A 56,425-nucleotide genomic window follows, 5' to 3' on the forward strand; every position below is an offset into this window, starting at 1 on the left:
CGCGCGCTGTGCGCCGGCGCTACCGCTTCGGTGGGCGCGGCTGCCGAGGCGAGCGGCGTCTGCGCGCGGATCGCCTCGACGCCGACCCGCTCGATGACAATGCGGCGCTGCGCGTCGACGAAGCCGAAACGTGCGCGATGCTCGGCCTCGAAGGCAGCGCGCATCGACGCCGCCGTATCGGCTGCAACCGGCAGGCTGGTGTCGGTGCCGGCGTATTTGAGATGCGCGCTGGCGACGCAGCGGATCTCGGCCTGCGGAACGTGCTGCGCCTGAAGGGCGGCGGTCGCCTCGCCGCGCAGCTCGGCGAGTGCATCGTGCAACTGCGCCTCGTCGTCGAGGCCGATGCCGAGCGAGCGTTCGCGCAGCACGCGCTGTTCCGCAAGGCCCATGCCCAAGGCCGAGAGCACGCCGGCGAATGGGTGGATGAGCACGCGTTGCATGCCGAGCGCCTCGGCCACCCGGCAGGCGTGCTGGCCGCCGGCACCGCCGAAGCAGGCCAGGGTGTAGCGGCTGGCGTCGCGTCCGCGTTGAATCGAGATCTCCTTGATCGCGTTGGCCATGTGCTCGACCGCGATGCGGATGTAGCCTTCGGCGAGCGCCTGCGGGCTCAGTGCCACGCCGCTGGCTTTACGCACTTCTCGCGCGAGCGCGTCGAAGCGTTCGACGACGACGTCGCGGTCCAGGGGCTGATCGGCATGTGGGCCGAACACGGTGGGAAAGAAGGCCGGTTGCAGTCTGCCGAGCAGCAGGTTGCAGTCGGTGATCGTCAGCGGTCCGCCGCGGCGGTAGCACGCCGGACCGGGCACCGCGCCCGCGGACTGTGGGCCCACGCGCAGGCGCAGGCCGTCGAAGTGGCAGACCGAACCGCCACCGGCGGCGACGGTATGAATGTCGAGCATGGGTGCGAGCAGGCGCAGGCCGGCGATGCGCGATTCGTGCCGGCGCTCGAAGGCGCCGTCGTAGTGCGAGACATCGGTCGAGGTTCCGCCCATGTCGAAGCCGATCACCTGCGCAAAGCCGGCGGCCTCGGCGGTGCGCGCCATGCCGACGATGCCGCCGGCGGGGCCCGACAGGATCGCGTCCTTGCCACGGAACGCCGCGGCCTCGACCAGACCGCCGTTGGATTGCATGAACAGCAGACGCACGTCGCGCAGCTCGGCGGCGATGCGATCGACGTAGCGGCGCAGCACCGGGGTCAGATAGGCATCGACCACCGTCAGATTGCCGCGGCCGACTAGCTTGATCAGCGCGCCGCAGTCGTGGCTCGTCGAGATCTGGGTGTAGCCGATCTCGCGCGCGAGCTGCGCGAGCCGCTGCTCGTGCCGCGGATGGCGCCAGGCGTGCATCAGCACGATCGCCACGGCGCGCAGGCCGCGGTCGTAGGCCGATTGCAGAGCCGCGCACGCAGCCTGTTCGTCGAGTGCACGCACGACGCTGCCGTCGGCGGCGACGCGTTCGTCGATCTCGACCACCTGGTCGTACAGCGGCGCCGGCAGCCGGATGTGTAGATCGAACAGCCGCGGCCGCGTCTGATCGCCGATGCGCAGGGCATCGGCAAAGCCGCGGGTGATCGCGAGCAGCGTCGGCTCGCCGCGGCGTTCGAGCAGGGCATTGGTGGCGACGGTCGTGCCCATGCGCACCTCGTCGATCGTCGCGGTCCGCAAGGTCTCACCGTGCATCGCGAGCACCGCACGGATGCCCGCGGTCGCGGCGTCGGCGTACTGCTCGGGGTTGTCCGACAGCAGTTTGTGCGTCAGTAGTGTGCCGTCCGGCCGGCGCGCGACGATGTCGGTGAAGGTGCCGCCGCGGTCGATCCAGAACGACCAGGCGGCACGGGGCGCGTGGACATCGCTTGCGGTCACGGCGGTGGATCGCGGAACAGGCCTGCGCCGAATGCTATCGGCTCACGCGCTCGCCCGTGCGCGCGACGCCCGCGTCGAGATCGGCGCGCCGTGTGGGCCATGGCGGGTCAGCGAACTCTCGCGCCGCAGTCCTGATGGCGTCCCGCAAACGGGACGGGCCACCCTGGGGTGGCCCGTCCGCTACGGCTTCGACGTGGTCCTCAGTTCGTCGGCGGATCGACGAAAGTGCCGCCCAGGCACAGCTCGTGGGCGTACATCTGCTCGCCGACGTTGGCCGACAGCAGCGCCGAGGCGATGCTCAGGGCGACGCGGTTGAAGTTCTTGGTCGCCTTGAGGCCGAACCAGATCGGCTCGCCGCCGACCAGGTTCTGCCCCAGCAGATCGACCACCACGCTGCTGAACGTCACGTGCTCCTGCTCGACCTCGTTGAGGAAGGTGACCACCTCGATCTGATCGAGCAGGGACGCATCGACCGTACCCGCCGGGAACGACAGACCGAACACCGCGTAGCGGCCCGCGAGGTTCATGCTGCCCGGCAGCAGCACGTTGAGCTCGACCGAGTCGAGCAGGCCCAGGCCGCCGACGGTGGTCGTGAACGTCGCAAAGCTGCCGAGCTCGCCGTCGATGACGTTGTCCGGCGAGCTCACGCTGTTGAGCAGGTTGACCAGCGAACCACCGCCGAGCAGATTGAGCAGGTCGGACAGCAGTCCGCCGATCAGACCGTCGGCGCCGACTTCGGTTTCCGATCCGGACGGTGCGAGCTCGGTGCAGACGAAGTTCTGACCGTCGGCGACCGGGGTCTCGGCCTCGCCGTCGCCGTCGGTGTCGACGAACACCGGTGATTCGTTGCTGCCGTCGTTGGGACCGAAGCCGCCGTTGTCGTCGTCATTGCCGCAGACGCCGTCCGTACCGCAGTCCTCGACGATGTCGCCGCCGAGGCCGGCGATGTCGCTGTCGGCCTGGCAGCCGGCGAGGCCTGCCGCGAGCAGCGCTGCGAGCAGCGCGCTGGGGTATTTCATCCTGGTTTTCATGAGGGTGTCACTCCTTTTCAGTTCCGATAGACGTGCGCGGCTTCAGTTCAGCACACGCAGTTCGACGCGGCGGTTGCGCTCGCGGCCTTCTGCGGTATCGTTGGTGTCGCGCGGCTCGGATTCGCCGTAACCGCGAACGGTCATCTGACTCTCCGGGATGCCCTGTTCGACGAAGAAGTCCTTGACCGCCTGCGCGCGAGCCTCCGACAGCTTCTGGTTGTAGTCGTCGCTGCCGATGCTGTCGGTGTGGCCGGCGATCTCGACCTGCATGTCGGGGTACTTCTTGAGGATGTCCACGGCCCAGGCGAGGATGGTCACCGCATCCGGACGCAGGCGCGTCTTGTTGAACTCGAAGGTCACGCCCTTGAGCTCGATGACGCTGTCGAGCGAGCAGCCATTGCCGTCGACGCGATCGCCGGCCGGGGTATCCGGGCACTGGTCCTTCTCGTCGATGACGCCGTCGCCGTCGGAATCCATCAGGCCGGTCGGCACCTCGACCACCTGCGGCGCGGGAGCCGGCGCCGGCTCGACTTCGCGCTCCTCGAACAGCGGAATCTCGATGCCGAGATTGAGGCGCGGCTCGCCGTACCCCTCACGGAAGTCGTCGTAGACGTAGCGCGCCTCGCCGCGGATGCGGAGCTGGCCGCGCTCGGTCACCGGACCGGAAACGAAGCCGAAGCCGGCGTTGGCGAGCAGCGACCAATCATCCTCGTCATCCGGCAGCGTGTCGTTGTAGCCGCCGCCGATGCCGGCGACCAGAAACGGCGTGAACGATTTGCGGTCGCCGAAGGCGTAGGTCAGGTCCAGGCCCACGCTACTGCGATAAAAGTCCACCGAGCCGGACTTGTCGGTCTCGAAGTTGTCGAACAGTACGCCGACCTCGTAACCCCAGTTGCTGTCCGCGAAACGGTTGCCGAACGCCAAATGGATGCCCGTGGCGTAGTCGAGATCCTCCCCGCCACGTTCGTCATCGGCGAAGGTGTAGCCGCCGAGAATCGCGAGATAGCTCGGCGAAACCAGGATGGAACTCTCGGCGGCGGCCGGAGTGGAGGCGAGCGCGGCGGCGGCGCTCACGATGCAAAGACGTGCGAGCTTCATGGACTCTCCCAACTGCTTCGGATGATTCTTGGGGGATTGAGACGGCAGCGCATCCGTGACACGGCCGGGCCCGTGATGTTACAACGCATTATAGTAGCCGCGAGCGTAGTGGCGTGTCAGCCTTTTCGGACGATGGATGCGCGAAAGTGCAAGGGCGCGGCCCCGGTTCACCAGGGCCACGCCAAGCAAGTTCAACAAAGGCCAGAAATCCAAAGCATTCGTAATAATCGCCCTCAAAACTGATACTTGACGAAGGCCTGCGCGTAATCGCGGTCGCGGTAGAGGTTGTACGCTCCGCCGCCGAAGAACCAGCCATAACCCAGCGTCAGCGACAACGCGCTGCGGTAGCGGGTTTCGATGTTGACCAGCGCCTGCTTGCGGCCTTGGACGAAGTTCTCGGCCGGCCCCGGCGCGGTGCCGCCGACGTCGTGGCCCCAGATGATGAAGGGCTGCACCGAGAACGGACCGTAGACGCCCTCGTACTTGACGATGGCGATCAACCGGTAGCCCCAGGAGAAGTCGTCGACGAAGGCGTCGGCGTTGGCTTGCGTCGGATTGAAGCGCAGACCGTCGGGGCCGATCGAGCAGGCGACGACGGTCGAGCACGCCAGCCGCGAGCCATCGGCCCCGGTGCCGTCGGCGCCGGCGCTGGCATGCGTGTACACGCCGGGCGCGTCGATCTGCAGCACGTCGATCGCCGGCAGGTTCGGGATCCAGGTGGCCCCGAACTCGCCGACGAACTGGATCTGGTCGGCGCCGAAGGGGTTCTCCGTGTTGCCGTAGACGCGGGTGAAGCCAAAATTGAACTGGTAGGTCGCAAAGGTCTCGTAGCCGCGGATGTAGCCTGGGTTGTTGCGGTCGAGCGGCGCATCGAAGTCGGTGGGCGCGTTCTCGCCGACGGTGCCGCCGCGGTAGGGAATGATGAAGTTGGGGAAGGAGCGCGCCGAGCCGGGCACGTGGCCGACCAGCAGGTTGATGGTGTCGGCAAAACCGACCTGCCCCGGTGCGGGCACGAAGTCGCTGCTGCCGTAGATCACGCGCTCGCCGTTCTCGCCCCAGCCGGAGCCGGCGGTCGAGCCGAAGCAGCCCAGCGCCGGATCGTGGCAGCGCGTCAGCGTCGGGCCGAGTGCGGCGAACGACAGGTCGGCAATCGACACCTGCATCGGCAGCTCGGGCCGAAAGGCCACCTCGCCCTGGATCGAGTAGTCGCCCAGCGTGGTGTTGAAGCTCAAGCCATACATCTGGATGTTCTCGGGGTACTCGAAGACGATCTGCGGACCGTCGAGCGCGACCGCGTTCGAGAACGGCGCGTTCGGGTTGCCGGTAATGAGGTTGAGCAGGCCGGCGAGGTCGAGGCCGAGGTCGGCGAGGATGGCCGGTCGGTTGAGGCCGAGCTGCAGCGCGTCGAGCGTGAGCCGGTTGCGCGCGGCGGCGTTGGCCGCCACCGGCAGGTTCGGGCAGGCACGCAGGAACTCGGTGGTGTTGCGAGCGTCCAGGCCCAGCGTGTTGCCCTCGCGCCTGGCGCACGATGCTGGTGCCGAGAAGAAGCTCACGTACGGCAGCTTCGAGTGGTAGTTCATGAAGTAGACGCCGAACTCGGTGCCGTTGTTCAGTTCTTCCGCGTAGTACTTGAGCGCGGCGCCGAACTGGCCTTGATCGTCCGGTTCCCAGTCGCCGAGGCGGCGCACCGTGCCCGAGGTCGGCGTGATCAGCGTCAGCGGATTGTCCAGATAGCCGAGCTGCTCGGCCGGGGTGGTGCCGACGAAGGCGCGGTCGGGGTCGTCGGGTGAACTGCCGAAGCTTAAGTTCACCGTATCGTTGAGATTGTGGGTGCCCAGATCGACGAAGCCGAAGAAGGTGCCCGGCGTCGGCGCCTCGACCGGCGCCCATTCGTACTGGTAGTACAGCTCGATCGTGGCGTTGTAGAACGGCTCGGTGCTTAAAAACACCATGCCCACCGGCGTGAATACCTCTTCGACCTGGGTGCCGATGCGGTACAGGTTGTTGGCATTGACCGGATTGGCCTGGTTGACGCTGTTGATCGCCAGCAGCGTCGACTCGCCCCAGTTCACGAGCTGACGGCCGAGCTTGAAGCGCAGTTCGCGATCACCGAGGAAGGGCAGGGTGCCGTAGACGTTGAGGTCGAGCAGTTGCAGGTCGGTTCCGGCCTGGCGCAGTGCTTCGCCGTCGGTGCGTCGCGAGTGCACGACGCCGCCGGGGCCGTAGGTGCGCAGGCCATTGCGCCAGTAGTAGTTCGCGATCGGGTCGTCGTCGAAGCCGACCTCGCCGACGTTGTCGGCGGTGATCGCGTTTGGCCGGTACTCGGTGAAGTCGTTGTTGACGAAGTCGTAGAAGTACAGCCACTTCGCGAACAGGCCGAAATCGCCCCAGGTGAGTGTGAGGTCCTGCGTGGCCTTGACCACGCCCGAGATGAGGTCGTGCTTGTCGTAATTGAGGTTGCCGTCGTCGGCGCGCATCGTCGGCTGGCCAGGGGCGGCGGCGAGCCGCGCGGCCGGATAGCTCTGCTCGCGGAACAGACCCTGGCAGGACTGGAACTGGCGGCTGCAAACCTCGGGATCGAGATTGGACTTGCCGACCAGGTCGCTGGCGCGGTCCTGCATGCGCCAGCCGGCGCCGAGGGTGATGGTGGTGTTGAGTACGCCCTGCCATTCGCCGGCGTCGTCGAGCTCGAAGCTCAGGGCATGGATCGTCGTGGGGCTGGCGAGGACGGCCGCGGCCAGCAGGCAGCGCAGCCAGGGGGTTGCACGTTGCATGTTCTTGTTCGCGTCGGGAGGAGCGCGACGCGTGTTCAGACAAACCGGTACGTCGCGGGCGCGAACCTTAGCACGTGATCGGCGACATTGGATCGCCGCCGCTGTAGGAGATTGGCGCGTGCGCGTGCCATGGCGCGGCATCCAAACGCGTCAGCCGCGCGTAGGCTGTAACGGGGAGATGCATGCAGCATCGCGTCACCCGCCCGATTCCGATGACACGACAGGAGCTCGCATCATGCAAAGAACGACATCGACCCATCGCCGCGGTTACGCGGCGGCCGCGCTCGTCGTGGCGCTCGCCTTGTCCGCCTGTGAGGGCGACCGTGGCCCGGCCGGCCCAGCCGGTCCACAAGGGCCGCAGGGCCCCCAAGGTCCGCAAGGGCCTGGTCCTGCCGAACTGGAGGCGGCGTGCACGCCGGTCAGTCCGCTGCCCGCCGGCCTGGCGCCGGTGGTGGTCGCACTGACCAGTGACGGCAAGCTGCTGCGCTTCTCGCCGGCGTCAATGAGCGCCGGCAATACGGTGTCCATCCTCGGCCTCGCAGCCGGTGAGGCGATTCTCGGCATCGATTTTCGTCCGGCCGACGGCGCGTTGATCGCGCTCACCCGCGTCGGCACCCTGGGGGCGCTGGTGCGCATCGACCCACTCACGGGTGAGGTGACGCGCCTGACACGGGTCGGTGCGACGAGCCTGACGCTCAACGGCGACCGCTACGGCGTCGACTTCAATCCGGTGCCGGGGGCGCTGCGCATCGTCGGCGACAACGACGAGAACTACCGCATAGTCTTCAGCGGCAGCGGTGGCATGAGCTACACGGTGAATGTCGATACCACGCTCGCGCCCACGGCCGACGTGGTGGCGGCGGCGTACACCAACAACTTCGCCGGCACGCCGCTGACCACGCTCTACAACCTCGATGCGACGGCCAATACCCTGGTCACCCAGGGCGGTATCGACAGCGTGACCAATCCCAACGCCGGCGCCTTGGTCACGGTGGGTGAGCTCGGCGTGGATTTCGATGCGGATGCCGGTTTCGACATCGACGGCGTCAGCGGGCTGGCGCTGGCGGCGCTCAATGTCGCCGGTGCGCCGTCCACCGGCCTGTACGCCGTGGATCTGGGCAGCGGCGCGGCGAGCTGCATCGGTACGATTCCGACGGCGGCGGGTGAGCGCGCCGTGGGTCTTGCGATTCCGCCGCCGCAGCCGGCGATCGCTTATGGCCTGACCACGGCCGATGCCTTGGTCCGATTCGTGCCCAACGCCGCCGGCGTCGCCAGCGTCTCGGCTCCGGTGGCGATTACGGGCCTGGGCGCCGGCGAAACCGTCGTCGGCATGGACATTCGTCCACGCACCGGTGCCCTGACTCTGGTCACGCGCAATCCGGCCACCAACGGCGGTGCGCTGTACGAGGTCGATCCGATGACCGGCGTCGCCACCGCGATTCCGGCGAACATGGGGCAGATGCTCGCCTTCGACGCCGGTGCGACCGACTTCGGCATCGACTTCAACCCGGTGCCGAACGCGCTGCGCATCGTCAACGACGCCAACCAGAACTTGCGCCTGCCGTTCCCGGCGGATACCGCGGGCTATAACGTGGTGACCGACGGCGCGGTCAATCCGGTCGGCGACAGTGCCGCGGCGGCCTACACGCAGAACTTCGACGGTGCGACGTCGACGCGTCTGTATGTGATCGACACGACCAGCAACGAGCTCAAGTTCCAGAACCCGCCCAACGATGGAACCCAGGTCGTGGTCGGCGCACTCGGCGTCAGCGCCGCGTCCGGCAACAGTGGCTTCGACATCATCGGCGGTGCCGGTGTGACCGCCGCGGGTGTCAACATCGGCAACACGGTGAGCTTCGCGGCGCTCGAGGTCGGCGGTGCGAGCAATCTGTACCGCATCAACCTGCAGACCGGTGCGGCGACGCAGATCGGCAGCGGCCCGATCGGTGGCGCCTCTCCGGTCACGCTCAAGGGCCTGGCCGTGAGCGTGCGGCGCTGATCGCGCATCGCGTGGATGCCGACGGGGCGCTACGGCGCCCCGTTGGCGTTTGGGCCGCTAGAATTCGGCGGTCCGTGTCCGATCGTCCCCCATGTCCAGCAAGTCCCGCCTGTACCGCGTCACCTTCATCAACCAAGGCCAGGTCTACGAGCTTTATGCGCGCGAGGTCAGTCACGGCGGCATGCTCGGCTTCGTCGAGATCGGCAAGCTGGTGTTCGGCGAGAAGACCACGGTGGTGGTCGACACCAGCGAGGAGAAGCTCAAGCGCGAGTTCGCGGACGTGGAGCGCTTCTTCGTTCCGGTGCACGCGGTGGTGCGCATCGACGAGGTCAGCAAGCGCGGCCCGGCGCGCATCGTCGGCGGCGCCGATTCCGGCTCCAAAGTCACGCCGTTTCCGGTCTACAACTTCGGCGGCGATCCGAAGAAGTGATGCGCTTCGCCATGCTCGGATCCGGGTCCAAAGGCAATGCGACCCTGGTCGAAGCCGGCGGCACGCGCATCTTGATCGATTGCGGATTCGGCCTTGCCGAGACCGAGCAGCGCCTGCAGCGGCTCGGCGTCGAGCCTAAGGCGCTGGATGCGATTCTGGTCACGCACGAACACGGTGATCATCTGGGCGGCGTGGCGCGCCTGGCGCGGCGCCATCGCATCCCGGTGTGGATGACGCACGGCTCCTACGCGGCCTGGCGCGATCGCGCGGTGCCGCATGCGCTGCGCTTCTCGCCGCATCAGCGCTTTCGCATCGGCGCGCTCGACGTCCAGCCGTACCCCGTGCCGCACGATGCGCGCGAGCCCTGCCAGTACGTGATCGCCGCAGGCACGCGCCGCCTCGGCATCCTGTCGGACGCCGGGCATATCACCCCGCACATGCGCGCGATGCTCGCCGACTGCGATGCGCTGATGCTCGAATGCAATCACGATCCGCAGATGCTCGCGGACGGCCCGTATCCGGACGCGCTCAAGCGCCGTGTCGGCGGAAGCCGCGGGCATTTGTCGAATGCGCAGGCGGCCAGTCTGCTCGAGGGTTACCCGGTGTCGCGACTTCAACATCTGGTGTTGACGCATCTGTCGGAGACCAACAACTGTCCGCAACTGGCGCGGCGCGTCGTCGTCGAGGCGATCGAGACCGACGCGCCGTGGATCGTCTGCGCGCAGCAGGATGCGGGTCTGGACTGGCGCGAGCTCGTCTGAGGCCGAAGCCCCTGCGGCCGGCGCGGGCGCAACGTGCGAAAATGTGCCCCGCGCAGTCCGGCGGCCCGCCGCCGGCGATTTCGAGCCAAGGATCTTCATGTCCGTCACCGTCTTGCCCGGCGCCGCGTCGTTCTCGGCCTTTCGCATTGCCCGCCTGATCGACGCGCTGCGGTCGTATGTCCCGGGACTCACCGGACTCGATGCGCGCGATCTTTACTTGATCGACGCCGATGGCGTCGGCACGGATGCGCTGCGCCGCCTGCTCGGGCCGGGGCCGGATGCAATCGAAGCCGCCGACGCGCTGATCTACGTCGTGCCACGCCTGGGCACGACCTCGCCGTGGTCGAGCAAGGCCACGGACATTGCGCGCGTGTGCGGTTTGGCTGGCGTGCGCCGCATCGAGCTGGGTCGCGTCTTTCGCCTGCACGGCGTCACCGCGATCCCCGAGGCGGCGCTGGCGCTACTGCACGATCCGATGATGGAGTCGGTGCTCACGCGCGCGTCCGATCTGCAGCACGTGTTCGACCAGCAGCCGCGCCGCGGCCTGCGCCGGGTGGACGTGCTCGGCGGCGGTGCCGCGGCGCTGGTCGCCGCCAATCGCGACTGGGGATTGGCGCTGTCGGACGAAGAGATCGCCTATCTGGTGCAGCACTACCGTGCTGCCGGGCGCAACCCGACCGACGCCGAGCTGATGATGTTCGCGCAGGTCAATAGCGAGCACTGCCGACACAAGATCTTCAACGCCGAGTTCACCGTCGACGGTGAAACCCAGCCGCACTCGTTGTTCGGCATGATCCGCATGACGTATGCGGCGACGCCGCAGGGCGTGTTGTCGGCGTACAAGGACAATGCCGCCGTCATCGAGGGGCACCACGGCATGCGCTGGTTCGCCGACGCCGATCGCATCTGGCGTCGCCATGACGAAGCGGTGCACATCCTGATGAAGGTGGAGACGCACAACCACCCGACCGGCATCTCGCCGCATCCGGGGGCCGGCACCGGCGCCGGCGGCGAGATCCGCGACGAGGCGGCGACCGGACGCGGCGCCAAGCCCAAGGCCGGACTGTGCGGCTTCTCGGTGTCGAACCTGCGCGTGCCGGACTTCGTCCAGCCCTGGGAGCAGCAGCCCGAGTTGCTCGCGCAGGGCAGGCCCGAACGCATGGCCAGCGCGCTGCAGATCATGCTCGAAGGGCCGATCGGCGCGGCCGCGTACAACAACGAATTCGGCCGGCCGAACCTCGCCGGCTACTTCCGCAGCTACGAGCTGATCACGCCGGACGGCCGCAATCGCGGCTACCACAAGCCGATCATGATCGCCGGCGGCTACGGCAACATTCGCGCCGAGCACGTCCGCAAGCGGCCGGTGATCGAGGGCGCCAGACTGATCGTGCTCGGCGGGCCGGCGATGCTGATCGGTCTGGGCGGCGGCGCCGCGTCGTCGATGGCCACCGGCAGCAGCAGCGCCGCGCTCGACTTCGCCTCGGTACAGCGCGCCAATCCCGAGCTGGAACGGCGCTGCCAGCAGGTCATCGACGCCTGCTGGGCGCTGGGCGATGACAACCCCATCCTGTCGATCCACGACGTCGGTGCCGGCGGCATCTCCAACGCGCTGCCGGAGCTGGTGCACGCCGACGACCGCGGCGGCCGCTTCCAGTTGCGCGACGTGATCTGCGCCGATCCGGCGCTCTCGCCGATGGAAATCTGGTGCAACGAATCGCAAGAGCGTTACGTGCTCGCGATCGCGCCGCAGGACCTCGAGCGGTTCGCCGCGCTGTGCGCACGCGAGCGTTGCCCGTACGCGGTGGTCGGCGTCGCCACGGCCGAGCAGCGCTTGCTGGTCGAGGATCGCGAGCTCGGCGAGCCGGCCGTCGACATGCCGATGCCGGTGTTGCTCGGCAAGCCGCCGCGCATGCAGCGACACACACAGCGCGCACCATCGCGCGTCGCGCCGCTCGACACCAAGGCGATCGACGTCGCGCAAGCCGTGCAGCGCCTGCTCGCCCTGCCGGCGGTCGCGTCGAAGAACTTCCTGATCACCATCGGCGATCGCAGCGTCGGCGGCCTGACCGTGCGCGACCAGATGGTCGGGCCGTGGCAGGTGCCGGTGGCCGACTGCGCGGTGACCGCGACCGGCTTCGAATCCATCACCGGCGAGGCGATGGCGATGGGCGAGCGCACGCCGCTGGCGCTGCTCGACGGTCCGGCGTCCGGGCGCATGGCGGTGGCCGAGGCGGTGCTCAACATCGCCGCGGCACCGATCGCGAAGATCGAAGACATCCGCCTGTCGGCCAACTGGATGGCGGCCTGCGGTCAGTTCGACGAGGACGCGCGCCTGTTCGACACGGTCAAGGCCGTGGGTGCCGAACTGTGCCCGCAGCTCGGCATCGCGATTCCGGTGGGCAAGGATTCGCTGTCGATGAAAAGCGTGTGGACGCACGACGGCCAGACGCGCTCGCAGACCGCGCCGCTGTCGCTGATCGTCTCCGCGTTCGCGCCGGTTACCGACGTGCGCCGCGTGCTCACGCCGCAGCTCGTCGCCGACGCCGACACGCGCCTGCTCTTGGTCGATCTGGGCAACGGCAAACACCGGCTCGGCGGTTCGGCGCTGGCCCAGGTTTACGCACAGCTCGGCGATGTGCCGCCGGATCTGGACGATCCGCGGCAGCTCAAGGCGGCGTTCGCGCTGATCCAACAGCTCAATGCCGAGGGCAGGCTGCTCGCCTACCACGACCGCAGCGACGGCGGCCTGTTCGTCACGCTCGCCGAGATGGCCTTCGCCGGACACTGCGGCATCAGTGTGGATATCGCCGCGCTGGGCCACGATCCCGTGGCCGCGCTGTTCAGCGAGGAGCTCGGCTTCGTCGTGCAGGTGCGCGCAGACGATGCCGCCGCGGTGCGCGCGGTGTTCGCTGATGCCGGGCTCGCGGTACACGACATCGGTGCGCCCAATCGCAGCGATACGCTCGTCATCGAAGGCCTGTTCGCGGCCGCGCGCGAGGGCCTGCACAAGGCCTGGTCCGAACTCAGCTACCGGATGGCGGCGCTGCGCGACGACCCCGACTGCGCGCGCGAGGAGTTCGAGGCGGTCGGCGCGGCCGACGATCGCGGCCTGATCGTGCAGCCGAGTTTCGACGTCTCAAACGTCACGCCTCACGTCTCACGGCGACCCCAGGTCGCGATCTTGCGCGAGCAGGGCGTCAACAGCCACGCCGAGATGGCCTGGGCCTTCGACCGCGCCGGTTTCGAGTCGGTCGACGTGCACATGACCGATGTGCTCGATGGCCGCGTGCGTTTGGCCGACTTTGCCGGTGTGGTCGCCTGCGGCGGCTTCTCCTACGGCGACGTGCTCGGCGCCGGCCAGGGCTGGGCCAAGACCATCCTGTTCAACGAACGCGCGCGCAACGAGTTCGCGGATTTTCTGGCGCGCGAGGACCGCTTCGCCCTCGGCGTCTGCAATGGCTGCCAGATGTTCGCCGCGCTCAAGTCCATCATTCCTGGCGCGCAAGCCTGGCCGGCGTTCCGGCGCAATCGCAGCGAACAGTTCGAGGCGCGCTGGTCGCAAGTCGAGATCCTACCGTCGAAGTCGCTGTTCTTCGCCGGCATGGAAGGCTCTAAGCTGCCCATCGCCGTCGCCCACGGCGAAGGCCGCGCCGTGTTCGAGCAGCCTGCCGATCTCGCCGCGCTGCAATCCGGCGGCCAGGTGGCGATGCGCTACCTCGACACGCGCGGGGGTGTCGCGACCCGTTACCCGGCCAACCCCAACGGCTCGCCCGAGGGCATCACCGCGATCTGCAACGCCGACGGCCGTGTCACCATCCTGATGCCGCATCCGGAACGCAGCGTGCACGGTGTCACCGGCTCGTGGTGGCCGAAGCGCGACGCGGCGACGACCCCGTGGCTGCGGATGTTCGAGAACGCGCGACGCTGGGTGAGCTGACGCGGCTTGGCGGTCACCGCTCGCGGCCTCGGCGAGGCCCGGCCTGCGCGTTCGAACGATGCGCGGGCGCTGTCAGTCCTCGGGCAACTCGGGTTCGAGCAGTTCCGGCGGTGGCTCGCCGTCGTAGACCAGGTTCAGGCGCCGCTGCAGATAGGCGGTGCGCACGAAGACGTAAGGGTCGAACTGCTGTTCCAGCACGTCGTCGAAGTCGAGCAGCCGCGAGCGGCCGTCGACGATGTCGATCCCGGCGAGACCGACGCGTTGCCAGTCGGTGACCGAGTCCACGTACTGCAGCGGATCGGTCCAGTTGTCGCCGATGCGGCCGACCAGATCGCGGTTGGTGGTGGGGCCGAGCAAGGGCAGCATCAGATACCAGCCCTCGCCGACGCCCCAGCGGCCCAGGGTCTGGCCGAGATCCTCGTCGTTCTCGCTCAGGCCCACCAGTGTCGCCGGATCGAGGAACCCGGCAAGACCGTAGGTGCTGTTGAGTACGAAGCGCCCGGTGTCGCGTGCAGCCTGCACGAACTTGCCCTGCAGCAGGTCGTTGACGATGACGGTGGGATAGAACAGGTTGTCGAAGAAGTTGTCGATGCCGGTGCGCACCACCCCGGGCACCACCGCGGCATAACCCTGGGCGACCGGACGCAGCACGTAGCGGTCGGCGGTCATGTTGAAGGCGTAGACCGGCCGGTTGATGCGCTCGAGCGGATCCAGCGGCTCGTACGGGGAGTTGTGTGCACAGGCGGACAGCGCCGCCCCCAGGCAGACGAATGACCAGCGCAGCGCGCGCACGGCAGAGGGTTTCATGTCGTGCCGTCCCCCGTGTGCTTGTGGGTCTGGGGCACGTCGATGCCGAGCAGCGGGGCGACGCCGAAAAAGCCCAGCAGGCTGCGCAGCTGCGGCGGCGCACCGACGAATTCGAGCGGGCGCCCGGCGCGTTGCGCGCGGCGCTTGAGCTCCAGCAGCAGCGCGATGCCGGCGCTGTCAGCCTCGCGCACGGCGTCGAGTTCGATGCGTCCGTCGGCGATCAGCGCGTCGGCGCGCGCGTAGCCTTGCGCGGCACGCGCGAAGCTCAGCGCATCGGCTTCGAGCCTCATCGGGTGCCGTCGCCGGTCTCGGCGCCGACCACGAGCTGCCCGGCCTTGATGCGCTCGATCACCTTGGGGATGCCGTTGCGCTTGATCTCGGCGTCGAGCTGGGTGCGAAAGTTGAGCACCAGCGAGATGTTCTCGGCCTTGATGTCCCAGATCTTCCACTCCTCGCTGCCCTTGGGCTGGCGCACCGAGAACTCGATCGGGATCGGCGGCTTGCCCGGCTCCTTGCGGATGATGGTGGTCGCTACCGTGCCGCGGTTGCCGCTCAGGCGCGCCGGCTTGACTTCGATTTCGATCGAGTCGTAGTACTCGAGCAGGCGGTCGGCGTAGGTGCGGATCAGCATGTCCTTGAACGCGGCTTCGAACTCCGCGATCTGCTCGGGCGAGGCCGACTTGAGGTGGTTGCCGAGGATGACCTTGGCGATGTAGGGCGTATCGAAGTGCGGGACGATCTTGTCCTCGACCATCGCGTAAAAGGCGGCCTTGTCCTTCTGGTAAGTGGCCACGTTCTGGGCGATGTCGGCACGCACCGCGTCGGTGGCGTCGCGGATGATCTGGTCGGGCGCGGCGGCCTGCGCGGCGAATGCCAGCAGCGTGCCGGTCAGGGCGGCGGTCAGGCGGGTCAGCAACGTCACGGTGCCTCTCCTGTCGATGGGCCTTTGGATGCGGTGAGCGCGTCGGCGAGCTTGGCGATCGCTTCGGCGAGCTTGTCGTTTTCGCTCTCCCCCTGGCCGGCGAGGAACTGGCCGATCAGGTTCTCCAGCACCAGCGCGCCTTGGGTCAGCGTCAGTTCGCTGCCGTCACGCAGAAACTCGTCCATGCCGCCGGGCTCCAGGCCGATGTACTGCTCGCCGAGTAGGCCGGCGGTGAGGATCTTGGCGCTCGAATCCTCGGGGATGCGGTCGAAGCGCTCGAAGATGTCGAGCGTCACGCGCGCCTCGAAGGTTTCGGGGTCGATCTCGATCGCGCGCACGCGCCCGATCTTGACACCGGCCATCGTCACCGCCGAACCCGGCTTGAGTCCGCCGATGTTGCCGAACTTCGCGGTGACCGTGTAGGTGGACCCTCCGCCGACGCCGTCGAGACTGGCGACGCGGAACGTCAGGACGAAGATGGCGGCGACGCCGAGGCAGACGAACAAGCCGACCAGAATCTCCAGCGCTTTGGATTGCATGGGCGTGGTCCTAGGGTCGTGTGGAGGCCGTTAACCGAACATGAACGCGGTGAGGATGAAGTCCAGCGCCAGGATCGACAGCGAGGACACGACAACGGTCGAGGTCGTGGCCCGCGACACGCCTTCCGAGGTCGGCGCCGCGTGATAACCCTGGTAGACCGCGATCCAACTGATCGCAGCGCCGAACACCAGCGCCTTGAAGTAGCTCTGCACGAGGTCTTTGATCTCGACGCTGCTGCGGATCTGCGACCAGTAGCTGCCGGCGTCGACGCCGAGCAGTTCGACACCGATCGCATGTCCGCCGGCGACGCCGATCGCCATCACGCAGAAGATGCCGGACAGCAGCGGCATCGCGATCAATCCGGCGAGAAAGCGCGGCGCGATGACGCGGCGCATCGGGTCGACCGCCATCATCTCCATCGCCGAGAGCTGGTCGGTGGCGCGCATCAGCCCGATCTCGGCAGCCAGCGCCGAACCGGCGCGGCCGGCGAACAGCAGCGCGGTGACCACCGGCCCCAGCTCGCGCACGATCACCAGCGCGACGAACACGCCGAGCGACTCCTCGGCACCGAAGCGCACCAGCGTGCGAAAGCCCTGCAGTGCCAGCACCATGCCGACGAAGCTGCCGGACAGCACGATGATGATCAGCGACAGCACGCCAACGCTATAGATCTGCTGCACCACGAGGCGCGGACGCAGCAGCGCAGCCGGCACCGCGGCGAGCATCGTCAGCAGGAAAAACTGGGCGCGGCCGAGACCGGCGAGGAATCCCGACAGGACCTGCCAGATGCCGTTCATGCCGCAGCTCCGCTGCGGCAGTTTCCAGCGATCAGTTTCCAGTTACCAGTAGAAGCACGGCGTGGCGCTGCTGGCGCAGGCGGCTGTTTCTGGAAACTGGAAACTGGAAACTTGAAACTACTTACTTTCACGCCGTCTCTCCCATCAGATCGCCTTCGAGCGTGCGTGCCGTCTTGTACTGAAAGGCGATCGGCCCGTCGTAGCGGCCTTCGAGGAACTGGCGCACCAGCGGCGATTCGGAAGCGCGGATCGCCTCCGGCGTGCCGTGGTCCAGCACCTTGCCGCCGTGGACGATGTAGGCGTAGTCGGAGATCGACAGCACTTCCTCGACGTCGTGGGAGACGACGATGCTGGTGATGCCCAGCGACTCGTTGAGCGAGCGAATCAGACGCATCAGCACGCCCATGCTGATCGGGTCCTGTCCGGTGAAGGGTTCGTCGTACATGACCATGTCCGGATCCAGGGCGATCGCGCGTGCCAGCGCCACGCGCCGCGCCATGCCGCCGGACAACTGTTCGGGATAGAGCTGCGCCGCACCACGCAGGCCGACGGCTTCGAGCTTCATCAGCACGATGTCGCGGATCAGCGCCTCCGGCAGTTGGGTGTGTTCGCGCAGCGGAAAGGCGACGTTCTCGAACACCGACAGATCGGTCAGCAGCGCGCCGTGCTGGAACAGCAGGCCCATGCGCTTGCGCAGGCGGTAGAGCGACTGGCGTCCGAGCTTGTGCACGTCTTCACCGTCGAACAGCACGCTGCCGGCGCTGGGCCGCCACTGGCCGCCGATGATGCGCAGCAGCGTCGTCTTGCCGGTGCCCGACGGTCCCATGATCGCGGTCACGCGGCCGCGGCGGATGTCGATGTCGACGCCGTCGTAGATCGGCCGCGCGTCGTAACCGAAGCGCAGGCCGCGCACGCGCACGAGGACGTCATCATTCGGATCAATGCGGCTCATCGCGGATTTTCACGTGCGGCCACGCATGTGCGGCCGTCGGCGGTCGGGGACGGATCAGCGTCCGATTGTAGCCGAGGCCCAATCGTTTGCCGTGACCGCGGGTGCGGCGTCGTCGCCGAGACGGCGGCACAGGTGGACCAAGAGGTCGTCGGCGACGACATCGACCCGGTCCGGCCCGCCGAGCGCGGAAATCTGCGTCATGCGCTGGTTGGGATGGCCGCAGGGATTGATGCGCGAAAACGGCTCCAGATCCATCGCGACGTTGAGCGCGAGCCCATGGTAGGTACAGCCGCGGCGCACGCGCAGCCCCAGCGAACCGATCTTCGCGCGCCCCGGCAGCCCTTCGGCGGCGTCGACATAGACGCCCGGGGCCTTTGGATCGGCATGGGCGGCGATGCCGTAGCCGGCGAGCACGTCGATCATCGACTGCTCGATGCGGGTGACCAGGCTGCGGATGCCGTAACCGCGGCGCTCAAGGTCGACGAGGACGTAGACGACGAGCTGGCCGGGACCGTGATAGGTGACCTGACCGCCGCGGTCCGACTGCACCACGGGGATCGCGCCGGGGGCGAGCACGTGCTCGGGCCTGCCGGCCTGGCCCTGCGTGAACACCGGCGGATGCTCGAGCAGCCACAGCTCGTCCGGCGTCTGTGCGGTGCGCGCGTCGGTGAACGCACGCATCGCCGCAAAGGTCTCGGCGTATTCGCAAAGGCCGAGCCGGCGCACCCGCGGCGCTGCGATCATCGTCCGCTCAGATGTCGAGCCACAGGCGCACGGTGTCGATCATCTGGGTCAGCAGGCCGCCTTCGGCGACCGGCTGCAAGGCGACGAGCGGCAAGGTGCGCAAGGTCTTGCCGTCGACGCTCAGCGTCACCGTGCCGAGCACCTGTCCGGCGGCGATCGGCGCCACCACTTGCGCCTCGACCACCGGGTCTATGCTCAGGCGATCACCGCTGCCGCGCGGCAGCGACAGCGCGACCGTCTCGGCGACGCCGACCGGCAGCTCGCCGACCTCGCCTTTCCAGACGCGGACCCGCGACACCGGCTTGTCCGCGCCGAACAGGGCGATGTTTTCGTAGAAGCGGAAGCCGTAGTCGAGCAGCGCCTTGGACGCCGTGGCGCGCTCGCGCATGCCGCTGGTGCCCATGACCACGGTGATCAGACGACGTCCGTCGCGCACTGACGATGCAGCCAGACAGTAGCCCGCAGCCTCGGTGTGGCCGGTCTTGATGCCGTCGGCGCCCGGTTCCATGTCGAGCAGCAGATTGCGGTTCGGCTGACGAATCGCACCGCGATGGCCGAAGGTGAATTCGCGCACGGCGAAGCGCTTGTAGTCCTCGGGGAAGTCGCGGATCAGTGCGTCCGAGAGCAGGGCCACGTCGTGGGCCGTGGTGTAGTGCTGTGGATGTGGCAGGCCCGTGGAATTGACATAGTGCGTGTCCTTCATGCCCAGGCGCGCCGCGTGCTTGTTCATCAGCTCGGCGAACACCGCCTCGTCGCCGGCGATGTGCTCGGCGATCGCCACCGTCGCGTCGTTACCAGACTGCACGATGCTGCCCATCAGCAGATCCTCGAAGCGCACGCGTTTGCCGACCTCGACAAAGGTGCGCGAGCCCTCGGTGCGCCAGGCCTTCTCGCTGATCAAGACCTGGTCGTCCAGCCTCACGTGGCCGCGCGCCAGCTCGTCGAAGGCAACGTAGGCGGTCATGATTTTGGTGATGCTCGCCGGTTCGACGCGCTGCATCGCATTCTTTTCGGCGAGTACTTGCCGGCTGTCGAAGTCGTAGAGCACGTAGCTGGTGGCGGCGATGTCCGGCGGCGCGGGCACTTCGGCGATCACGACCGACGGCAGGCACGCGAGGCACAACAGTCTGAGAAATCCTTTCATGACGGCAGGGTCGGTGATGGAAAGTGAAAGCCGGCGCGCGCGGCCAAGCCGAAGTTTAACGACTGTGTTCACCGGCGCATCCAGATGGGTGCGAATCCGGCCTGACGCAAGCGTGCGTGCGCGGATTCGGCCGCGGCCGAATCCGTGAACGGTCCGAGCACGACGCGGTGCACCGCCTCGCCAGGGCCCTCGTCGATCAGGATCTGCGCGTCGCGGTGGCCGTGACGCGCCAGTTCCTCCTTCATCGCCACCGCGTTGATCGGATCGGCATAGGCGGCGATCTGCAGCCAGTTTTCGTTCGGTGCGGCGGGGGGGGCGAGCGGATCGAGGGCGACGACCTCGACCTCGGCGCTGCCGGCTTCGAGCATGCCGAGCTTGGCGGCCGCGGCGTAGGACAGGTCGATGACGCGGCCGCGGTGAAACGGACCGCGGTCGTTGATGCGCACGACCACGCTGCGGCCGTCGTCGAGTCGCGTGACGCGCGCGTAGCTCGGCAGCGGCAGCGACTTGTGCGCCGCCGTCATCTGGTACATGTCATAGACTTCGCCGTTGGCCGTGCGGTTGCCGTGGAACTTCTTGCCGTACCACGAGGCGATGCCGCGCTCGCGAAAGCCGCGCGCGTCGTCGAGCACGCGGTAGGTTCTGCCGAACACGCTGTAGGTCGGCGCGTTGCCGCTGCGCGAGCGCGGCTCCGAGCGCGGCACGGCATCGGGAATGTGCTCGATGCCGTCGGGCACCTCGTGCGGCGCCGGCGCCGCATCGCGTTCGAGCGCATAGCGTCCGGCGTTGGGGTCGTCGCTGTTTGGCTGGCGCTTGGGTCCGGGGGCGCCGCAAGCGGCTAGCGCGGCCGCAAGCAGCAGCATCGTGGCGCGTCGCCCGGCTCGCATCAAATGGACGTCTCCTCACGCGCGGCGGCGTACGCCTGTTCGATGCGCTGCGCGAGCTGGGCCACCGCCATGCCGTAGAACACGCGCGGGTTGTACGACATCACCGAGTAGAAGTTCGGCAACGCCAACCAGTATTCGCGCCCGCCGCCGTCGAGCGTCAGTTCGATCAGGCCGACCTGGGTCTGCGGCGGCAGCGTGGTGGCGGCCTTGACGCCGAGGGATTCTAGTGCGGCCACGGTGTGAGTGACGTTGCGGCCGTTGACCGGCACGCCGTCGGGTGGCGCGTCGGCGAGCTGCGCGCGCACCACCAGCGGCTCGCCGCGGCGCCAGGCACGCGTTCGGTCGTACTGCGTCAGGTAGCGGCCGATCGAGCCGATGGCATCGGCTAGGGTCCACAGGTCGCGGCGCCCGTCACCGTCGAAGTCGACGGCGAGGCGCCGGTAGTTGCTCGGCATGAACTGCGCGGCGCCCATCGCGCCGGCATAGGAGCCCTGCGGCTGCGCCGGCTCGAAGCCAAAGTCGCGGCAGAAGGCGAAGAACTCGGCCAGCTCGGCGAGAAAGAACGCATGTCGCGTCGGGTGATCGAAGCCCTGCGTCGCCAGTGCGTCGAGCACGCGCACCGAGCCGGTGATGCGGCCGTAGCGCGTCTCGATGCCGAGAATGCCGGCGATCACCGCCGGCGGCACGCCGTACTCGGCCTCGGCGCGCGCCAGGTACGCTCGCTGCGTGCGCAGCAGCTCGGCGCCGTGGCGGATGCGGTCGTCGTCGATGCGCCGCGCATACTGCGTCCAAGTCTCGGTCTTCTCCGGCGCCTTCTGTTCGCGCTCGACCAGTTGCGGTAGACGCTGCGCTCCGGCCAGCGACTGACGTACCCAGTCGAGCTGTTTGGTGTCGAACGCGAACTGGCTCGACAGCCGCGCCAGGAGCTCCGGCGTGCGCGCGTGGTTGCCGTAGTCGGCGCGCGCAGGGAGAGTGCAGGCGAGTAGCAGCAGAGCGATCGTGGACTTCGTCATTGCGCGAGCAGTTTGCGGTGGGTCTGGATCGACATGAGGATACCGAAGCAGGCGAGCAGCGACACCGCCGAGGTGCCGCCATAGCTCAGCAGCGGCAGCGGTACGCCCACCACCGGCAACAGGCCGACGACCATGCCGACGTTGATGAACACGTAGACGAAGAAGGTCATCGCAAACGCGCCGCCGAGCAGGCGCTGGAAGGTGTCCTGCGCGCGCAGCGCGATCCACAGGCTGCGGCCGACGATCGCCAGATACAGCGCCAGCAGCAGCAGCACGCCGAGCAGGCCGAACTCCTCGGCGTAGACCGCGAAGATGAAATCGGTGTGCGCCTCCGGCAGGAAGTCGAGCTTGGCCTGGGTGCCGTTGAGCCAGCCCTTGCCGAACAGGCCGCCGGAGCCAATCGCGATCTTCGACTGGGTGATGTGATAGCCGGCGCCGAGCGGATCGCTCTCGGGATTGAGCAGCGTGAGGATGCGCTGGCGCTGGTAGTCGTGCAGACGCTCCCAAAGGATCGGCGCCGTCGCGCCGATCGCCGCCAGCGCCGTGAAGATCCAGCGCCATTGCAGGCCGGCGAAGAACAGGGCGAAGCCACCGGCGGCGATGATCAGCAGTGCGGTCCCCAGGTCCGGCTGGTCCATGATCAGGCCCGAGGGGATGCCGATCAAAAGCAGGGCGATGCCAATCGTCAGCAGGCTCGGTGGCAGCCGCCGGTGATGCAGGAAGGCGGCGACCGTCATCGGCATCGCCAGCTTCATCAGCTCCGACGGCTGGAAGCGGATCACGCCCAGATCGAGCCAGCGCTGCGCGCCCTTGGCGTGGTCGCCGAGCGCCAGCACCAGCACCAGCAGCACCACCGTCACGCAGTAGATCCACGGGGCGAAGCCGCGATACAGATCGGGCGGCGCCTGGGCGAAGGCGACCATCACGACCAGCCCCAGCAACAGTCGTTGCACCTGGCTCCAGACCGCCGGCATCGAATGACCGGAGGCGGAGTACTGCACGAACAGGCCGATTGCGGCGACCGCCAGCAGCATCAAGAGCAGCGGCAGGTCGATGTGCCAGGTTTCCAGCCAATCGCCCAGCCCCGGTTCGGGCTTGCGCGGGCGCGCGCCGTGCAAGATCTGCGCGATCATGGCGCGGCACTGCGCGTGGCGGGTCGCTCCGGCGGCGGCGGCACGATGGTCGGCTCACCATCGAAAAGCACCTCGCCTAGCAGGTACTGGTCCATCACCATGCGCGCGATCGGTGCCGCGACCGCGCTGCCGCCGCCGGCGTGCTCGGCGATCACGGCGATGGCGATGCGCGGCGCCTCCACCGGCGCAAAGGCGATGAACAGCGCGTGGTCGCGCAGGTGCACGGGCGTCTCCGCCAGCGTCGGCGCACGAGTCTCGTCCTGGCGCAGCGAAGCCACCTGCGCGGTGCCGGTCTTGGCCGCGATGCGGTAAGGCGCGTCCTTGCCGATGCGCTGGGCGGTGCCCGAGGGTGAGTGGGTGACGTCTTCCATCGCGGCGATCACGGTGGCCCAGTTGCGGTTGTCCTTGAGTTCGATGCGTGGCAGCGGCTCGGGTTCGATCGTCGTGCGCTCGCGCGTGATCGGGTCCTCGATCGCGCGCAGCACGTGTGGCTTGAAGCCGCCGCCGCGCATGGCGATGCGCGCGGTCATCTGCGCGAGCTGGACCGGTGTGGTCAGCGTATAGCCCTGACCGATGCCCACGTTCAAGGTTTCACCGGGATACCAACTCTCGCGGCGCACGCGCTGTTTCCACTCACGCGAGGGGAACAGCCCGCCCTTTTCGAGCGGAACGTCGAGGCCGGTCGGTGCGCCCAGACCGAAGCCGGTCATCGCCGCGTGGATGCGGTCGATGCCCAGATTCATCGCGAGCTGATAGAAGTAGATGTCGCAGGAACGCATCACGCCAAGCGCCATATCGACCCAGCCGTGGCCGCTGCGCTTCCAGCAACGGTACTTGCGCGACGAGCCGGGCAGCGACATCTGGCCGCCGCAGAATTCGCGGTGGCTCGGATCGGTGACGCCGTACTCGAGGCCGGCCAGGGCCATGGCCGGCTTGACCGTGGATCCGGGCGGATAAGTGCCCTGCAGCGCACGGTTGTAGAGCGGGCGCTGCGGGTCGTCCAGCAGGGCCTGGTAGTCCGTGCGGCTGATACCCTCGACGAAGAAGTGCGGATCGAAGCCGGGTTTGCTGACCAGGGCGATGACCTCGCCGCTGGTCGGGTCGATGGCGACCACCGCGCCGGTGAGCGGTCCCAAGGCGCGTTCGGCGACGAGCTGCACGCGCGCGTCTAGCGACAGGATCAAGTTGCGGCCCGGATAGCCGCGGCGGTAGTCGAGTTCGCGCAGCGGGCGGCCGAAGGCATTGGCCTCGATGATCTTGGCGCCGGGTTCGCCGCGCAGCAGCTCCTCGCGGCTTTTCTCGACCCCGATCTTGCCGATCTGGTTGATGCCGCGATACGCCGCTGCGTCGACCTGTTGCAGCTCCTGTTCGGTGATGCCGCCCACATATCCGACGATGTGCGCGGCGCTGGCGCCGAGCGGGTAATTGCGCGACAGCCCGGCGGTGACCTCGACGCCCGGAAACTCGTGGCGGCGGATCTCGTAGCGCGCGACCTCCTCCATCGACAGGTTCGAGCGCAGCGGCACGCCGCGGTAGCGCGGCGTCTTGGCGACGCGGTCGCGGAAGCGTTCGAGGTCGGTGGCGCCGATGTCGATGATCGCGGCGAGGCGCTGCAGCGTCTGCGCCATGTCCGGGACCTGCTCGGGCGTGATCTCCAGCACGAAGGCCGGCTGGTTCTGTGCGAGCACGACGCCGTTACGGTCGTAGATCAGGCCACGCACCGGAGCAACCGGTACGACGCGCATGCGATTCTCGTCGGCGCGCGTGGAAAAGTAGCCGTGCTGCGAGATCTGCAGATTCACGAGTCGGGCGATCAGCAGGCCGAGGCCCAGCACCAGCATCAGCACGGCGACGGCACTGCGCGCGAGAAAGGCCTTGCGCTCGTCGCGCACGTTCTTCAGCGCATCGCGCCGGCGCGGTGGACCAAGCATCATGCGCTCACTCGTCCTCCGGCGGTTGGCGCAAGGCTTCCATCACGCTGAACAACAGCGGCCAGAACAGCGTGGTCGACAGCACCGGCAACCAGCGCAGCCAGACGTCGGCCTGATGCCGGGTCGCGCCGTCGATCCAGAACATCAGGAAGCTGTACAGCGCCCAGGCCGGAATCAGCGCGAAGGTCGCCTGCCACAGCGGAAACAGGATGAAGATGCTGCGCAGGCGTTCGACGATGTAGACCACGATCACCAGCCCCAAGGCATGCTGGCCGAGTGGGCAGCCGAACAGCACGTCGAGCATCAGCCCGGCGACGAAGGCCGGGAACAGGGTCGAGATGCGCGGCTCGCGCAGCGCCCAGTACGCCAGCACCAGCGGCACCCACAGCGGGCGCGCGGCGGCGAGCACATCCGGCAGCTCGACGAGCTGGAACACGATCGCCAGCAGCAGGCTGGCGACGAAACCGAGCCGCAGATCGCGCGTCGGCGTCATGGCAAGGCACCCTCGTCGCCGTCGCCGGTAGCGTCGGTTGGCGGTGGCGCATCGAGCGTATCGCCGTCGCCGAGCGGGTAGCTGTCGCTCCAGACCAGCAGCGCCTGTCGTCCCTGGTTCAAGCGCGCCGCCGGTGAGGCATAGGCTTCCATGAAGTGCTCGCCGGCGACGTGCTTGACCTCGTAGACCGTGCCCACCGGATAGCCGGCCGGAAAACGCCCGCCCAGTGCCGACGACACCAGCAGGTCGCCGACCTTGATGTCGGCATTGCTGGCCAGAAACGGCAGGCGCAGGCCGAGCTCGCCGGCGCCGATGGCGATGGTCTGCATGCCGGTGCGGTTCACCTCCACCGGGATGCCGTGATTGGGGTCGGTGATCAACAAGGCGCGGGAGCGCCGATGACCGACGTCGACGATCTGGCCGAGTACGCCGCCGGCGTCGACCACGGCCTGGCCGCGGTACACCGCATCGCGGGAGCCCTTGTTGAGCGTGATCTGGCTGCGGTACGGATCCTGGTTGATGGCGACGATCTCGGCGATCAGCACCTCGTCCTCGATGCGTGCCGCCGATGCCAATAGTTCACGGATGCGACGGTTCTCGGCTTCGAGCGCCGCCAGCTTCTGTAGGCGCACTTCGAGCCACAACTGCTTCTCGCGCAGCTCGCGGTTCTCGCGCTCGAGCGTCTCGCGAGTGTCGAGGTTCTCCGCCGCCGACCGCAGGTGATCGGGCAGTGCCGCCACCCAGACTAGCGGGGCGAGCATGAACGACAGCGTCTGGCGCACGCCTTGCAGACCGTCGCCGCGGGTGTCGTTGAAGATCAGTGCCAGCGAGATCAGCGCGAGCAGCGCGGCGCGGAGTCCCAGACCCGGCCCGCGCGGGAACAGGGGGCGGCGATGGGACTCGGGCAGCGTGTTCAAGTGATCAAACGCTTCGCAAGCTGCGCAGGACGGACAGTGCCCGCTAGGGTACGGGTTCCGGTGCCGGCTGCAAGCGCACGCCGGCGGTCATCAGGGCCTCAGTCGAGGCTGTAGAAATCGGACTGGCGATCCAGCATGTCCAGCACCATGCCGCCGCCGCGGGCGACGCAGGTCAGCGGATCGTCGGCGATGATCACCGGCAGGCCGGTCTCCTCGCTGATCAGCTTGTCGAGATCGCGCAGCAGTGCGCCGCCACCGGTCAGCACGATGCCGCGCTCGGCAACGTCCGAGCCCAGTTCCGGCGGCGTGCGTTCGAGCGCCTGCTTGACCGCCTTGACGATGCCCGACAGCGGTTCCTGCAGGGCGTCGAGGATCTCGTTGGAGTTCATCGTGAAGTTGCGCGGCACGCCGGCGGCGAGGTGACGGCCGACGACGTCGATCTCCTGCACCTCGTGTCCGGGAAACGCGGTGCCGATCTGGATCTTGATGCGCTCGGCGGTGGCCTCGCCGATCAGCATGTTGTACTGGCGGCGCACGTAAGAGACGATGGCCTCGTCGAACTTGTCGCCGCCGATGCGCACGCTCTCGGCGTAGACGATGCCGTTGAGCGAGATCACCGCGACTTCGGACGTGCCGCCGCCGATGTCGACGACCATCGAGCCGCGCGCCTCGCCGATCGGGATGCCGGCGCCCAGCGCCGCGGCGATCGGTTCTTCGATGACCCAGACCTTGCGCGCGCCAGCGTTCTCGACCGATTCGCGGATCGCACGGCGCTCGACCTGCGTCGAGCCGTAGGGCACGCAGACGACCACGCGCGTCATCGGCCGCATCATCCGCCCTTTCTGCACCTTGCGGATGAAGTGTTGCAGCATCTTCTCGGTGACGGTGTAGTCGGCGATCACGCCGTCGCGCAGCGGCCGCACCGTGGTGATGTTGGTCGGCGTGCGGCCGAGCATCTGCTTGGCCTCGATGCCCACCGCCTCGACTTTCTTGGCGCCGCGCGCGTCCATGCGGATCGCGACCACCGAGGGCTCATTCAGCACGATGCCCTCGTCGCGCACGTAAACCAGAGTGTTGGCGGTGCCCAGATCGATGGACAGGTCGTTGACAAACAGACGGCGGACGGCGTCGAACATCGCGGATTGGCCTACTGGGTGATCGTCGGTTACGGGAAGGGTGGACCCTCGGAATCGGGGCCTGGTGATGGGCAGGGGCTCGCAAGGGGCGGGCGGCACAGCTCCGGCGGCCCGACTTCCAGCGGCCTGCTAGAATTGTGCATCCGCACATCTTAAACGATTTTTCGCACGGAACAGCGCCATCGGTGAACGGCACGACGGCCGGGATCGCCGCCGTAGCCCTCTTCGCCGACCGACCGGCCTGCCGTACGCCTGAGCCTTCCTGCCGCCATGAGTCTGAGCATCGAACAGGTTCGCCAGGTCGCGCATCTCGCGCGCCTGGCGATGCAGCCCGAACAGGCCGAGCACTACGCCCGCCAGTTGTCGAGCATCCTCGATATGGTCGACCAGCTCGCCAAGGCGCAGACCGATGCGGTCACGCCGATGGCGCATCCGCTCGATCTGCACCAGCGCCTGCGCCCCGACGTGGTCACCGAGCCCGATCGCCGCGCGGCGTTTCAGGCGATCGCGCCCAGCGTCGAGAACGGTCTGTATCTGGTCCCCAAGGTCATCGAGTGAACATGCACACGCTTTCGATCCGGGCGCTGGCGGCCGGCCTGCGCGAGAAGAAGTTCTCCTCGCGCGAGCTCACGCAGCACTACCTCAAGCGCATCCAGACCTTCGATCCGCAGCTCAATAGCTTCATCAGCGTCACCGCGGAGCAGGCCTTGGCGCAGGCCGACGCCGCCGACGCGCGTCTGGCGCGCGGCGAAGGCGGCGTGCTCACCGGCATCCCGCTGGCACAGAAGGACATCTTCTGCACACAGGGTGTGAAGACCAGCTGCGGCTCGCGCATGCTCGACAGCTTCGTCGCGCCCTACGATGCGACGATCGTCAAAAGGCTGCATCACGAGGCCGGCATGGTGATGCTCGGCAAGTGCAACATGGACGAGTTCGCGATGGGTTCGTCCAACGAGACCTCGTGGTACGGTCCGGTGAAGAATCCTTGGGACACCACGCGCGTGCCCGGCGGATCGAGCGGTGGTTCGGTCGCCGCGGTCGCCGCGGGCCTGGCCCCGGCGGCCACGGCCACGGACACCGGCGGTTCGATCCGCCAACCGGCGGCGCTGACCAACCTCACCGGCATCAAGCCGACCTACGGCCGCGTCTCGCGCTACGGCATGATCGCGTTCGCGTCGAGCCTGGATCAGGCCGGCGTCGTCGCCCGCTCGGCCGAGGATGCGGCCTACGTGCTGCAGGCGATGTGCGGTTTCGACCCCTTGGATTCGACCAGTGTCGATCGCCCGGTCGAGGATCTGGTCGGCGCGCTCGAGCGCCCGATCAAGGGTCTGCGCATCGGCCTGCCCAAGGAGTACTTCGCCGACGGCCTCGCCGAGGGCGTGCGCGCGCGGGTGATGGAGGCCGTCAAGGTCCTCGAAGGCATGGGCGCGGTGATCTCGGAGATTTCGCTGCCGAACTCGCCGCTGTCGGTGCCGACCTACTATGTCGTCGCCCCCGCCGAAGCCAGTTCCAATCTCGCCCGCTACGACGGCGTGCGCTACGGGCATCGTGCCGAAGGCGTAAAAAATATTGAAGAATTATATAAAAAATCACGCGGCGAAGGCTTCGGTGCCGAAGTGCAGCGGCGCATCATGATCGGCACCTACGTGCTCAGTCACGGGTATTACGACGCCTATTACCTCAAGGCGCAGAAAGTCCGCCGTTTGATCTACGAGGACTTCCGCCGCGCCTTCGCGGCGGTGGACCTCGTGCTCGGGCCGACTGCGACCGATGTCGCCTTCAAGCTCGGCGCCAAGACCGACGACCCGGTGTCGATGTATCTCAACGACATTTACACCATTGCCGCCAACCTCGCCGGCATCCCGGCGATGTCGCTGTCCTGTGGCTTCGTCGACGGTTTGCCGGTCGGCATGCAACTGATGGGGAACTACTTCGACGAGGCGCGGCTGCTCAATGTCGCGCATCGCTACCAGCAGGCGACGGACTGGCACCGGCAAATGCCTGCGGCATTTGCGTGAGACGTGAGCAGTCGGACGTCAGACGCAATGGCGCATCTTCCACGTCTCACGTCTCACGCCTCACGTTTCACGTCTCACGTCTCACGTCTCACGAATGAGCGAAGCGAAATGAACCAATGGGAAGCCGTCATCGGACTTGAAGTCCACTGCCAGCTGCTGACCAAGTCCAAGATCTTCTCGGGCGCGGCGACGGCCTACGGCGCGGCGCCGAACGCTCAGGCCGACGCGGTCACGCTCGGCCTGCCCGGGGTGCTGCCGGTGCTCAACGCCGCGGCGCTGGAAATGGCGGTGAAGTTCGGTCTGGCGATCGACGCCAAGATCGCCGAGCGTTGCGTGTTCGCGCGCAAGCACTATTTCTACCCGGATCTGCCCAAGGGCTATCAGATCTCGCAGTACGAGCAGCCCATCGTCTACGACGGCCATCTGGACATCGAGCTGTCGAACGGCAAGGACGCCGAGCCCACGGTCAAGCGCATCGGCATCACCCGCGCGCATCTGGAGGAGGACGCCGGCAAATCGCTGCACGAGGGTTTCGTCGGCACGAGCGGCATCGACCTCAACCGCGCCGGCACACCGCTGATCGAGATCGTCTCCGAGCCGGACATCCGCTCGGCCGCCGAAGCCGTGGCGTATCTGAAGAAGCTGCATCAGCTCGTCGTCTACCTCGGCATCTGCGACGGCAACATGCAGGAAGGGTCCTTCCGCTGCGATGCGAACGTCTCGGTACGGCGCAAGGGCGAGACGAAGTTCGGCACGCGCACCGAGACCAAGAACGTCAACTCGTTCCGCTTCGTCGAGAAGGCGATCGAGTATGAGATCGAGCGTCAGATCGAGATCCTCGAATCCGGTGGGCGTGTGGTGCAGGAGACCCGGCTGTTCGATCCGGACACGGGCCAGACGCGGGCGATGCGCAGCAAGGAAGAGGCGATGGATTATCGCTACTTCCCCGATCCGGACCTGCTGCCGGTGGTCGTCGGCGCCGAGGAGATCGCGCGCATCCGCGCAACCATGCCGGAATTGCCCGAGGCCAAGCGGCAGCGTTTCATGAACCAGTACGGCCTGTCGAAGTACGATGCGACCGTGCTCACCGGCGAGGCCGCGCTCGCCGACTACTACGAGACCGTCGTCGCGGCTTCGGCGGCGGACCCCAAGCTGTGCGCGAACTGGGTCAGCGTCGAGCTGCTCGGCGCACTCAACAAGCTCGGCAAGGACATCGCCGACTCGCCGGTGGGCGCGACGGCCTTGGCCGGCCTGATCGTGCGCATCGGCGACAAGACCCTCTCCGGCAAGCTCGCCAAGGAGGTGTTCGAGGCCATGCTCGCCGGTGAGGGCAGCGCCGACGACATCATTCGGGCCAAGGGGCTGGTACAGATCACCGACGAGGGCGCGATCCTGCGGGCGATCGCTGAGGTCATGGCGAAGCACCCGCAACAGCTCGCCGACTACCGCGCCGGCAAGGACAAGCTGTTCGGCTTCTTCGTCGGCCAGGTCATGAAGGCTACGCAGGGCAAGGCCAATCCGGATCTGGTCAACCGGCTGCTCAAGGACCAGCTCGCGCCGTAGGCCGGGCGGCGCGCGCCCGCCACGGCCGCGTGCCCTTTCCACGATACCGAGGCCACGCGCATGAATCAGCTCACCGAGTTTCTGTTCCCCAATCTGGGGGCGCGCGGCGCCATCGTCGAGTTCGACGAGGGCATCGAGGCCATGCTCGGTTCGCGCCCGTATCCGGCCGACGTGCGCCGCCTCGTCGGGCAGGCCGTCGCGGCGATGCCGCTGCTCGCCGCGAACACCAAGTTCCGCGGTCGCATGAGTCTGCAGTTCCAGGGCAAGGGTGCACTCAAGATGCTGGTCGCGCAGATCGAATCCGATCTGAAGGTCCGCGGCATGGCCAAATGCACCGAGGATGCCCGCGGCGATTTCGAGACCCTGATGCAGGGCGGTCTGCTCGGCCTTTTGCTCGAACCCGAACGCGGCGATCGCAACTACCAGGCCATGGTCGCGATCGAAGGCGGCAGCCTCGCCGCCGCGCTCGAGCACTACTACGCGAGTTCCGAGCAGATTCCATCGTGCATACGCCTGGCGGCCGACGGCGGGCGCATCCGCGGCATCGTCCTGCAACGTCTGCCGCTGGGAGAGAAGAACAGCAGCGAGCACAACTGGGCGCATCTGTGCGCGCTGTTCGCCACCCTCGGCGAGACCGAGCTGGCGCGGACCGAGGCGGCGACGATCCTCAGACGCCTGTTCCACGCCGAGACGCTGCGCCTGTTCGATCCGCAGCCGGTGACGCTGAGCTGCCGCTGCAGTCGCGACAGTATCAGCGCGATGCTGCTGTCGCTCGGTGAAGCCGAGCTCGAAGACCATTTGCAGGAACACGGCCGTGTCGACGTCACCTGCGAGTTCTGCGGACGTGCCTATGCGTTCTCCGGCGACGAGGTGCGCGCGCTGATGCTGCAGGCCCGCACCCAGCCCGCCAACGCGACGCGCCACTAGAATCGCCCGCACGCCCGTTCCGATTGCCTCCGTGCAGCTCAAACCGTCGCAACTGCCGGCACACTTAAAGTCGATGCTGGCGCCGGTGTACCTGGTCGCCGGCGAGGAGCCGCTGCTGATCCAGGAAGCCCTGGATGCGATCCGCGCCAAGGCCCGCGCCGAGGGCTATGGCGAACGCCAAGTGTTCGAAGTGGAACGCGGTTTCGACTGGCAACGCGTCGCGGAAAGCTGCGCCAGCCTGTCGCTGTTCGCGAGCCGCCGCATCGTCGAGGTGCGCATGAGCACCGGCCCGGATGACGCCGGCCGCGAGATGCTACAGCAGCTCGTGCAGCCGCCTGCGCCGGACGTGCTGCTGCTCGTCGTCTGCGGCGCGCTCGACGCACGCACGCGTGAAGCCGCTTGGTACAAGGCGCTGGACGCCGCCGGGGCGAGTCTCTACGTCTGGGCCGTCAAAGGGCGCGACTTCGGCGACTGGCTCGACGCGCGGCTGCGCGACGCCGGCGTGCGTGCCGACGCCGAGGCCGTGCGCCTACTCGCCGAGCGCACCGAGGGCAACCTGCTCGCCGCGGCGCAGGACGTAGCCAAGCTGGCACTGCTGTACCCCAATCGCCACGTCGGCATCGACGAGTTGGCGCAGGCGGTGGCCGACAGCGCACGCTTCGAGGCCTTCGATCTGAACGATCGCGTGCTCGATGGCGACGCGGCCGGCGCGCTGCGCAGCCTCGCACGGCTGCGCGACGAAGGCGCCGCGCCGCTGGAAATCCTCGGCGCGCTGATGTGGAGTCTGCGTCAGCTCATCCGCGCGACGCTGGTTTTTGCACGCACCCGCGATGCCAACGCCGCCTGCGACAGCGCCGGCATCCGCCGTTTCCAGCAAGCACGTTATGTCCGCGCTCTGGCGCGCACGCGGCCGGCACAGGCGCTGGCTTGGCTGCGCCGCGCAGCGCACATCGACCGCCTGGTCAAGACCGGCCAGGAAGCAGCCGCCTGGGAAGAGTTGATAACATTGATCCTCGCCGCCAGCGGGGCGGCATCGCAAGCGAGCAGATGAGTCCTCCCTCGGCGCCGAAGACGCCCAAAGCCAAGACCGACAGCATCACGGCCTACATGCGCGAGCGCGGTGAGAAGGCGCGCGCGGCGGCGCGGGTTCTGGCACGCGCCGAGACCGGCACCAAAAACGCCGCGCTGTTCGCGCTCTCCAAGATTCTCATCGACGAGGCTGCCGAGATCCAGGCGGCGAACGCGGCAGACCTGCGCGACGGTCGTGCCGCCAAGCTCGACGATGCGATGCTCGATCGCCTCGAACTCAACGGCGACCGCATCCGCGCGATGGCCGAGGGCGTGCGCGAGATCGCCAACCTACCGGACCCGGTTGGCGAGTTGTGCGAACTCAAGCAGCGTCCGTCCGGCATCCAGGTCGGACGCATGCGCGTGCCGCTGGGCGTGGTCGGCATCATCTACGAGTCGCGTCCGAACGTGACCGCCGACGCGGCGGCGCTGTGCCTGAAATCCGGCAACGCCGCGATCCTGCGCGGCGGCTCCGAGGCGCTGCGCTCGAACCTGGCGATCGCGCGCTGCATCGAGCGCGCGCTCACCGACGCCGGTCTGCCGCGCGACGGCGTGCAGGTGCTCGACATCACCGACCGCCGCACCGTCACCGAGATGGTGGCGATGCCCGAGTACGTCGACGTGGTCATTCCGCGCGGCGGCAAGGGACTGGTCGCGGCGGTCGCCGAGGCGGCGCGCGTGCCGGTGATCAAGCATCTGGACGGCGTCTGCCATGTCTACATCGACGCCGATGCCGATCTCGAAAAGGCGGTGGCGATCGCGGTCAATGCCAAGACCCAGCGCTACGGTACCTGCAATACCATGGAGACCTTGCTGGTCGATCGCGCGATCGCCGAGCGCGTGCTGCCGGAACTGGGCCGGATCTACGGCGAGGCCGGCGTCGAAATCCGCGGCTGCGCGCAAACGCGCAGGCTGATCCCCGAGGCGATTCCGGCGACCGAGGAGGACTGGCGTACCGAGTATCTGGCGCCGGTGCTCGCGGTGCGCGTGGTCGACGGCATCGACGCCGCGATCGAGCACATCGAAACCTACGGCTCGCATCACACCGACGCGATCGTCACCGAGAACTACGGCAAGATCCGGCGCTTCTTGCGCGAGGTCGATTCCAGCTCGGTGATGGTCAATGCCTCGACGCGCTTCGCCGACGGTTACGAGTATGGCCTGGGAGCCGAGATCGGCATCAGCACCGACAAGTTCCACGCCCGCGGGCCGGTCGGCCTCGAAGGCCTGACCACGCTCAAGTGGGTCGTGCTCGGCGACGGGCATGTGCGTTGACGCGCAAAGTGAAATCGGAGTCGTGAGACGCGCGACCAGCGCCACGCCATGGTGATGTCTCACCTCTTACGCCTCGCGTCTGACGCATGAAGGCGATCGGCGTCTTCGGTGGTGCCTTCGCTCCGTTCCACAATGGCCATCTGCGGCTGGCGATCGAAGCGCGCGACGCGCTGGGCCTGGAGCAGGTGCGGCTCGTCCCCACCGCGCAGCCGGCACACCGCCCCGATTCGCGCGTCTCACCCGCACGACGCCTGGAATGGCTCAGGCTGGCGGTGCGCCGCGAGCGCGGCCTGATTCCGGATGACTGCGAGCTGCGTCGCGACGGACCCTCGTACACCGTCGACACGCTGATCGAGCTGCGCGAGCGGTTTCCGCGATCGGCGCTGGTGCTGCTGATGGGCGCCGATGCCTTCCGTCACTTGCACACCTGGCGGCGCTGGCCGGAGTTGCTCGACCTCGGTCACATCGCCGTTTTTGCGCGGCCGGGCGGCGCGCTCGATCCCCCTCGGCAAGCGCGGGCGTTGCTGGAGAAGCGCCGCGCGAGCGATGCGCGGGCCTTGCTCGATGCAAAGGCCGGCTACTGGCTGGTATTCGAGCCGCCGATGCTCGACATCTCCTCCACGCGCATTCGCAGCCTGCTGCGCCAGAACCGCTCGGTGCGCGGCTTGATACCGGATGCGATACTCAATGCCATGACCCCTGCCGACCGTTCGGCGCTGACTCAGGACGACGATGCCATCACGCACTAGCCTCACGCCGCTGACCAAGGTCGCCATCGGCGCGCTCGAAGATCTCAAGGGGCAGGACATCAAGCTGCTCGACGTGCGCAAGTTGACCACGGTCGCCGACACCATGCTGATCTGTACCGGCACCTCGAACCGCCACGTGGCCTCGCTGGCCGAAAACGTCGTCGACGCGTCCAAGAAAGCGGGCTTCCGGCCGATGGGGATCGAAGGCAAGGAGGCCGGTGAGTGGGTGCTGGTCGATCTGGGTGACGTCATCGTCCACGTCATGCAGCCGCAGGTGCGTGCGCACTACCAGCTCGAAAAACTGTGGGCGGTCGACGAGGAACCGGTCAGCGTGAGCACGGTGAAAGGCAAGGTGCCGAAGAAAACCGCGGCGGCGAAGAAGCCGCCTTCGCAGGCCCGAAAAAAAGCCGTAAGGAAGGCCTCCAAGACCGGCAAGCCCGCAGCGAAGCAGACGGCGGTGAAGAAGGCCGCAAAGGCGAAGAAGGCGGCGAAATCGACCACGCGCCGCTCCTGATCCGTGCGCATCCACCTGATTGCCGTCGGCACGCGCATGCCGACCTGGGTGGAGATGGCCTATGCCGACTACGCGGCCCGGTTGCCGCATGAATGCCGGCTGGAACTCGTCGAGATCGCCGCACTGCCGCGCGGCAAGAACGCCGATCTCGTTCGCATCAAGCAGCAGGAAGGCGAAAAGCTGCTCAAGGCAGTGCCGCGCGACAGCCTGGTGATCGCGCTCGATGAGCGCGGTCGCGAGGCCGACAGCGCGGACTGGGCGCGGGCGCTCGCCGGCTGGATGCAGTCGGGCCGCGACACCTGCCTGCTCGTCGGTGGTCCCGACGGTCACTCGCCCGAAGTGCTGGCCCGTGCCGAGCAGCGCTGGAGCCTGTCGCGGCTGACGCTGCCGCATCCGCTGGTGCGCGTGCTCGTGGCCGAGCAGTTGTTCCGAGCGTGGAGTCAACTCGCGAACCACCCTTACCACCGCGTCTGATTCATCGCGTTCGACGCAGCGGGCGTGGTCGGTGCTAGGCGCGCTCGCCGCGTAGTGCACGCACTCGCGCTTCGAGCTCGGCGGCGCTGACCTGCTCTGGCGGCAGCGGCGGTCCGGCGACCAGCTCGATGCGCGACCAGAAGCGTCGCGGCAGACGCGCTCGCTTCAGGAAGCTGTCGCGGCGCGAGAAGAAGCTGCCCCAAAGGCCGCGCAGCGCCATTGGCACCACCGGCACCGGGCTCGCCTGGATGATGCGCTCGATCCCCGGGCGGAAGGTCTGAATCTCGCCATCACGGGTGAGTGCACCTTCGGGAAAGATGCCGACGACATCGCCGGCTTTGAGCGCGGCCTCGACTTCGGCAAAGGCCTTCTCCATCAGCAGCGGGTCTTCCTTGGCGCCGGCGATCGGAATCGCTTTGGCCGTGCGGAAGATGAAGTTGAGCACCGGGATACGGAAGATTTTGTAGTACATGACGAAGCGCACCGGCCGGCGGATGTTGCCGCCGAGTATCAGCGCATCGACGTAGCTGACGTGATTGCAGACGATCACCGCCGGGCCTTCGTCGGGGATGTGTTCGAGTCCGGTCTTGCGGATGCGGTAGAGCGTGTTGATCAGCGCCCAGACCAAAAAGCGCATCAGGAACTCGGGCACCAGCGAGTAGATGAACACGGCGACCGCTGCATTCATCAGCGCGACGACCAGCAGCAATTGCGGGATCGTCAGGCCGGCGTCGAGCAGCACGATCGCGATCAGCGCCGCAGCGACCATGAACAGCGCGTTGAGGATGTTGTTGCCGGCGATGATGCGCGAGCGGTGGCTGGCGTCCGAGCGCGTCTGGATCAGTGCGTACAAAGGCACGATGTACAAGCCGCCGAAGATGCCGGTCAGCAGCAAATCCCAGAGCACGCGGTGGTTGCCGGCGGCCTTGAGGAACTCGCCGGCGGAGAGGCCGGCGGCTGGTGCGGTGTCCGGTACGGCGAAGTACAGATCGATGCCGAACAGGGTCAGGCCGATCGAGCCCAGCGGCACCAGGCCGATCTCGACCTTGTGCCCGGACAGGCGCTCGCACAGCAGCGAGCCGATGCCGATGCCCAGCGAGAACACCGTCAGCAACAGGGTGACGACGGTCTCGTCGCCGCCGAGATTGAGCTTGGTGTAGTTCGGCAGTTGCGAAAGAAATACCGCGCCGTAGAACCAGAACCAGGAGATGCCGAGCACCGCGAGCAGCACCGTGCGGTTGCTCTGCATGAAGCGGAAGTTGCGCCAGGTCTCGGTCAGCGGATTCCAGTCGATGTGCAGATCCGGCGCGGTCGGCGGTGCGGCCGGGATGCCGCGCGAGGCCAGATAGCCGAGCACGGCGACGACGACCACGGTGGCCGAGACCCACTGCGTTCCGCCATGCAGCGCCATCAGCCAGCCGCCGAGCATGGTGCCGAGCAGAATCGCGAGAAAGGTGCCGGCCTCGACCAGCGCGTTGCCGCCGACCAGCTCGGTCTCGTGCAGGTGCTGCGGCAGGATCGAGTACTTCACCGGCCCGAACGGCGCCGACTGCGTACCCATCAGGAACAGCACGCCCATCAGAAACGGCACGCTGCCGAGCACGAGCCCGGCCACCGCCAGCAGCATGATCACGATTTCCAGCAGCTTGATGGCGCGGATCAGGCGCGATTTTTCGTACTTCTCGGCGATCTGGCCGGCGGTCGCCGAGAACAGGACGAACGGCAGGATGAACAAGCCGGCAGCGAGATTGACGTAGAGATTCACCTCATCCGGCGACAGTCCGGCGATGCCGAAGGTGACCAGAATCACTAGCGCGTTCTTGAACACGTTGTCGTTGAACGCGCCCAGCGTCTGGGTGACGAAGAACGGCCCGAAACGGCGTGCGCAGAGCAGTCCGAACTGTCCCTGTTCCCGATCGCCCATGCTGCCCCCGGTGGATGCGCGTTCGCGTGCGTGCAGCATAACGCTTCGGTGTGCGGGCGCGCCGCGGGCGTATCCCTCCCGGGCGGGACGTTCGCCTTACGATTTTCGCTCTGCGATCCAGGCGTCGATGTCGCGCTCGAGCAGATCGAGCGGGAGCGCGCCGTTGCCGAGCACGCGATCGTGGAAGGCGCGTACGTCGAAGCGCTCGCCGAGCGTGCTTTCGGCACGCGAACGCAGTTCGCGGATCTTGAGCTGGCCGATCTTGTACGCGAGCGCCTGACCGGGCCAGGCGATGTAGCGGTCGATTTCGTTGACGATGTCGAGTTCGGACTTGGCGGCGTTGGCCATGAAGAAGTCGATCGCCTGCTGGCGCGTCCAGCGCTTGTGATGGATGCCGGTGTCGACCACCAGCCGCACCGCGCGCCACATCTCGTAGGTCAGCGCGCCGAACTTGGCGTACGGGTCCTGGTACAGCCCCAGTTCTTCGCCAAGCGATTCGGCGTACAGGGCCCAGCCCTCGACGAAGGCGGTCATGCCCCAGCCCTGTTTGCGGAACTGCGGCAGTTCGCCGAGTTCCTGCGCGAGGGCGATCTGAAAGTGATGGCCGGGGACGGCCTCGTGCAGTGTCAGCGCTTCCATCTCGTACTTCGGGCGCGTCTCGGGCCGGTACAGATTCACGTAGTACCAGCCGGCACGCGTGCCGTCGGCGGCGCCGGGCAGGTAGTAGGCCGTCGTCGTGTCCGGGGCGATGTTGTCGGGGATCGCGCGCACGCCGTAGGGCAGCCGCGGCATGCGCCCGAACAACCGCGGCAGTTCCGGATCGATGCGCTTGGCCAGCGCCCGGTAGGCATTCAGCAGCTCCTCGCCACTGTCGAAGTAGAACCGCGCTTCGCTGCGCAGGTGGGCGAAGAACGCGGGCAGATCGCCGTCGAAGCCGACCCGTTCGCGGATCGCGTCCATCTCGCCGCGGATGCGCTCGACCTCGGCGAGGCCGATCGCGTGGATCTCGTCGGGCGTGAGCGCCGTGGTCGTGTAGCGGCGCGCCGCCCAGGCGTAGAAGGCTTCGCCGTTCGGCTGCTTCCACACGCCGACTTCGTCCGGGCAGGCCGGCAGATAGTCGTCGACGAAAAAGCGGTGCAGCTCGCGGTAGGCCGGTACCACGCGTTCGCGGATCAACGCCTGCGCCTCTTTGGCGTAGCGCTTGCGCTGCTTAGCGGGCAGCGTGTCGGGAAACTGCGTGAACGGCCGATAGAACGGGCTTTGCGTCGGATCGTCGACGATCTGTTTCTCGATCTGCGCCGGTACCCGCTGCATCACCACTTTCGGCAGCAGGCGCTGCGCTTCGATGCCCAGGCGCATCAGCGTGATGGTCTGATCGATCAACTTCGGTAGCGCGCGTAGGCGCGCGAGCCAATCCTCGTAGGCCTTGGCATCGAGGAAGCGCAGCACGTCGAGGATCTCGTCGGCGGTCTGCACACCGCCGCGTTGGTTCAGCGGAATCAGGAATTGCGCGTGCGCGTGGCCCTCGATGCGCTGCGTCAACTGATGGCGGAACAGATCGTGGTTGAGTTGCTCGGCGGGCGGTAACTCGGCGCGGTCGATGGCGTCCAGGCGTGCGAGTGCGGCGCGGTCCGCCGCGTGGCGGCGCTCGATCGCGTCCGGCGAGACATCGTCCCAGCGGTCGTTGTAGCGCGCATCTCCGAGATAGCTCGCACTCTCCGGGCTTTCGCGCAGCAGGCGTTGCCACTCGTCCTCGAACAGCGCGTGCAGTCGGGCCACGGCCTCGTTGGCCGACGACGGCGGTGTCCACCACGCCAGCGCGGCGAGCATCAGGGCGGCGAGGGCGCGGCGTTCACGGATCATGATCGTCTCCCGGGTTCGGCTCGCCGGCGATTTGCAGCGCCAGGGCGTAAAGGTCCTTGCGGCGCGCGCCGCTGATCTCGGCGGCGAGGCGCGCCGCCGCGGACGGCGGCAGCTCGCGCAGCAGCACACGCAGGACGCGCTCGCCTTGTGCATCGTCGGCGGCGGTCTCGGGCGCACCGGCGATCAGCAGCACGAACTCGCCGCGTCGTCGGTCGGCGTCCTCGGCGAGCCAGGAGGGCAGCGCGGCGGCGGGCATCACGATGCTCTGCTCGTGGAGTTTGGTCAGCTCGCGTGCCAGGCACACCGGGCGCGTATCGAGTATCTCCGCCAGATCGGCCGCGGTGTCGGCGATGCGGTGGCTCGATTCGTACAGCACCAGTGTGCGCGTCTCGTCGCGCAGCGCCTGCAGACGCGCGCGCCGCGCGGTCGGTTTGGCCGGCAGGAAGCCCTCGAACACGAAGCGGTCGCAGGCCAGTCCCGAGACGGACAAGGCGGCGATCGCCGCGCAGGGGCCGGGGACGGCGACGACGGGCACGCCGGCGGCGCGGGCCGCACGCACCAGCACGAATCCCGGATCGGAGATCAGCGGTGTGCCGGCATCGGAGATCAGGGCGAAGCTCGCGCCGTCGCGCAGCTCGCGCACCAGCGCGGCGCTGGCGGCCGACTCGTTGTGTTCGTGCAGTGCGACGAGCCGCGCCGAGATGCCGAAATGCGCGAGCAGGCTGCGCGCGTTGCGGGTGTCTTCGGCGAGGATCCGGTCGACCGCGCCGAGCACCGCCTGCGCGCGCGGCGACAGATCGCCCAGATGACCGATCGGCGTGGCAACGACGTAGAGATGGCCGCGGACGACCGCGTGCGCGGGCGGCGTCACCGCGGCCTCGGTGCGAAAAACAGGCGTGTCATACTTTGCATTATGCGCTCGACTCCGGTTTCAAATCCTTCTTCGGCAGCGGTCTGCGGCGCTGCTTTGTGCATCGTGCTGATCCTCGCCGGCTGCGCCGCAGAGATGCCGATGCGCACGCCGCCGACGCCGGCACCCGAGCCGGTCGCAACGTCGGTGCAGACGGCGCCGGCGGCACAACCGACACCGATCGCAGTACCCGAGCAGCGCTTCGTCGGCACGGGTCCCGTCGCTGTGCTGCTGCCGCTGAGCGGCGCCTATGCGGCGCCGGCGGCCGCGGTTCGCGAAGGCTTTCTCGCGCAGCATTTCGCCAGCGGCGATGGCCGCGAGCTGCGCATCTACGACGTCGACGGCGATGCCGCACGGCTGTTGTCGGCCTACCAGCGCGCGCTCGACGACGGTGCCGCTTTCATCGTCGGGCCGTTGATGAAGGAGTCCGTCGCACGTCTGGCGATGATGCATCCGCCAGTGCCGGTGCTCGGTCTGAATCATCTCGACGCGGGTGTCGTCGTGCCGAAGGATTTCTTCCAGATCGGCCTTTCGCCGGAGGACGAGGCGCGCGCGGCGGCGGACGACGCGGCGGCGCGCGATCTGCGCAACGCCGTCGCCCTGGTGCCGGAGGGCGATTGGGGCAATCGCGTACTCGAGGCCTTCGAACGGCGCGTCGAGCAGTGGGGCGGTCGCGTCGTCGCTTCGGCGCGCTACCGTCAGGGGGTCAGCGATCAATCCGAGCGGATCGCCGGGCTGATGGGCATTGCCGCGAGCCGCGCGCGGCACCGCGCGCTGACCAACGCGCTGGGCGTGCGCACCGAGTTCGAGCCCCGCCGCCGTGCCGACATCGACTACATCTTTCTCGGCGCGCGCGCCACCGATGCGCGCGTGCTGCTGCCGCAGTTCCGCTTCCATCGCGCGAGCGGTCTGCCGCATTACGCGACGTCGCTGGTCTACGACGGCCGCGGTGATGCCGAACTCGCGGGCCTGCGCTTCTGCGACATGCCGTTCATGCTCGATGTCCGTGGCGAGTTCGCCGTCGAGCGGCGTCAGGCCTCGTCGGCATCGAGCGTGGCCGCCTACCCGCGCCTCTACGCGCTCGGTCGCGATGCTTACGTCGTCGCTGCGGCGCTGCAGGACGGCAGCTTGCGCGTCGGCGACAGCGTCGATGGCGCCAGCGGCACGCTCGAATGGGCCGACCGCAGCACGATCAGCCGCCGCCTGCGCTGCGCGGAGCTGCGCGCGGACGGCATCGGCGTCGACGGCGGTCCTTGAGCAGCCGATGCGCGGCGCGCAAGCCGAAGACGCAGCGCTGCGCCTCTTGCTCGCGCATGGGCTCAAGCTGGTGTGCCGCAACTACCGCTGCCGCGGCGGTGAGCTCGATCTGGTGATGCTCGATGGCCAGACGCTGGTCGTCGTCGAGGTGCGCGCCCGCAGCCATGCTGGCTTTGCGAGCGCGCTCGAGTCGATCGACCGACGCAAGCAGGATCGTCTGGTCCATGCCACGCAGATGTTTCTCGCCGCCCACCCGGCGCATGCGGGACGTGCGGTGCGCTTCGACGTCCTTGGCTTTGGCGCCGACGGCCGTGCGAACTGGGTTCGCGCCGCCTTCGATGCCGCTTGACGGACCGGCGTCAGGGGTGCGTCGACGTTGGCAGCCGCGCGCGCGGGCGTCACAATGCCTGGCGGTTCGTGCCTCGACCTCTCCGATGAATCTCGAACGTCGCCTGCAGTCGCATTTCGAAGCCAGCATCGCTGCCAAACAGGCGACTCTGCAATCGGCGCTGCCGCAGCTCGCGGAGGCCGCACGGCGCCTCGCCAGCACGCTGCGGGCAGGTCATAAGGTGCTGGCCTGCGGCAACGGCGGATCGGCGGGCGACGCACAGCATTTCGCCGCCGAGCTGACCGGGCGGTTCGAGCGCGAGCGCCCGGGCCTGGCCGGGATCGCCCTGACGGTCGACAGCTCGGCCTTGACCGCGATCGCCAACGACTACAGCTTCGAGCAGGTCTTCGCCAAACAGGTGCGGGCGCTCGGTCGCAGCGGCGATGTGTTGCTCGCGATCACGACATCCGGCAACTCGCACAACGTCGTCGAGGCGGTCGCGGCAGCCCACGCGGCCGGGATGTGGGTGATCGCCCTGACCGGGCGCGATGGCGGGCGGGTGGCGTCGATGCTGCAGGCGGGCGACGTCGAGCTACGCGCCGCCTCGTCGGTCACGGCCCGTATCCAGGAAGTGCACATTCTGTTCCTGCACTGCCTGTGCGATGCCGTCGACGAGCAGTTGTATCCGATGACCTGATCGCCACCGGCGGCGATCACTTGACTACGCGCAGGGTTGGCCGTCCGGGCTTGGGGGGGGTGGGCGGCTCGGGTGCGCCGGAGCCTGGGCGCACCGTTTGCGCATTCGGCGGCTCGACTTCGCCGAACATCAGGCCTTCGCCGTTCTCGCGTGCGAAGATGGCGAGCACCGCACCGGCCGGGAACTGCACGTCGAAGGGACGGCCGCCGAAGCGCGCCGAGAACCAGATCGGTTCGCCGACCAGATCGAGGTTCTGCACCGCGAGTGGGCTGATGTTCAGCGTGATACGGTTGTCCTGCACATACTCGCGCGGCACGGCGACGCCCGGATAATCCGCGGCGATCAGCACGTGCGGTGTGTAGCCGTTGTCGCAGCACCATTCGTAGATGGCACGGATCAGATAAGGGCGTCGGGAGGTCGACATCGCTGAGCCTGTGGTGAAGCCGCTAGGTCCGTAGGCAGGATTGTACGCTCGGACGCCCTAAAAGCCGCTGGGCATAGCGCAGCAGCGCCGGGTCCGCCGGCAGCTTGAGCTGCAGGGCGCCGAGTTGGGAGAACAGCGCGGCCCAGGCGCAGTCGGCAAGGCTGAAGTCCAGCCCCAGGCACCAGCCGCGCTGCGGGAACAGGCCCCTGCTGGCGAGGATCTGCTCGGCAAGCTGTTTGCGTGCGGTCTTGCTCTCGGCGGCGCGCGGCGCGTCGACGATCGCCTGTGCCAGCGGCAGCAAGCTCCGGTCGAGCTGGATCAGCAGCATGCGCAGACGCGCACGCGCCGCCGGATCCGGCGGCATCATGCGTGGATGTGGGTAACGTTCGTCGAGGTATTCGGCGATGATGCTGGCCGGATGCAGCACCGCGTCGCGGTCGGCCAGCGTCGGCAGGCTCGACGAGGGGTTGATGAGCAGCAGGTCCTGATGCGGCCGACCGCGCTGCACCCATTCGATGCGCGCGTGATCGACGTCCTTCTCGGCGAGGATGATGCGCACCCACAGGCAGGCAAAATCGGCCGGCGCGCAGAACAGCGTCAAACCGGCGCGCGCCGCCGGTTTGGCGTCGATGACGTACTTGCTCTTGGCCGGAATCGCCATCGCTAAAACGACACGGCGCCGTTCATGCGCAGGTTTTTGACATGAACGGCGCCGTGGTCATCGCGTCGCGCGCTTAGTGGACGTCTTTCCAGTACTCGCGCTTGAGCAGCCACGCAAGGGCCGTGAACACGAGCAGGAACAGCATCACTTTCATACCGACCGAGATGCGGTCGGCACGTCCGGGTTCGGCGGCATAGACCATGAAGTTCACGGTATCGGCGACGAACTTTTCGAACTCCTTTTCGCCGAGCGTGCCTTCGCTGACGCGCTTGAACGTCGGACCGGCGTGCGCGCCATGTCCGTCGCCTTGGGCCTCGTCCGCATGCGACGTCTCTAGCACCTGCCAACCCTGCAGCGCGCCGAGCACGTGCGGCATTGACGCGCCGGGCAGGATCAGGTTGTTGGTGCCGAGCGGGCGCTTGTCATCGAGATAGAACGTCATCAGGTAGTTGTACACCCAGTTCGGTCCGCGCATGCGGGTCTCGACGCTGAGGTCGGGCGGGGTGGCGCCGAACCAGGTGGCCGACGGCTCGGCCGGCATCGCCGAAAGGATCGGGTCCCCGGGCTTGTCGCTGGTGAACATCAGATGCTTGGCGAGCAGCTCCTCGGGAATGCCCAGATCGGCACCCAGCCGCGAGTAGCGCAGGTGCCGCATCGAGTGGCAGCCGGCGCAGTAGTTCATGAAGTTGCGCGCGCCGCGCTGCACCGAGGCGAGGTTGCCGGTGTCGGGCTCGAAGCGGTACGGCATCGGTGCGTGGCCGCCGGCGGCCAGCGCCGGCGTGCCGGCCGACAGCGCCGCGGCGGCGAGTAGGGCGCGGAGCATCGAGGGGGACTTAGTGCGCTTCATAGGTCACGCGCTCCGGTTCCGGCTTGGTCTTGTCGAGCTTGGAGTAGAAGGGCATCAGCAGGAAGAACGCGAAGTACACGATCGTGCCCACGCGTGAGACCAGGGTACCGAGCTCGCTCGGCGGCTTCATGCCGAAGTAGGACAGCGCCACGAAGGCGATCGTGAACGCGGCCAGCGCGGTCTTGAACATCCAGCCCTTGTAGCGGATCGATTTCACCGGCGAGCGATCGAGCCACGGAAGGGCAAAGAAGATCAGCACCGCCGCGCCCATGCCGATCACGCCCAGGAGCTTGTCCGGGATCGCGCGCAGAATCGCGTAGAACGCACCGAAGTACCACGCCGGCGTGATGTGCTCGGGCGTGACCAGCGGATTGGCTTCCTGGAAGTTGGGCTTCTCCAGGAAATAGCCGCCACCATCGGGCGCGAAGAACACCACGCCGAGGAAGATGATCAGGAACACGCCGACGCCGAAGAGATCCTTGACCGTGTAATACGGATGAAAGGCGATGCCGTCGAGCGGAACGCCGGTCTTCGGATCCTTGTGCTTCTTGATCTCGATGCCGTCCGGGTTGTTCGAGCCGACCTCGTGCAGCGCGATCAGATGCGCGACGACCAGGCCGACCAGCACGAACGGAATCGCGATCACGTGCAGCGAGAACAGGCGGTTGAGCGTCGCGTCCGAGGGGATGTAGTCGCCCTGGATCCAGACCACCAGATCGGGGCCGACGACCGGGATCGCGCCGAACAGCGAGATGATCACCTGGGCGCCCCAATAGCTCATCTGGCCCCACGGCAGCACGTAGCCGGCGAAGGCCTCGGCCATCAGGCACAGGAAGATCAGGCAGCCGAAGATCCAGATCAACTCGCGCGGCTTGCGGTACGATCCGTAGAGCAGGCCGCGGTACATGTGCAGATAGACGACGATGAAGAACGCCGAGGCGCCGGTCGAGTGCAGGTAGCGGATGATGTTGCCCCAGGGCACGTCACGCATGATGTACTCGACGCTGTGCCAGGCCTGCGCGGCGTCGGGCTTGTAGTGCATCGTCAGGAAGATGCCGGTCAGGAGCTGGTTGACCAGCACCAGCAACGCCAGCGAGCCGAAGTAGTACCAGAAGTTGAAGTTCTTCGGCGCGTAGTACTCGGCCAGATGATCCTTCCACAGCTTGGTCAGCGGGAAGCGGTCGTCGATCCAGCCGAGAAAGCCGGTGGTCTTGTACGGGTTGGGTACGATCGCCATCACACGACTCCTGTGGGATCTTCGCCGACGACGATGGTGTCGTCGCCTTCGTAACGATGCGGCGGCACGGCGAGATTCAACGGCGCGGGCACGCCCTTGTAGACTCGACCGGCGAGATCGAACATCGAGCCGTGACAGGGGCAGAAGAAGCCGCCCTGCCAGTTACTGTGGATTTCCGGCGCCGGATGGTCCGGACGGAACGTCGGCGAGCAACCGAGGTGGGTACACGAGCCGACCATGACCAGGATCTCCGGCTTGATCGAGCGCGTCTGGTTCTGCGCGTATCCAGGCTGCTGCGCCTCGCGGGATTCCGGGTCGCGCAGGTCATCGGTGACCTTGGGCAGGGTTTCGAGCATCTCCGGCGTGCGACGTACGATCCATACCGGCTTGCCGCGCCAGGCCACGGTGATGCGCTGTCCTGGCTCGACCTTGCTCACGTCCACCGTGACCGGCGCACCCAGCGCCTTGGCGCGTTCGCTGGGACTCAGCGACGCCAGAAATGGCCAGGCCGCGGCGGCCGCACCCGCACCGCCGACGACCGAGGTCGTCAGCGTCAGGAAGCGCCTGCGGCCCGGATCCACGCCTTGATTGCTCATGGAAACAGCCCCTCGCAGGAGATGGTGAAAAAACGTCTGGCGAGGCGCGAACGCGCTCGACGCGCGCCGGTGGAGCCTGGCTGCGCTGCGCTCGGCCTAACCCGTCAAGTATAACGGCTGGGCCGAGCGTGACGTAAGGCATCAGATCCGCGGGCGTTCGCCCGGTGCTGCGAGACCGCCGGCCTACGGGCTCGACGCAAAGTGCGTCACGAAAGCAGTCCGCGCAGCGCGGCGAAACGCACCACTTCCGCAGTGTTGCGAAGCCCCAGCTTCTCCATCATGCGCGCGCGGTGGTTCTCGGCGGTCTTGACGCCGATGTCGAGGATCTGCGCGATCTCCTTGGTGGTCTTGCCCTGGATCACCAGATGGAAGGTCTCGCGTTCGCGCGCGGTGAGGCTGTCGTACGGGTCGGCGCTGATACTGCGGCCGCGGCTCTGGCGGTCGGCGAGGGCTTTGGCCGCACGCGGGCCGAAATAGGATTGCCCGGCGTGAATGGCCTTGATCGCCGTCATCAGCTCGGTGACCGAGGTGTCCTTGTTGAGAAAGCCATTGGCGCCGGCACGCAGGATCGGCAGGATGTACTCATCCTCTTCGTGCACGGTCAGCACCAGCGTGCGGGTGTTCGGCAGCTCGGCGCGCACGCGCTTGACGACTTCCAGGCCCGACATGCGTGGCATCGAGATGTCGGTGACGACGACGTCGGGCTGGGTCTTGAGCGCCAACTCCATCGCCGCGAAGCCGTCGGCGGCCTGCGCCACGACCTGGCATTCGCCGGTTTCCTCGAGCATCGATACCAGGCCCTCGCGCACGATGGTGTGATCGTCGGCGACCAGCAGGCGGATCGGGTTCATCGGCCGTGATCGTCGTTGCGCTCGCTCGGGTCCAGCGTCAGTGTCAGCTGCACCACGCTGCCCTGGCCAGGCCGAGACCTGAAGTCGATGCGGCCGCCGAACAGCTCGGCACGGTCGCGCATGCCGCGCAGGCCGCCGCAGGCGCCGGCGCGCTCGGCATCGGCGAGCGCCTGCGTGTCGCAGCCGCAGCCATCGTCCTCGACGCGCAGGATCAGCACGTCGCCGCGACGTTCCAACTCGATTTGTGCGCTGCGCGCCTTTGCATGACGGATGACGTTGGTCAGGGCTTCCTGGGTGATGCGGAACACCAGGGTCTCCACATCGGGATGCAGGCGCTGCTCGTCGAGGCCGGAGCGCAATTCGATCGTCAGCCCGGTGCGTTCGCCGAGCGTACGCGCCAGCCAGTTGAGCGCGGCGTCGAGGCCCAGGTCGTCGAGCAGCGTCGGTCTGAGCAGGCGTGACAGCTCGCGCGTGTCATGCAGTGAGCCGCGGGTCAGCTCGAGCGCATCGGCGAGCCTGTGTTCGAGGCCGAGATTGCCGGCGCCGCGCGCATCGTCGAGGATGCGTTGGAGTTGGTTGGCGAGTGCGGTCAGCGTCTGGCCGATGCCGTCGTGCAGCTCGCGGGCGAGACGCCGGCGTTCTTCTTCCTGCACGTGCCAGACTGACTTGGCCAGCGTGCGGAAGCGCCGCTCGCTGCGCACCACCGATTGCAACAGGCGCTGGTTGTCGGCGGTGAGCGCCTCGACCTGACGCAGCACGGCCTGCCGGAACACTTCGGCTTCGTCGCCGGCTTGCTGTTGCTGCACCTGCATAGGGGCTTAGGCCGGCCGTGGGCCGAGGGCGCGCAGGCTGGCGGCGAGCTTGCTCAAGGCGCATTCCTGGTTTGCCGCGCGCAAAGCCAGAGCCGTTTGATCGGCCAGCGCGCCAAGGATCTCGAGGTCGAGCGCGGACAGCTCGCGCGGGCCGCCCGTGCGCATCAGGCACAGCACGCCGCGATCGCTGGGGCCGAGCTCGAGCGGCAGCGCGATCACCGCGGGCGTCGTGTCACCCGGCCCAACCCGCGTCAGCGGCTGGCCATCGGTGTTGGCGAGGCCGAGCTCGCCGGTCACCAGCGCCCGACGCAAGGCGCTGGCGGCGCGCCCGAACACCGCGTCCAAGAGCGGTGTCTGACCGAGACGATGCGCGCAGGCGACTTCCAGAATGCCGTTGGCGCGCGTCTGCAGGGTGAAGCCGGCGTCGGCGCCGATGACCTCGCAGGCCGAGCGCAAGGTGTTGCGCAGCACTTGCTGTACCGGCTCGCTGACGCCACTGGCCCAGGCGATCGCCGATCGGGGGGCGCGCGGCACGGGGCGGCGACGGTGCAGAGCGCGCGGTTTGGGTGTCGCCGCGCCGCGTGGCGCCATGGACGGTCGATGGATGAGCAACGTCAGGTCCTCCAGATCGAGCCACTGCTGAAGCAAGCTTCATGCCATGACGTGACGCCACTGCATCGGTGGCGCCTTTGCGAGCAGTGTAACAGACGCTCGTCGCGATGCCCCCGCGCCGACCGCGCGGTGCTGCTCATTCCTGATCCAGCCCGAGCTTCTTGATGCGATATCGCAGCGAACGGAACGACATGCCGAGCAATTGCGCCGCGCGTGTCTTGTTGTAGCGCGTCTTCTGCAGGGCCTCGCGTATCGCCTGGCGTTCCAGATCCTCTTTCTGTCGCTTGAGGTCACCGGCGGATCCTCCGATCGTTGCGGGCATGCGTAACTGCAGGTCGACTGCGCGGATGCTTCGGCCATCGCACAGGGTCATCGCGCGTTCGAGAATGTTCTCCAGCTCGCGCACGTTTCCGGGAAACGGATAGCGCTGCAGTTCTTCGAGCGCCGCGCGGTCGAGCGTCGGCGCGATCGCAATCCCGGCTCTGGCAGCGATGCGCTCGAGCAGATGCCGCGCCAGCAGCGGGATGTCGCCGGGACGCTCGCGCAGCGGCGGCGTGCGCACGGCGATGACGTCGAGTCGATAAAACAGGTCTTGGCGGAAGTGACCCGCCTGTACCAGCGCGGCGAGGTCGCGGTGCGTCGCCGAGATCACGCGCACATTGACCGGAATCTCGGCCTCGGCGCCGACCGGGCGCACGCGGCGCTCCTGCAGTGCGCGCAGCAGCTTGACCTGCATGTGCATCGGCAACTCGGCGACCTCATCGAGAAACAACGTGCCGCCCTCGGCGGCCTGGAACAGGCCGGCCTTGTCGCGGTGCGCGCCGGTGAAGCTGCCCTTGAGGTGACCGAAGAACTCGCTTTCCATCAGCTCGTTCGGCACCGCGCCGCAGTTGACGGCGACGAAGGGGTTACCGGCGCGCGGCCCGCGTTCGTGAATCAGGCGGGCGACCAGCTCCTTGCCGGTGCCGGATTCGCCGGTGATATGCACCGGTGCCTGGCTGCGCGCCAGACGCTCGATCAGCAGGCGTAGCTGGCGGATGCTCTCGTGCTCGCCGAGCAGGACTTCCGTCGCCATGTCGCGGTCGTGGCGCGGTCCACGCAGCTTGAGCGCGGTGTCGACGAGCTTGCGCAGCACCGCCACGTCCACCGGCTTGGAGACGAAATCGAAGGCGCCGGCCTTGAGGCTTTCGACGGCCGCTTCGGCATTGCCGTAGGCGGTGATCACGGCGACCGGCGTGTGCGGTGTGCGCTGCTGGATCTCGGTGATCAGGCTGATGCCGTTGCCGTCGGGCAGGCGCATGTCGGTGATGCAGACATCGAACTGCCGGCGGGCGAGACGCTCGCGGGCTTCCGCCAGCGTGGCCGCGGCGTCGGTGCGCAGCCCCATGCGCGCGAGCGTGATCTCCACGAGCTCGCGGATGTCCGGCTCGTCGTCGACGATGAGGACGCAGGGCGCGCTCACAGGCCCTCCCGGCTCGGGCGCGTGTCGGCTGCTGGGCGTGTGGCGGCGCGGGGCACGATGAGGGTTGCGAAACGGATGCGGAACGTGGCGCCCGGGCCGCCGCTGACATGGCTCAGGCGCGCCCGATTGTATTCGCACAGTTCCCGGCACAGGAAAAGCCCCAGACCGGTGCCACCGGCGTGGGTGGTGAAGAACGGCTCGAAAATGCGCTCCTGTTCTGCGGTATCGATGCCGACGCCGTCATCGCTGACCTCCATCTCGATCGCGCCGTCGGATGAATCGATCCTCGCGCGTACGCGTACCGTCACGTCGCGCCCGCCGCGCCCGCCGTGCTCGAAGCTGTTGTCCCACAGATTGAAAAGCACCTGCTGCAGATGTTCGGGGTCGAAGCAGACCTGCAGGTGCGCGCCGACGTCGCCGATCTCGATCGGCCGGGTGCGGTGCGGATGGCTTTCTCGGTAGAGCGCGGCACTGCGCAGCAGCGCATCGCGCAAGCCGATCAGGCGCGCCTGGCCGCGATCGCGCCGCGACAGCTCCAGCACGCTGCGCACGATGCCCTCGATGCGTCCCGCATGACGCTGGATCATCGCCAGCAGGCGCTGGTCCTCACCGCGGATCTGGGGCGATTCGGCCAGCAATTGGCCGGCCTGCAGGATCGCCGACAGAGGGTTGCGGATCTCGTGGGCGATGCCCGCCGTCAGACGGCCGAGTGCGGCGAGCTTGATCTGCTGGGCTTGCTCGCGCAGCAGCGCGGCATCGTCCAGTACCAGCAGCGTCGGCGCGTCATCGCGCCAGCCCAGGCGCGTGAAGCGGCAGGTGACTTCGCGGCCGGTCGCTTCGGCGTGCAGCGGCGCGCTTTGGTTGCGGCCGGCGCGCCAGTCGTGCAGCGCGGCGGCGAGTGTCGGCGCAACGGCGACGAGCGGTTTGCCGGGCGTAAGCGGCTCGCCGAGCATACGCCGCGCCGCGGCGTTGACCATGCGCACGCGCTCGTCGGCGTCGATCACGCAGACGCCCGCGTGCATCGACTCGATGATGTTCTCGGACAGGCGCGACAGGTTGAGGTACTCGCTGCCGACGCGCGCCGCCATCGCCTCGGAGCGGCGCGCGCGCTGGGCGACGAGATTGGCGACGAGGCCCGAGACGAAGAACATCAGGCCGAGTAGGCCGGCCTGCGAGTACTCGCTGGCGTCCCAGATGCGCGACTGCAGTTGGTGTGCGAACTCGGCGGCGAACAAGGTCAGTGTCGCCGTGGCGGCGTGTACCGCGGCCAGTCGCGGCCGGATGACCAGGCTGCTGCCGACCACCGGCGGCAGCAGCAGGATGCCGAGCCCGCTGGCGATGCCGCCGGCGCCGACGACCAAAAGGCCGATGGCCACGGCATCGACGGCCAGATGCAGGTGCGCCTGTGCGCCTAGACCGGGAACGCGGTAGACGCCGAGCAGTAGTAGCGCGAGCGCCGCGATGGCGTAGGCGAGACAGCCGTTGTAGAAAACGCTCGGGTCGAGCAGTGCGAGCAGATCCGGACCGTATCCGCTGCGGAACAAGGTCAGCAGCGTCGCGACCAAGAGCAGGCGGTAAGGGCCGAGGACCGCGAGGACACGCCAGTCCTCGGCGCGTGTGTCGACGAGCGCGGCCGCGGCGCTGTGCCGCGGCGCTGTGCCGTCGCGCGTTTCATTCACTGCAGCGGCCGCAGCGGCCGGTGGCATCGAGCGAGCGCGCCGGCAGATGAGTGCCGCAGGCGGCGCAACGCGCCATCGGCTCGAACTCGTTGGATACCGGCGGCTGCTGCCGGAGTTGGGCGCGGATCTGGCGGACGATGCGCCAGACCAGCCAGGCCGCGGCTACGAGCAAGAGGATTCTGAGGATGTTCATCGCAACGCGTCGGTTCGGTCGTGCAACGGGCAAGACCGCCATTCTAGGGAGTCCGGGTCGGCGTCGCGGCCGCGGCGGCCGTAGCCTCGTCCAAACGCGGCTTTTGCGTCTGCCACAGCGGTAAGCGAGAATGCCGCGCGCTTTCCGACGCCCAGGATGACAGGACTCCCCGCATGAATCTGCACGAATATCAAGCCAAAGAGATTTTCACGCGCTACGGCATTCCCGTGCCGCAGGGGCAACTCGCCGAGAGCCCCGAGGCGGCCCGCGCGGCGGCCAAACAGCTCGGTGGCGAGAAGTTCGTGGTCAAGGCGCAAGTGCATGCCGGCGGCCGCGGCAAGGCGGGCGGCGTCAAGCTGGTCGAGGGCCATGATGCGGTCGAGGAGGCCGCGAAGAAGATGCTGGGTCAGCGGCTGGTCACCAAGCAGACCGGCGCCGAGGGCTTGCCGATCAACAGCGTCTGGGTGGAAAAACCGTCCGCGATCGCGCGCGAGCTGTACGTTTCGGCGCTGGTCGACCGTTCGCGCGAGCGCATCGTGTTCATGGCCTCGGCCGCCGGCGGCATGGACATCGAGGAAGTGGCGGCGACGACGCCCGAGAAGATCAAGCACGTCTACGTGCATCCCGCGGCCGGCCTGCAGCCCTACCAGGCGCGCCAGCTCGGCTTCTTCATGGGCCTGAACAAGACACAGGTCGACCAGTTCACCAAGATCCTTATGGGGCTGTACCGAATCTTCACCGAGCTCGACGCGGCGCTGGTCGAGATCAATCCCTTGATCGTCACCGCCGACGGCGACGTGATGGCGCTCGATGCCAAGCTCAACTTCGACAGCAACGCGCTGTACCGTCAGAAGGCGGTCGCCGAGATGCGCGATCCCTCGCAGGAGGACGAGCGCGAGCGCGAAGCTTCGAAGTTCGATCTCAACTACGTCACCCTCGACGGTGACATCGGCTGTATGGTCAACGGCGCGGGCCTGGCGATGGCGACGATGGACATCGTCAAGCTGCACGGCGGTCGCCCGGCGAACTTCCTCGACGTCGGCGGAGGGACCACCGCCGAGAAGGTCACCGAGGCGTTCAAGCTCATCACCAAGAGCCCCGACGTCAAGGCGATCTTCATCAACATCTTCGGCGGCATCGTGCGCTGCGACCTGATCGCCGAAGGCATCATCCAGGCCTGCAAGCAGGTGGGGCTGAAGATCCCGGTCGTCGCGCGCCTGCAAGGTACCAACATGGACAAGGGGCGCGAGATGCTCAAGGCGTCCAGCCTGGCGATCACGCCGGTGGACGATCTGACCGAGGCCGCCAAGACGGTGGTCGCGCTCGCGAAGGCCTGAGGCGCAGTTGCGTCTCACGGCTCACGGCTCACATCTCACGAGAATTCCATGAGCATCCTGATCAACAAAGACACCAAGGTCATCTGCCAGGGCTTCACCGGCAAGCAGGGCACTTTCCATTCCGAACAAGCCATCGCCTACGGCACGCGGCTGGTCGGTGGGGTCACGCCGGGTCGCGGCGGTAGCCAGCATCTGAATCTGCCGGTGTTCGACACCTGCCACGATGCCGTGGCGGCCACCGGCGCCGACGCGACGATGATCTACGTACCGGCACCGTTCGCCGCCGATGCGATCCTCGAAGCGGCCGACGCCGGGATTCGCGTGATCGTGTGCATCACCGAGGGTATCCCGGTCAACGACATGGTCAAGGTCAAGGCGACGTTGCGGCACCAGTATCCGGATGCGGTGCTGATCGGCCCCAACTGTCCGGGAGTGATCACGCCGGGCGAGTGCAAGATCGGCATCATGCCGGGCCACATCCACAAGCCGGGCAAGATCGGCATCGTGTCGCGCTCGGGCACGCTGACCTACGAGACCGTCTACCAGACCACGCAGAACGGTCTCGGCCAGTCCACCTGCGTCGGCATCGGCGGCGATCCGGTGCGCGGGCTCGGGTTCATCGAGGTGATCGAGCGGTTCGAGAAGGACCCGGCCACCGAGGGCATCATCATGGTCGGCGAGATCGGCGGATCGAGCGAGGAAGAAGCGGCCGAGTACATCAAGGCCCACGTCAAGAAGCCGGTCGTCGCCTACATCGCCGGCGTCACCGCGCCGCCGGGCAAGCGCATGGGCCATGCCGGTGCCATCATCTCCGGCGGCAAGGGCACCGCCGAAGAAAAGTTCGCGGCGCTCGAATCCGCGGGCGTCAAGACCGTGCGCTCGCCCGCCGATCTCGGTGCGGCGATGAAGTCGCTGCTGTAAGGACATGGGATCCGCGCCATAACGCCGATCGACGCGGATGAGCGTCGTTCCGTCCGGGCTCATCGGCGTTCGTCTGCGGACTCGATCTCTTCTTTGGTGATGCCTCCGCTCAAACTCGCGCTGGCCCAGCTCAATCTCTGGGTCGGCGACGTCGAGGGCAACGTCGACAAGATCGTCGACGCGGCGTCGCGCGCGCGCGACGAACTGCGGGCCAGCCTCGTGGTCTGCCCGGAACTCTCGCTGATCGGCTATCCGCCGGACGATCTGCTGCTGCGTTCGGGCATGCCGGCGCAGATCGAGCAGGGCGTCGAGCGTCTGCTGCGTGAGGTGCGTGGCATCACGCTGGTGGTCGGCCTGCCGGAGTACGCGAACGAGGGCGCCGAGCGCGTCATCTACAACGCCGCCTACGTGATCCGTGACGGCGTCGTCATCGCCCGCGCGCGCAAGCAGCGCTTGCCGAACTACGGTGTCTTCGACGAGCGTCGCCATTTCCAGCCGGGTGGGCGCACGCTGGTGTTCGATCACGAGGGCCTGCGCATCGGTCTTTGCATCTGCGAGGACATCTGGGGGCCGAACCCGGCGGCGGCGGCCAAGGCCGCCGGCGCAGAGCTGCTGATCAACATCAACGCCTCGCCGTTTTCCATCGACAAGCATCGAGAGCGCCGCCGTGTGTTCGATGCGCGCGTCGCCGAGACCGGGCTGCCGCTCGCCTATGTCAATTGCGTCGGCGGCCAGGACGATGTGCTGTTCGATGGCGATTCGACTGCGGTGGATCATGACGGCCGCATCGCGTTCAGCGCGCCCTTGTTCGAGGAGGGCGTGTTCGCGCTCGAGTTCGACGGGCATCGCTGGCGTGGCAGCCTGCGCGAGCAGGCGTCGCCGGAAGCGGTGATCTACCGGGGACTGGTGCAGTCGGTGCGCGATTACGTCGATCGCAATGGCTTTCCCGGCGCGCTGGTGGGCATGTCCGGCGGCGTCGATTCGGCGCTGGTCGCGGCGATCGCCACCGACGCGCTCGGTCCCGAGCGGGTGTGGGGCGTGTCGCTGCCCTCGCGCTATACCGCACCGATGTCGAACGAAGATGCGCGCATCGAGGCCGAGGCGCTGGGTATCCGCCACTCGGTGCTGCCGATCGAGCCGGCGTTCGAGGCGTTTTCGGCGACGCTCGCCGACAGCTTCGCCGGTCGTGCGGTCGATCTCACCGAGGAGAATCTGCAGTCGCGCTGCCGCGGTGTGCTGCTCATGGCGCTGTCCAACAAGTTCGGTCACGTCGTGCTGACTACCGGGAACAAGAGCGAGATGGCCGTGGGCTATGCGACGCTCTACGGCGATATGTGCGGGGGATTTGCGCCGATCAAGGACGTCTACAAGACCCTGGTCTACGCGCTGTGCCGGTATCGCAACAGCCTCGGTGTGGTGATTCCGGAACGCGTACTGACGCGAGCGCCCAGCGCCGAACTGCGCCCCGACCAGAAGGATTCGGACTCGCTGCCGCCGTACGAGGTGCTCGACCCCTTGCTGCAGCTCTACGTCGAACAGCAGTTGTCGATCCCGCAGATCGTCGAACGCGGTTTCGACGAGGCCGTGGTCAAGCGTATCGCCTCGCTGGTGCGGCGCTCCGAGTACAAGCGCCGCCAGGCCCCGCCGGGGCCGAAAATCACGCAGTGTGCGTTCGGGCGCGAGCGAAGATACCCGCTCACCGCCGTTTACGGCGACATCTGATCCGGCAGCGGTGCGTGCGCGGTCTCGGCCGGGCCGGCCACGGCGGCCGCCTCGGCAGAGGTCTTCAGGTAGGCTTCGCGCAGCCTGCGCGCGTCCTCGGCCTGCACGTGGAGGTCGAGCGCCGCGTAGCTTTCTTCGAGTAGGCTCAGCGCATCGAGCGTGGCCGGTGCGCCCGGATACTGGGCGACGATCTGCT

At 67.6% G+C, this 56,425-nt stretch carries 53 protein-coding genes (2 of these 53 cut by a window edge); 19 read left to right on the forward strand and 34 right to left on the reverse strand.

The window, feature by feature from the left end; translation table 11 throughout:
• The 4 genes from ABSH63_RS02920 to ABSH63_RS02935 all read right to left on the reverse strand — a co-directional run.
• Positions 1–1,862: the 5' portion of a hydantoinase B/oxoprolinase family protein gene (locus tag ABSH63_RS02920; protein WP_352887276.1), read on the reverse strand. It extends 1,750 nt beyond the left edge of the window; only the first 1,862 of its 3,612 coding nucleotides appear in the window; its start codon is at positions 1,860–1,862; its stop codon lies off the left edge, out of view.
• 200 nt (positions 1,863–2,062) lie between these two features.
• Positions 2,063–2,893 (reverse strand): hypothetical protein, encoded by an 831-nt coding sequence (locus ABSH63_RS02925; RefSeq protein WP_352887277.1) that lies wholly within the window; start codon positions 2,891–2,893, stop codon positions 2,063–2,065.
• Positions 2,894–2,935: 42 nt separating this feature from the next.
• Positions 2,936–3,991, reverse strand: coding sequence for an OmpA family protein (locus ABSH63_RS02930; RefSeq protein ID WP_352887279.1), 1,056 nt, complete (start codon positions 3,989–3,991; stop codon positions 2,936–2,938).
• Positions 3,992–4,224: 233 nt separating this feature from the next.
• A complete protein-coding gene (locus tag ABSH63_RS02935) occupies positions 4,225–6,765 on the reverse strand; it encodes a DUF1302 domain-containing protein (RefSeq protein WP_352887282.1) in 2,541 nt (846 codons plus the stop codon).
• A 235-nt stretch (positions 6,766–7,000) separates the two neighbouring features.
• On the opposite strand from ABSH63_RS02935, the gene ABSH63_RS02940 reads away from it, so the two are divergent.
• From ABSH63_RS02940 to purL, 4 genes are all read left to right on the forward strand, one after another.
• Entirely contained in the window at positions 7,001–8,764 is a 1,764-nt protein-coding gene (locus ABSH63_RS02940; RefSeq protein ID WP_352887284.1) for a DUF4394 domain-containing protein, read from the forward strand.
• A gap of 91 nt (positions 8,765–8,855) precedes the next feature.
• Positions 8,856–9,194, forward strand: a complete 339-nt coding sequence (locus ABSH63_RS02945; RefSeq protein ID WP_352887285.1) for a DUF1820 family protein — start codon at positions 8,856–8,858, stop codon at positions 9,192–9,194.
• Positions 9,194–9,955, forward strand: coding sequence for an MBL fold metallo-hydrolase (locus tag ABSH63_RS02950; RefSeq protein WP_352887287.1), 762 nt, complete (start codon positions 9,194–9,196; stop codon positions 9,953–9,955). Before ABSH63_RS02945 ends, ABSH63_RS02950 begins: the two co-directional genes overlap by 1 nt.
• A gap of 97 nt (positions 9,956–10,052) precedes the next feature.
• Complete coding sequence (gene purL / locus ABSH63_RS02955) at positions 10,053–13,892, forward strand: phosphoribosylformylglycinamidine synthase (RefSeq protein WP_352887289.1); 3,840 nt, start codon at positions 10,053–10,055, stop codon at positions 13,890–13,892.
• A gap of 72 nt (positions 13,893–13,964) precedes the next feature.
• On the opposite strand, the gene ABSH63_RS02960 is transcribed toward purL, so the two are convergent.
• From ABSH63_RS02960 to ABSH63_RS03030, 15 genes are all read right to left on the reverse strand, one after another.
• Entirely contained in the window at positions 13,965–14,699 is a 735-nt protein-coding gene (locus ABSH63_RS02960) for an MlaA family lipoprotein (RefSeq protein ID WP_352887290.1), read from the reverse strand.
• Positions 14,696–14,989 carry an STAS domain-containing protein gene (locus ABSH63_RS02965; RefSeq protein ID WP_352887292.1) on the reverse strand — a complete coding sequence of 98 codons (294 nt, stop codon included), beginning with the start codon at positions 14,987–14,989 and terminating at the stop codon, positions 14,696–14,698. The genes ABSH63_RS02960 and ABSH63_RS02965 overlap by 4 nt, the downstream gene beginning before the upstream one ends.
• On the reverse strand, positions 14,986–15,621 hold the full coding sequence (locus ABSH63_RS02970) for an MlaC/ttg2D family ABC transporter substrate-binding protein (protein WP_352887294.1): 636 nt from the start codon (positions 15,619–15,621) through the stop codon (positions 14,986–14,988). Before ABSH63_RS02970 ends, ABSH63_RS02965 begins: the two co-directional genes overlap by 4 nt.
• Positions 15,618–16,160 carry an outer membrane lipid asymmetry maintenance protein MlaD gene (gene mlaD, locus ABSH63_RS02975; RefSeq protein WP_352887295.1) on the reverse strand — a complete coding sequence of 181 codons (543 nt, stop codon included), beginning with the start codon at positions 16,158–16,160 and terminating at the stop codon, positions 15,618–15,620. Before mlaD ends, ABSH63_RS02970 begins: the two co-directional genes overlap by 4 nt.
• A gap of 30 nt (positions 16,161–16,190) precedes the next feature.
• The gene (gene mlaE / locus ABSH63_RS02980) at positions 16,191–16,958 is read right to left on the reverse strand and encodes a lipid asymmetry maintenance ABC transporter permease subunit MlaE (protein ID WP_352887296.1); all 768 of its coding nucleotides are present in this window, start codon (positions 16,956–16,958) and stop codon (positions 16,191–16,193) included.
• Between the two features lie 127 nt (positions 16,959–17,085).
• Complete coding sequence (locus ABSH63_RS02985; protein WP_352887297.1) at positions 17,086–17,910, reverse strand: ABC transporter ATP-binding protein; 825 nt, start codon at positions 17,908–17,910, stop codon at positions 17,086–17,088.
• A gap of 54 nt (positions 17,911–17,964) precedes the next feature.
• A complete protein-coding gene (lipB, locus tag ABSH63_RS02990) occupies positions 17,965–18,654 on the reverse strand; it encodes a lipoyl(octanoyl) transferase LipB (RefSeq protein WP_352887299.1) in 690 nt (229 codons plus the stop codon).
• Between the two features lie 7 nt (positions 18,655–18,661).
• The gene (locus ABSH63_RS02995; RefSeq protein WP_352887301.1) at positions 18,662–19,798 is read right to left on the reverse strand and encodes a D-alanyl-D-alanine carboxypeptidase family protein; all 1,137 of its coding nucleotides are present in this window, start codon (positions 19,796–19,798) and stop codon (positions 18,662–18,664) included.
• A 68-nt stretch (positions 19,799–19,866) separates the two neighbouring features.
• Entirely contained in the window at positions 19,867–20,661 is a 795-nt protein-coding gene (locus ABSH63_RS03000; protein WP_352887302.1) for a septal ring lytic transglycosylase RlpA family protein, read from the reverse strand.
• 23 nt (positions 20,662–20,684) lie between these two features.
• On the reverse strand, positions 20,685–21,698 hold the full coding sequence (locus ABSH63_RS03005; protein WP_352887304.1) for a lytic murein transglycosylase: 1,014 nt from the start codon (positions 21,696–21,698) through the stop codon (positions 20,685–20,687).
• Positions 21,695–22,831: a rod shape-determining protein RodA gene (rodA, locus tag ABSH63_RS03010; RefSeq protein ID WP_352887306.1), complete on the reverse strand. Its 1,137-nt coding sequence runs from the start codon at positions 22,829–22,831 to the stop codon at positions 21,695–21,697. The genes ABSH63_RS03005 and rodA overlap by 4 nt, the downstream gene beginning before the upstream one ends.
• Entirely contained in the window at positions 22,828–24,765 is a 1,938-nt protein-coding gene (gene mrdA / locus ABSH63_RS03015) for a penicillin-binding protein 2 (protein ID WP_352887308.1), read from the reverse strand. Before mrdA ends, rodA begins: the two co-directional genes overlap by 4 nt.
• Positions 24,766–24,769: 4 nt before the next feature.
• Positions 24,770–25,255, reverse strand: a complete 486-nt coding sequence (gene mreD, locus ABSH63_RS03020; RefSeq protein WP_352887311.1) for a rod shape-determining protein MreD — start codon at positions 25,253–25,255, stop codon at positions 24,770–24,772.
• Positions 25,252–26,172 carry a rod shape-determining protein MreC gene (gene mreC / locus ABSH63_RS03025; RefSeq protein ID WP_352887313.1) on the reverse strand — a complete coding sequence of 307 codons (921 nt, stop codon included), beginning with the start codon at positions 26,170–26,172 and terminating at the stop codon, positions 25,252–25,254. Before mreC ends, mreD begins: the two co-directional genes overlap by 4 nt.
• 98 nt (positions 26,173–26,270) lie before the next feature.
• Complete coding sequence (locus ABSH63_RS03030; protein ID WP_091533063.1) at positions 26,271–27,308, reverse strand: rod shape-determining protein; 1,038 nt, start codon at positions 27,306–27,308, stop codon at positions 26,271–26,273.
• Between the two features lie 270 nt (positions 27,309–27,578).
• On the opposite strand from ABSH63_RS03030, the gene gatC reads away from it, so the two are divergent.
• From gatC to rlmH, 9 genes are all read left to right on the forward strand, one after another.
• A complete protein-coding gene (gene gatC / locus ABSH63_RS03035; protein ID WP_352887315.1) occupies positions 27,579–27,866 on the forward strand; it encodes an Asp-tRNA(Asn)/Glu-tRNA(Gln) amidotransferase subunit GatC in 288 nt (95 codons plus the stop codon).
• Between the two features lie 2 nt (positions 27,867–27,868).
• A complete protein-coding gene (gene gatA, locus ABSH63_RS03040) occupies positions 27,869–29,326 on the forward strand; it encodes an Asp-tRNA(Asn)/Glu-tRNA(Gln) amidotransferase subunit GatA (RefSeq protein WP_352887318.1) in 1,458 nt (485 codons plus the stop codon).
• Positions 29,327–29,434: 108 nt separating this feature from the next.
• Positions 29,435–30,889, forward strand: coding sequence for an Asp-tRNA(Asn)/Glu-tRNA(Gln) amidotransferase subunit GatB (gene gatB, locus ABSH63_RS03045; protein ID WP_352887320.1), 1,455 nt, complete (start codon positions 29,435–29,437; stop codon positions 30,887–30,889).
• Between the two features lie 60 nt (positions 30,890–30,949).
• Positions 30,950–31,816 carry an Hsp33 family molecular chaperone HslO gene (gene hslO / locus ABSH63_RS03050; protein WP_352887323.1) on the forward strand — a complete coding sequence of 289 codons (867 nt, stop codon included), beginning with the start codon at positions 30,950–30,952 and terminating at the stop codon, positions 31,814–31,816.
• 31 nt (positions 31,817–31,847) lie between these two features.
• Positions 31,848–32,867, forward strand: a complete 1,020-nt coding sequence (gene holA, locus ABSH63_RS03055) for a DNA polymerase III subunit delta (RefSeq protein WP_352887325.1) — start codon at positions 31,848–31,850, stop codon at positions 32,865–32,867.
• Complete coding sequence (locus ABSH63_RS03060) at positions 32,864–34,159, forward strand: glutamate-5-semialdehyde dehydrogenase (RefSeq protein WP_352887327.1); 1,296 nt, start codon at positions 32,864–32,866, stop codon at positions 34,157–34,159. The genes holA and ABSH63_RS03060 overlap by 4 nt, the downstream gene beginning before the upstream one ends.
• 86 nt (positions 34,160–34,245) lie before the next feature.
• Positions 34,246–34,908 (forward strand): nicotinate-nucleotide adenylyltransferase, encoded by a 663-nt coding sequence (gene nadD / locus ABSH63_RS03065; protein ID WP_352887329.1) that lies wholly within the window; start codon positions 34,246–34,248, stop codon positions 34,906–34,908.
• Positions 34,892–35,422, forward strand: a complete 531-nt coding sequence (gene rsfS, locus ABSH63_RS03070; RefSeq protein ID WP_352887331.1) for a ribosome silencing factor — start codon at positions 34,892–34,894, stop codon at positions 35,420–35,422. The genes nadD and rsfS overlap by 17 nt, the downstream gene beginning before the upstream one ends.
• Positions 35,423–35,425: 3 nt before the next feature.
• On the forward strand, positions 35,426–35,896 hold the full coding sequence (rlmH, locus tag ABSH63_RS03075; RefSeq protein WP_352887333.1) for a 23S rRNA (pseudouridine(1915)-N(3))-methyltransferase RlmH: 471 nt from the start codon (positions 35,426–35,428) through the stop codon (positions 35,894–35,896).
• A gap of 34 nt (positions 35,897–35,930) precedes the next feature.
• Here the strand turns inward: rlmH and ABSH63_RS03080 are convergent, their stop codons facing one another.
• From ABSH63_RS03080 to rsmI, 3 genes are read right to left on the reverse strand one after another with little or no spacing between them, the layout of a single operon-like run.
• Positions 35,931–37,859: an MFS transporter gene (locus tag ABSH63_RS03080; protein ID WP_352887334.1), complete on the reverse strand. Its 1,929-nt coding sequence runs from the start codon at positions 37,857–37,859 to the stop codon at positions 35,931–35,933.
• Between the two features lie 57 nt (positions 37,860–37,916).
• Positions 37,917–39,683: a DUF885 domain-containing protein gene (locus ABSH63_RS03085; protein ID WP_352887336.1), complete on the reverse strand. Its 1,767-nt coding sequence runs from the start codon at positions 39,681–39,683 to the stop codon at positions 37,917–37,919.
• A complete protein-coding gene (gene rsmI, locus ABSH63_RS03090; protein ID WP_352887337.1) occupies positions 39,673–40,554 on the reverse strand; it encodes a 16S rRNA (cytidine(1402)-2'-O)-methyltransferase in 882 nt (293 codons plus the stop codon). The genes ABSH63_RS03085 and rsmI overlap by 11 nt, the downstream gene beginning before the upstream one ends.
• Before the next feature lie 105 nt (positions 40,555–40,659).
• Here rsmI and ABSH63_RS03095 point away from each other — a divergent pair, with 105 nt between their 5' ends.
• The 3 genes from ABSH63_RS03095 to ABSH63_RS03105 all read left to right on the forward strand — a co-directional run bounded on the left by ABSH63_RS03095 (position 40,660) and on the right by ABSH63_RS03105 (position 42,875).
• The gene (locus tag ABSH63_RS03095; protein ID WP_352887339.1) at positions 40,660–41,850 is read left to right on the forward strand and encodes a penicillin-binding protein activator; all 1,191 of its coding nucleotides are present in this window, start codon (positions 40,660–40,662) and stop codon (positions 41,848–41,850) included.
• A 7-nt stretch (positions 41,851–41,857) separates the two neighbouring features.
• Positions 41,858–42,199, forward strand: coding sequence for a YraN family protein (locus tag ABSH63_RS03100; protein WP_352887340.1), 342 nt, complete (start codon positions 41,858–41,860; stop codon positions 42,197–42,199).
• Between the two features lie 85 nt (positions 42,200–42,284).
• Positions 42,285–42,875 (forward strand): phosphoheptose isomerase, encoded by a 591-nt coding sequence (locus ABSH63_RS03105; RefSeq protein WP_352887342.1) that lies wholly within the window; start codon positions 42,285–42,287, stop codon positions 42,873–42,875.
• A gap of 16 nt (positions 42,876–42,891) precedes the next feature.
• Here the strand turns inward: ABSH63_RS03105 and ABSH63_RS03110 are convergent, their stop codons facing one another.
• The 11 genes from ABSH63_RS03110 to ABSH63_RS03160 all read right to left on the reverse strand — a co-directional run bounded on the left by ABSH63_RS03110 (position 42,892) and on the right by ABSH63_RS03160 (position 52,249).
• Entirely contained in the window at positions 42,892–43,299 is a 408-nt protein-coding gene (locus tag ABSH63_RS03110; protein WP_352887344.1) for a ClpXP protease specificity-enhancing factor, read from the reverse strand.
• Between the two features lie 22 nt (positions 43,300–43,321).
• Positions 43,322–43,960, reverse strand: coding sequence for a glutathione S-transferase N-terminal domain-containing protein (locus tag ABSH63_RS03115; RefSeq protein WP_352887345.1), 639 nt, complete (start codon positions 43,958–43,960; stop codon positions 43,322–43,324).
• 73 nt (positions 43,961–44,033) lie between these two features.
• Entirely contained in the window at positions 44,034–44,783 is a 750-nt protein-coding gene (locus ABSH63_RS03120; protein ID WP_352887347.1) for a cytochrome c1, read from the reverse strand.
• 10 nt (positions 44,784–44,793) lie between these two features.
• Positions 44,794–46,044, reverse strand: coding sequence for a cytochrome b (locus ABSH63_RS03125; RefSeq protein WP_352887348.1), 1,251 nt, complete (start codon positions 46,042–46,044; stop codon positions 44,794–44,796).
• Entirely contained in the window at positions 46,044–46,640 is a 597-nt protein-coding gene (gene petA / locus ABSH63_RS03130; protein WP_352887350.1) for a ubiquinol-cytochrome c reductase iron-sulfur subunit, read from the reverse strand. Before petA ends, ABSH63_RS03125 begins: the two co-directional genes overlap by 1 nt.
• A gap of 206 nt (positions 46,641–46,846) precedes the next feature.
• Positions 46,847–47,491, reverse strand: coding sequence for a response regulator transcription factor (locus ABSH63_RS03135; RefSeq protein ID WP_352887352.1), 645 nt, complete (start codon positions 47,489–47,491; stop codon positions 46,847–46,849).
• Positions 47,488–48,303, reverse strand: a complete 816-nt coding sequence (locus ABSH63_RS03140) for a sensor histidine kinase (RefSeq protein WP_352887353.1) — start codon at positions 48,301–48,303, stop codon at positions 47,488–47,490. The genes ABSH63_RS03135 and ABSH63_RS03140 overlap by 4 nt, the downstream gene beginning before the upstream one ends.
• Positions 48,304–48,309: 6 nt before the next feature.
• Positions 48,310–48,837: a GAF domain-containing protein gene (locus tag ABSH63_RS03145; RefSeq protein WP_352887354.1), complete on the reverse strand. Its 528-nt coding sequence runs from the start codon at positions 48,835–48,837 to the stop codon at positions 48,310–48,312.
• 214 nt (positions 48,838–49,051) lie between these two features.
• Complete coding sequence (locus ABSH63_RS03150; protein WP_352887355.1) at positions 49,052–50,377, reverse strand: sigma-54-dependent transcriptional regulator; 1,326 nt, start codon at positions 50,375–50,377, stop codon at positions 49,052–49,054.
• The gene (locus ABSH63_RS03155; RefSeq protein ID WP_352887356.1) at positions 50,374–52,056 is read right to left on the reverse strand and encodes a sensor histidine kinase; all 1,683 of its coding nucleotides are present in this window, start codon (positions 52,054–52,056) and stop codon (positions 50,374–50,376) included. The genes ABSH63_RS03150 and ABSH63_RS03155 overlap by 4 nt, the downstream gene beginning before the upstream one ends.
• On the reverse strand, positions 52,049–52,249 hold the full coding sequence (locus ABSH63_RS03160; protein WP_352887357.1) for a hypothetical protein: 201 nt from the start codon (positions 52,247–52,249) through the stop codon (positions 52,049–52,051). The genes ABSH63_RS03155 and ABSH63_RS03160 overlap by 8 nt, the downstream gene beginning before the upstream one ends.
• 173 nt (positions 52,250–52,422) lie before the next feature.
• Between ABSH63_RS03160 and sucC the strand changes: the two genes are divergently transcribed.
• The 3 genes from sucC (at position 52,423) to ABSH63_RS03175 (ending at position 56,229) form a co-directional block, all read left to right on the forward strand.
• Complete coding sequence (sucC, locus tag ABSH63_RS03165) at positions 52,423–53,586, forward strand: ADP-forming succinate--CoA ligase subunit beta (protein WP_352887358.1); 1,164 nt, start codon at positions 52,423–52,425, stop codon at positions 53,584–53,586.
• A gap of 48 nt (positions 53,587–53,634) precedes the next feature.
• The gene (gene sucD / locus ABSH63_RS03170) at positions 53,635–54,507 is read left to right on the forward strand and encodes a succinate--CoA ligase subunit alpha (protein ID WP_352887359.1); all 873 of its coding nucleotides are present in this window, start codon (positions 53,635–53,637) and stop codon (positions 54,505–54,507) included.
• Between the two features lie 99 nt (positions 54,508–54,606).
• Positions 54,607–56,229 carry an NAD+ synthase gene (locus tag ABSH63_RS03175; RefSeq protein WP_434223240.1) on the forward strand — a complete coding sequence of 541 codons (1,623 nt, stop codon included), beginning with the start codon at positions 54,607–54,609 and terminating at the stop codon, positions 56,227–56,229.
• Here ABSH63_RS03175 and ABSH63_RS03180 read toward each other — a convergent pair.
• Positions 56,214–56,425 carry the end of an outer membrane protein assembly factor BamD gene (locus ABSH63_RS03180; protein ID WP_352887361.1) on the reverse strand. 631 nt of this gene lie beyond the right edge of the window, so the window shows 212 of its 843 coding nt (coding positions 632–843); its start codon lies off the right edge, out of view; the stop codon is at positions 56,214–56,216. The genes ABSH63_RS03175 and ABSH63_RS03180 overlap by 16 nt on opposite strands.

The sequence above is a fragment of the Sinimarinibacterium thermocellulolyticum genome, assembly GCF_040327995.1.
Classification (GTDB): Bacteria; Pseudomonadota; Gammaproteobacteria; order Nevskiales; family Nevskiaceae; genus Solimonas; species Solimonas thermocellulolyticum.

Coding starts and splice junctions, on each gene's coding strand:
- ABSH63_RS02930 (WP_352887279.1), bottom strand. CDS start 3,991: ATGAAGCTCGCACGTCTTTGCATCGTGAGCGCCGCCGCCGCGCTCGCC.
- mlaE (WP_352887296.1), bottom strand. CDS start 16,958: ATGAACGGCATCTGGCAGGTCCTGTCGGGATTCCTCGCCGGTCTCGGC.
- ABSH63_RS02945 (WP_352887285.1), top strand. CDS start 8,856: ATGTCCAGCAAGTCCCGCCTGTACCGCGTCACCTTCATCAACCAAGGC.
- sucC (WP_352887358.1), top strand. CDS start 52,423: ATGAATCTGCACGAATATCAAGCCAAAGAGATTTTCACGCGCTACGGC.
- sucD (WP_352887359.1), top strand. CDS start 53,635: ATGAGCATCCTGATCAACAAAGACACCAAGGTCATCTGCCAGGGCTTC.
- mrdA (WP_352887308.1), bottom strand. CDS start 24,765: ATGATGCTTGGTCCACCGCGCCGGCGCGATGCGCTGAAGAACGTGCGC.
- lipB (WP_352887299.1), bottom strand. CDS start 18,654: ATGATCGCAGCGCCGCGGGTGCGCCGGCTCGGCCTTTGCGAATACGCC.
- ABSH63_RS02965 (WP_352887292.1), bottom strand. CDS start 14,989: ATGAGGCTCGAAGCCGATGCGCTGAGCTTCGCGCGTGCCGCGCAAGGC.
- ABSH63_RS02925 (WP_352887277.1), bottom strand. CDS start 2,893: ATGAAAACCAGGATGAAATACCCCAGCGCGCTGCTCGCAGCGCTGCTC.
- hslO (WP_352887323.1), top strand. CDS start 30,950: ATGAATCAGCTCACCGAGTTTCTGTTCCCCAATCTGGGGGCGCGCGGC.
- ABSH63_RS03030 (WP_091533063.1), bottom strand. CDS start 27,308: ATGTTCGACGCCGTCCGCCGTCTGTTTGTCAACGACCTGTCCATCGAT.
- ABSH63_RS03135 (WP_352887352.1), bottom strand. CDS start 47,491: ATGAACCCGATCCGCCTGCTGGTCGCCGACGATCACACCATCGTGCGC.
- ABSH63_RS03120 (WP_352887347.1), bottom strand. CDS start 44,783: ATGCTCCGCGCCCTACTCGCCGCCGCGGCGCTGTCGGCCGGCACGCCG.
- ABSH63_RS03005 (WP_352887304.1), bottom strand. CDS start 21,698: ATGACGAAGTCCACGATCGCTCTGCTGCTACTCGCCTGCACTCTCCCT.
- gatA (WP_352887318.1), top strand. CDS start 27,869: ATGCACACGCTTTCGATCCGGGCGCTGGCGGCCGGCCTGCGCGAGAAG.
- mlaD (WP_352887295.1), bottom strand. CDS start 16,160: ATGCAATCCAAAGCGCTGGAGATTCTGGTCGGCTTGTTCGTCTGCCTC.
- rodA (WP_352887306.1), bottom strand. CDS start 22,831: ATGATCGCGCAGATCTTGCACGGCGCGCGCCCGCGCAAGCCCGAACCG.
- ABSH63_RS02995 (WP_352887301.1), bottom strand. CDS start 19,798: ATGAAAGGATTTCTCAGACTGTTGTGCCTCGCGTGCCTGCCGTCGGTC.
- ABSH63_RS03060 (WP_352887327.1), top strand. CDS start 32,864: ATGAGTCCTCCCTCGGCGCCGAAGACGCCCAAAGCCAAGACCGACAGC.
- ABSH63_RS03080 (WP_352887334.1), bottom strand. CDS start 37,859: ATGCTGCACGCACGCGAACGCGCATCCACCGGGGGCAGCATGGGCGAT.
- ABSH63_RS03000 (WP_352887302.1), bottom strand. CDS start 20,661: ATGCTGCTGCTTGCGGCCGCGCTAGCCGCTTGCGGCGCCCCCGGACCC.
- ABSH63_RS03140 (WP_352887353.1), bottom strand. CDS start 48,303: ATGCAGGTGCAGCAACAGCAAGCCGGCGACGAAGCCGAAGTGTTCCGG.
- ABSH63_RS03125 (WP_352887348.1), bottom strand. CDS start 46,044: ATGGCGATCGTACCCAACCCGTACAAGACCACCGGCTTTCTCGGCTGG.
- rsfS (WP_352887331.1), top strand. CDS start 34,892: ATGCCATCACGCACTAGCCTCACGCCGCTGACCAAGGTCGCCATCGGC.
- petA (WP_352887350.1), bottom strand. CDS start 46,640: ATGAGCAATCAAGGCGTGGATCCGGGCCGCAGGCGCTTCCTGACGCTG.
- ABSH63_RS03175 (WP_434223240.1), top strand. CDS start 54,607: ATGCCTCCGCTCAAACTCGCGCTGGCCCAGCTCAATCTCTGGGTCGGC.
- ABSH63_RS03160 (WP_352887357.1), bottom strand. CDS start 52,249: ATGAACATCCTCAGAATCCTCTTGCTCGTAGCCGCGGCCTGGCTGGTC.
- ABSH63_RS02985 (WP_352887297.1), bottom strand. CDS start 17,910: ATGAGCCGCATTGATCCGAATGATGACGTCCTCGTGCGCGTGCGCGGC.
- gatC (WP_352887315.1), top strand. CDS start 27,579: ATGAGTCTGAGCATCGAACAGGTTCGCCAGGTCGCGCATCTCGCGCGC.
- gatB (WP_352887320.1), top strand. CDS start 29,435: ATGAACCAATGGGAAGCCGTCATCGGACTTGAAGTCCACTGCCAGCTG.
- ABSH63_RS03100 (WP_352887340.1), top strand. CDS start 41,858: ATGCGCGGCGCGCAAGCCGAAGACGCAGCGCTGCGCCTCTTGCTCGCG.
- ABSH63_RS02960 (WP_352887290.1), bottom strand. CDS start 14,699: ATGAAACCCTCTGCCGTGCGCGCGCTGCGCTGGTCATTCGTCTGCCTG.
- nadD (WP_352887329.1), top strand. CDS start 34,246: ATGAAGGCGATCGGCGTCTTCGGTGGTGCCTTCGCTCCGTTCCACAAT.
- ABSH63_RS03105 (WP_352887342.1), top strand. CDS start 42,285: ATGAATCTCGAACGTCGCCTGCAGTCGCATTTCGAAGCCAGCATCGCT.
- mreD (WP_352887311.1), bottom strand. CDS start 25,255: ATGACGCCGACGCGCGATCTGCGGCTCGGTTTCGTCGCCAGCCTGCTG.
- ABSH63_RS02940 (WP_352887284.1), top strand. CDS start 7,001: ATGCAAAGAACGACATCGACCCATCGCCGCGGTTACGCGGCGGCCGCG.
- ABSH63_RS03110 (WP_352887344.1), bottom strand. CDS start 43,299: ATGTCGACCTCCCGACGCCCTTATCTGATCCGTGCCATCTACGAATGG.
- ABSH63_RS03085 (WP_352887336.1), bottom strand. CDS start 39,683: ATGATCCGTGAACGCCGCGCCCTCGCCGCCCTGATGCTCGCCGCGCTG.
- purL (WP_352887289.1), top strand. CDS start 10,053: ATGTCCGTCACCGTCTTGCCCGGCGCCGCGTCGTTCTCGGCCTTTCGC.
- ABSH63_RS03115 (WP_352887345.1), bottom strand. CDS start 43,960: ATGGCGATTCCGGCCAAGAGCAAGTACGTCATCGACGCCAAACCGGCG.
- ABSH63_RS02935 (WP_352887282.1), bottom strand. CDS start 6,765: ATGCAACGTGCAACCCCCTGGCTGCGCTGCCTGCTGGCCGCGGCCGTC.
- ABSH63_RS02950 (WP_352887287.1), top strand. CDS start 9,194: ATGCGCTTCGCCATGCTCGGATCCGGGTCCAAAGGCAATGCGACCCTG.